This window comes from Verrucomicrobiia bacterium, from assembly GCA_035946615.1.
Classification (GTDB): Bacteria; Verrucomicrobiota; Verrucomicrobiia; order Limisphaerales; family UBA8199; genus DASYZB01.
This window is the reverse complement of sequence record DASYZB010000103.1, coordinates 1-57,671: the sequence shown is the minus strand read 5'-3', so window position 1 is coordinate 57,671 and position 57,671 is coordinate 1. Positions and strand designations below refer to the sequence as shown.

At 57.8% G+C, this 57,671-nt stretch carries 49 protein-coding genes (1 of these 49 running past the window's edge); 21 read left to right on the top strand and 28 right to left on the bottom strand.

Translation table 11 applies throughout. The features are described 5' to 3' along the window. Both VG146_14380 and nuoB read right to left on the bottom strand, forming a co-directional pair. Window positions 1-411, bottom strand: partial view of a hypothetical protein gene (locus tag VG146_14380; protein ID HEV2393535.1) — the 5' portion only. Its footprint begins 210 nt before the window's first position; 411 of the gene's 621 nt are visible here — the first part of the coding sequence; its start codon is at window positions 409-411; the stop codon falls past the left edge of the window. A gap of 338 nt (window positions 412-749) precedes the next feature. Beyond that, window positions 750-1,250: an NADH-quinone oxidoreductase subunit NuoB gene (gene nuoB / locus VG146_14375; GenBank protein HEV2393534.1), complete on the bottom strand. Its 501-nt coding sequence runs from the start codon at window positions 1,248-1,250 to the stop codon at window positions 750-752. Between the two features lie 89 nt (window positions 1,251-1,339). Between nuoB and VG146_14370 the strand changes: the two genes are divergently transcribed. The 3 genes from VG146_14370 to VG146_14360 are packed head-to-tail and all read left to right on the top strand — an operon-like array spanning window position 1,340 to window position 3,055. Continuing rightward, entirely contained in the window at window positions 1,340-1,945 is a 606-nt protein-coding gene (locus VG146_14370; protein ID HEV2393533.1) for an isochorismatase family protein, read from the top strand. 52 nt (window positions 1,946-1,997) lie between these two features. Further along, window positions 1,998-2,348 carry a DUF2007 domain-containing protein gene (locus tag VG146_14365; GenBank protein HEV2393532.1) on the top strand — a complete coding sequence of 117 codons (351 nt, stop codon included), beginning with the start codon at window positions 1,998-2,000 and terminating at the stop codon, window positions 2,346-2,348. Then, window positions 2,345-3,055 carry a DUF1614 domain-containing protein gene (locus VG146_14360; protein HEV2393531.1) on the top strand — a complete coding sequence of 237 codons (711 nt, stop codon included), beginning with the start codon at window positions 2,345-2,347 and terminating at the stop codon, window positions 3,053-3,055. Before VG146_14365 ends, VG146_14360 begins: the two co-directional genes overlap by 4 nt. 201 nt (window positions 3,056-3,256) lie before the next feature. Here the strand turns inward: VG146_14360 and VG146_14355 are convergent, their stop codons facing one another. The 7 genes from VG146_14355 to VG146_14325 form a co-directional block, all read right to left on the bottom strand. Continuing rightward, on the bottom strand, window positions 3,257-5,017 hold the full coding sequence (locus tag VG146_14355; protein HEV2393530.1) for a GspE/PulE family protein: 1,761 nt from the start codon (window positions 5,015-5,017) through the stop codon (window positions 3,257-3,259). Beyond that, on the bottom strand, window positions 5,014-5,532 hold the full coding sequence (locus VG146_14350) for a hypothetical protein (GenBank protein HEV2393529.1): 519 nt from the start codon (window positions 5,530-5,532) through the stop codon (window positions 5,014-5,016). Before VG146_14350 ends, VG146_14355 begins: the two co-directional genes overlap by 4 nt. Window position 5,533: 1 nt before the next feature. After that, the gene (locus tag VG146_14345) at window positions 5,534-6,352 is read right to left on the bottom strand and encodes a hypothetical protein (protein HEV2393528.1); all 819 of its coding nucleotides are present in this window, start codon (window positions 6,350-6,352) and stop codon (window positions 5,534-5,536) included. Between the two features lie 87 nt (window positions 6,353-6,439). Beyond that, window positions 6,440-8,308 (bottom strand): hypothetical protein, encoded by a 1,869-nt coding sequence (locus VG146_14340; GenBank protein HEV2393527.1) that lies wholly within the window; start codon window positions 8,306-8,308, stop codon window positions 6,440-6,442. Further along, entirely contained in the window at window positions 8,305-10,314 is a 2,010-nt protein-coding gene (locus VG146_14335) for a type II secretion system protein GspD (GenBank protein HEV2393526.1), read from the bottom strand. Before VG146_14335 ends, VG146_14340 begins: the two co-directional genes overlap by 4 nt. A 99-nt stretch (window positions 10,315-10,413) precedes the next feature. Continuing rightward, on the bottom strand, window positions 10,414-10,875 hold the full coding sequence (gene smpB, locus VG146_14330; protein ID HEV2393525.1) for an SsrA-binding protein SmpB: 462 nt from the start codon (window positions 10,873-10,875) through the stop codon (window positions 10,414-10,416). 271 nt (window positions 10,876-11,146) lie between these two features. Beyond that, window positions 11,147-11,524, bottom strand: coding sequence for a DNA-directed RNA polymerase subunit omega (locus VG146_14325; protein HEV2393524.1), 378 nt, complete (start codon window positions 11,522-11,524; stop codon window positions 11,147-11,149). Between VG146_14325 and VG146_14320 the strand changes: the two genes are divergently transcribed. The 4 genes from VG146_14320 to VG146_14305 all read left to right on the top strand — a co-directional run bounded on the left by VG146_14320 (window position 11,523) and on the right by VG146_14305 (window position 16,770). Further along, a complete protein-coding gene (locus VG146_14320; GenBank protein HEV2393523.1) occupies window positions 11,523-12,446 on the top strand; it encodes a farnesyl diphosphate synthase in 924 nt (307 codons plus the stop codon). The genes VG146_14325 and VG146_14320 overlap by 2 nt on opposite strands. A 64-nt stretch (window positions 12,447-12,510) precedes the next feature. Further along, window positions 12,511-14,028, top strand: a complete 1,518-nt coding sequence (locus tag VG146_14315) for a sialate O-acetylesterase (protein ID HEV2393522.1) — start codon at window positions 12,511-12,513, stop codon at window positions 14,026-14,028. Beyond that, window positions 14,025-15,662, top strand: coding sequence for a cellulase family glycosylhydrolase (locus VG146_14310; protein ID HEV2393521.1), 1,638 nt, complete (start codon window positions 14,025-14,027; stop codon window positions 15,660-15,662). The genes VG146_14315 and VG146_14310 overlap by 4 nt, the downstream gene beginning before the upstream one ends. Before the next feature lie 691 nt (window positions 15,663-16,353). Further along, entirely contained in the window at window positions 16,354-16,770 is a 417-nt protein-coding gene (locus tag VG146_14305) for a YlbF family regulator (GenBank protein ID HEV2393520.1), read from the top strand. A 273-nt stretch (window positions 16,771-17,043) separates the two neighbouring features. On the opposite strand, the gene VG146_14300 is transcribed toward VG146_14305, so the two are convergent. Next, entirely contained in the window at window positions 17,044-17,463 is a 420-nt protein-coding gene (locus tag VG146_14300; protein HEV2393519.1) for a response regulator, read from the bottom strand. Between the two features lie 416 nt (window positions 17,464-17,879). Continuing rightward, complete coding sequence (locus tag VG146_14295) at window positions 17,880-21,233, bottom strand: DUF5060 domain-containing protein (protein ID HEV2393518.1); 3,354 nt, start codon at window positions 21,231-21,233, stop codon at window positions 17,880-17,882. 201 nt (window positions 21,234-21,434) lie between these two features. Here VG146_14295 and VG146_14290 point away from each other — a divergent pair, with 201 nt between their 5' ends. The 3 genes from VG146_14290 to VG146_14280 all read left to right on the top strand — a co-directional run bounded on the left by VG146_14290 (window position 21,435) and on the right by VG146_14280 (window position 24,510). After that, a complete protein-coding gene (locus VG146_14290) occupies window positions 21,435-22,103 on the top strand; it encodes a TetR family transcriptional regulator (protein ID HEV2393517.1) in 669 nt (222 codons plus the stop codon). Then, window positions 22,091-23,407: an AarF/ABC1/UbiB kinase family protein gene (locus VG146_14285; protein ID HEV2393516.1), complete on the top strand. Its 1,317-nt coding sequence runs from the start codon at window positions 22,091-22,093 to the stop codon at window positions 23,405-23,407. The genes VG146_14290 and VG146_14285 overlap by 13 nt, the downstream gene beginning before the upstream one ends. An 86-nt stretch (window positions 23,408-23,493) precedes the next feature. Beyond that, a complete protein-coding gene (locus VG146_14280) occupies window positions 23,494-24,510 on the top strand; it encodes a hypothetical protein (protein HEV2393515.1) in 1,017 nt (338 codons plus the stop codon). 28 nt (window positions 24,511-24,538) lie between these two features. Here VG146_14280 and VG146_14275 read toward each other — a convergent pair whose 3' ends face one another. The 4 genes from VG146_14275 to VG146_14260 form a co-directional block, all read right to left on the bottom strand. Then, window positions 24,539-26,425, bottom strand: coding sequence for a potassium transporter Kup (locus VG146_14275; protein HEV2393514.1), 1,887 nt, complete (start codon window positions 26,423-26,425; stop codon window positions 24,539-24,541). Window positions 26,426-26,614: 189 nt separating this feature from the next. After that, window positions 26,615-27,544: a metalloregulator ArsR/SmtB family transcription factor gene (locus VG146_14270; GenBank protein ID HEV2393513.1), complete on the bottom strand. Its 930-nt coding sequence runs from the start codon at window positions 27,542-27,544 to the stop codon at window positions 26,615-26,617. Window positions 27,545-27,546: 2 nt separating this feature from the next. Further along, the gene (locus VG146_14265) at window positions 27,547-27,963 is read right to left on the bottom strand and encodes a PIN domain-containing protein (protein HEV2393512.1); all 417 of its coding nucleotides are present in this window, start codon (window positions 27,961-27,963) and stop codon (window positions 27,547-27,549) included. Then, entirely contained in the window at window positions 27,964-28,221 is a 258-nt protein-coding gene (locus tag VG146_14260; GenBank protein HEV2393511.1) for a type II toxin-antitoxin system PrlF family antitoxin, read from the bottom strand. It lies immediately after the preceding gene. 233 nt (window positions 28,222-28,454) lie between these two features. Here VG146_14260 and metK point away from each other — a divergent pair, with 233 nt between their 5' ends. Both metK and ahcY read left to right on the top strand, forming a co-directional pair. Beyond that, window positions 28,455-29,753, top strand: a complete 1,299-nt coding sequence (metK, locus tag VG146_14255; GenBank protein HEV2393510.1) for a methionine adenosyltransferase — start codon at window positions 28,455-28,457, stop codon at window positions 29,751-29,753. A 36-nt stretch (window positions 29,754-29,789) separates the two neighbouring features. Further along, the gene (gene ahcY / locus VG146_14250) at window positions 29,790-31,250 is read left to right on the top strand and encodes an adenosylhomocysteinase (GenBank protein HEV2393509.1); all 1,461 of its coding nucleotides are present in this window, start codon (window positions 29,790-29,792) and stop codon (window positions 31,248-31,250) included. A gap of 369 nt (window positions 31,251-31,619) precedes the next feature. Here the strand turns inward: ahcY and VG146_14245 are convergent, their stop codons facing one another. After that, window positions 31,620-32,954 carry a DUF1080 domain-containing protein gene (locus VG146_14245; GenBank protein HEV2393508.1) on the bottom strand — a complete coding sequence of 445 codons (1,335 nt, stop codon included), beginning with the start codon at window positions 32,952-32,954 and terminating at the stop codon, window positions 31,620-31,622. Between the two features lie 254 nt (window positions 32,955-33,208). Between VG146_14245 and VG146_14240 the strand changes: the two genes are divergently transcribed. Continuing rightward, entirely contained in the window at window positions 33,209-34,003 is a 795-nt protein-coding gene (locus VG146_14240; protein HEV2393507.1) for a hypothetical protein, read from the top strand. A gap of 78 nt (window positions 34,004-34,081) precedes the next feature. Beyond that, the gene (gene galE / locus VG146_14235; GenBank protein HEV2393506.1) at window positions 34,082-35,053 is read left to right on the top strand and encodes a UDP-glucose 4-epimerase GalE; all 972 of its coding nucleotides are present in this window, start codon (window positions 34,082-34,084) and stop codon (window positions 35,051-35,053) included. Between the two features lie 26 nt (window positions 35,054-35,079). Here galE and trpB read toward each other — a convergent pair whose 3' ends face one another. The 9 genes from trpB to kdsA all read right to left on the bottom strand — a co-directional run bounded on the left by trpB (window position 35,080) and on the right by kdsA (window position 43,332). Then, window positions 35,080-36,294, bottom strand: coding sequence for a tryptophan synthase subunit beta (gene trpB / locus VG146_14230; protein HEV2393505.1), 1,215 nt, complete (start codon window positions 36,292-36,294; stop codon window positions 35,080-35,082). Window positions 36,295-36,341: 47 nt separating this feature from the next. Continuing rightward, window positions 36,342-37,370, bottom strand: coding sequence for a class I SAM-dependent methyltransferase (locus VG146_14225; protein ID HEV2393504.1), 1,029 nt, complete (start codon window positions 37,368-37,370; stop codon window positions 36,342-36,344). A gap of 205 nt (window positions 37,371-37,575) precedes the next feature. Beyond that, window positions 37,576-37,872 (bottom strand): hypothetical protein, encoded by a 297-nt coding sequence (locus VG146_14220; GenBank protein ID HEV2393503.1) that lies wholly within the window; start codon window positions 37,870-37,872, stop codon window positions 37,576-37,578. A gap of 60 nt (window positions 37,873-37,932) precedes the next feature. After that, complete coding sequence (gene gatC / locus VG146_14215; GenBank protein ID HEV2393502.1) at window positions 37,933-38,220, bottom strand: Asp-tRNA(Asn)/Glu-tRNA(Gln) amidotransferase subunit GatC; 288 nt, start codon at window positions 38,218-38,220, stop codon at window positions 37,933-37,935. A 23-nt stretch (window positions 38,221-38,243) separates the two neighbouring features. Further along, window positions 38,244-38,543: an HPr family phosphocarrier protein gene (locus tag VG146_14210; GenBank protein ID HEV2393501.1), complete on the bottom strand. Its 300-nt coding sequence runs from the start codon at window positions 38,541-38,543 to the stop codon at window positions 38,244-38,246. A gap of 134 nt (window positions 38,544-38,677) precedes the next feature. Beyond that, window positions 38,678-39,625, bottom strand: coding sequence for an HPr(Ser) kinase/phosphatase (gene hprK / locus VG146_14205; GenBank protein ID HEV2393500.1), 948 nt, complete (start codon window positions 39,623-39,625; stop codon window positions 38,678-38,680). Window positions 39,626-39,631: 6 nt separating this feature from the next. Beyond that, the gene (lptB, locus tag VG146_14200) at window positions 39,632-40,429 is read right to left on the bottom strand and encodes an LPS export ABC transporter ATP-binding protein (GenBank protein HEV2393499.1); all 798 of its coding nucleotides are present in this window, start codon (window positions 40,427-40,429) and stop codon (window positions 39,632-39,634) included. A 142-nt stretch (window positions 40,430-40,571) separates the two neighbouring features. Next, window positions 40,572-42,431, bottom strand: coding sequence for an LptA/OstA family protein (locus VG146_14195; protein ID HEV2393498.1), 1,860 nt, complete (start codon window positions 42,429-42,431; stop codon window positions 40,572-40,574). A 46-nt stretch (window positions 42,432-42,477) separates the two neighbouring features. After that, a complete protein-coding gene (gene kdsA / locus VG146_14190; GenBank protein ID HEV2393497.1) occupies window positions 42,478-43,332 on the bottom strand; it encodes a 3-deoxy-8-phosphooctulonate synthase in 855 nt (284 codons plus the stop codon). A gap of 422 nt (window positions 43,333-43,754) precedes the next feature. On the opposite strand from kdsA, the gene VG146_14185 reads away from it, so the two are divergent. The 5 genes from VG146_14185 to VG146_14165 all read left to right on the top strand — a co-directional run bounded on the left by VG146_14185 (window position 43,755) and on the right by VG146_14165 (window position 49,633). Then, complete coding sequence (locus VG146_14185) at window positions 43,755-44,078, top strand: RNA-binding protein (protein ID HEV2393496.1); 324 nt, start codon at window positions 43,755-43,757, stop codon at window positions 44,076-44,078. A gap of 118 nt (window positions 44,079-44,196) precedes the next feature. Further along, window positions 44,197-44,412: a translation initiation factor IF-1 gene (gene infA, locus VG146_14180; GenBank protein ID HEV2393495.1), complete on the top strand. Its 216-nt coding sequence runs from the start codon at window positions 44,197-44,199 to the stop codon at window positions 44,410-44,412. A gap of 10 nt (window positions 44,413-44,422) precedes the next feature. Then, on the top strand, window positions 44,423-45,895 hold the full coding sequence (locus VG146_14175; GenBank protein HEV2393494.1) for a nitronate monooxygenase: 1,473 nt from the start codon (window positions 44,423-44,425) through the stop codon (window positions 45,893-45,895). A gap of 133 nt (window positions 45,896-46,028) precedes the next feature. Next, the gene (locus VG146_14170; GenBank protein ID HEV2393493.1) at window positions 46,029-47,414 is read left to right on the top strand and encodes a hypothetical protein; all 1,386 of its coding nucleotides are present in this window, start codon (window positions 46,029-46,031) and stop codon (window positions 47,412-47,414) included. An 878-nt stretch (window positions 47,415-48,292) separates the two neighbouring features. Then, the gene (locus VG146_14165; protein ID HEV2393492.1) at window positions 48,293-49,633 is read left to right on the top strand and encodes a hybrid sensor histidine kinase/response regulator; all 1,341 of its coding nucleotides are present in this window, start codon (window positions 48,293-48,295) and stop codon (window positions 49,631-49,633) included. On the opposite strand, the gene VG146_14160 is transcribed toward VG146_14165, so the two are convergent. From VG146_14160 to speY, 3 genes are all read right to left on the bottom strand, one after another. Next, entirely contained in the window at window positions 49,611-50,237 is a 627-nt protein-coding gene (locus tag VG146_14160) for a hypothetical protein (GenBank protein ID HEV2393491.1), read from the bottom strand. The genes VG146_14165 and VG146_14160 overlap by 23 nt on opposite strands. Before the next feature lie 74 nt (window positions 50,238-50,311). Next, window positions 50,312-52,405, bottom strand: a complete 2,094-nt coding sequence (gene recG, locus VG146_14155; GenBank protein ID HEV2393490.1) for an ATP-dependent DNA helicase RecG — start codon at window positions 52,403-52,405, stop codon at window positions 50,312-50,314. Between the two features lie 56 nt (window positions 52,406-52,461). After that, entirely contained in the window at window positions 52,462-53,670 is a 1,209-nt protein-coding gene (gene speY / locus VG146_14150; protein ID HEV2393489.1) for a deoxyhypusine synthase, read from the bottom strand. 266 nt (window positions 53,671-53,936) lie between these two features. Between speY and VG146_14145 the strand changes: the two genes are divergently transcribed. Beyond that, on the top strand, window positions 53,937-56,324 hold the full coding sequence (locus VG146_14145; protein HEV2393488.1) for a hypothetical protein: 2,388 nt from the start codon (window positions 53,937-53,939) through the stop codon (window positions 56,322-56,324). Window positions 56,325-56,340: 16 nt separating this feature from the next. Further along, window positions 56,341-57,282 carry a hypothetical protein gene (locus VG146_14140; GenBank protein ID HEV2393487.1) on the top strand — a complete coding sequence of 314 codons (942 nt, stop codon included), beginning with the start codon at window positions 56,341-56,343 and terminating at the stop codon, window positions 57,280-57,282. Window positions 57,283-57,671 lie beyond the last annotated feature (389 nt).

The window sequence follows — 57,671 nt, the reverse complement described above, 5'->3', positions numbered from 1 at the left end:
GGTTCCCAAGGCATTCGTGCTGCCTGCCAACCCGTTGGTGCCAAGCAACCCTGAGTTTGTGGCGCTAACGCCACCGGACAACACATTAGTCCCTAGTGCGCCTAAATTTGTGCCACTCAATAAGCCGTTGGTCCCTATGCCAGAGGGGATGCTGGTAGCGGGGTTCATAATCCGTGTATTTGGGTTCACTCCCGTGTTGGGATTGCCGATGGTCGTGCCGGGGCCAGTTCCAACCTGCCCCGCCGTCCCTGGTGCGGCCCCACCTGCCGCTGTTCCACCAGCAGCACCGCCCGCTCCTCCGGCGCCGCCTGCGCCCCCACCCCCACCTCCGCCTGCCTGACCTTCACAATTTTGTGCGGTCCAGGTCACAAGCAGCCCCGCCAATGCCAATGCGCCAATCAGATTCTTCATAGTTCTCCTTTGTTTCTAAACTCTTCTATTCCTCCTGTTTAAACCTGTTTGTCTTCGGCCTTACGACCAATGGGGAGACCAGCCCAATTCACGGGGGCAGTTGGCCCCCGAAAGACGTAGCGACGGTGGGAACCGGGCCAGGAATCGGCCACACCGTCGGCGGCTCTGGCACACGCGCGAAGCAACCCGATCGGCGCCAAGTTGAACGCTTTACAGTCAGTTTTGTTGAATCTCTTCGCGCGAAGATGCGGGTAATGAGAGCTGCCCCCGCCGGGCTGCGAAATATGCGGGTTAGGGCAGCGTTAGGGGCGATTTAGGGCGTTTTAAACTGCAGTCCATCAAGCCGCTTTTAAGGCTTCCAAAGCCGGTTCTTTTGAAACCTTCTCCTGAAGCCGGATGAGGGCATCCAGCAAGGCCTCGGGGCGCGGCGGACAACCCGCTACATACACATCTACCGGGATAATCTTGTCCACACCTTGCAATACGGCGTAGCTGCGGTACATACCGCCGGTGGCGGCGCAAGCGCCCATGGCGATGACCCACTTTGGCTCGGGCATTTGCTGGTAAATCCGCTTCACAGCCAGGGCCGTCTTGTAGCAAACCGTGCCGGCCACAATCATGACATCGGATTGTCGCGGAGAAAAGCGCATGACTTCAGCGCCAAACCGGGCGATGTCGAATCGGCTGGCGGCGGCGCCCATCAATTCGATGGCGCAACAGGCCAAACCCATCGGCATCGGCCAGAGCGAGTTCTTACGGCACCAGTTCAGCACCGCGTCTAAACGGGTCACAATAACGTCCCCCTCGATTTTTGGATTATAGCCCAGTTCAGTTTTCATTTTTATGACGCGCGGCCCAGCACCATAGAGTAACATACTTCTTGCTTGAGCGTGCATTGAATAGGGTGAACTGCCAATACAGGCCGAACATGGTCCAATTGGAACAAGGCAAAGAGGCGCTGGTCATTGTGGACGTTCAGAACGATTTCCTGCCCGGAGGCCGGCTGGCCGTGCCCGGGGGCGATGAGGTCATTCCCGTTCTCAACCGTTACATAGCCGGCGCCGAGCGGGACCACTTGCCTATTTTTGCGACGCGGGACTGGCACCCGCCAAACCACTGTTCTTTTAGGACCCAAGGCGGCCAATGGCCTGTCCACTGCGTGATGGAGACGGAGGGGGCAGGTTTTCCAGCTTCGCTGCGGCTGCCGTCGCGCGCGGTGCTGATATCAAAAGGAATGCTGCCGGATAAGGAGGCCTATTCGGGGTTTGAAGGGACAGCATTGGAAGAGCGGTTGCACGGGGCGGGAGTGGGCACGTTGTACGTGGGCGGGTTGGCGACCGATTATTGCGTGTTGAACACAGTGAAAGATGCTTTAAACAAGGGTTTCAGGGTGTTCTTATTGAAAGACGCTGTTCGCGCGGTGAACCTGCGGCCTGAAGATGGCCGCAACGCCGAGCAAGAGATGCGCCGGTTTGGCGCGCTCGCCTTCCAACTGGTGGAATGGCCTGAATGCGCCAAACACCAGGCCGTATGAAGTCCGGCCTTGTAATAGCTCGAGCAGTAGCGACACTGCGGCAACCTGAGTTATGAAGAAATGCAATTATTGCGGGCGAGAGAACGCCGATGCGGCGATTGCCTGCTCCGGGTGCGGCAAGCCCCTTGATGCGGCGCGGGCGCCGGACCCCGCCCCTGACTTGCGCGACCCCGCCCTTGCGCCGCTGGTGGTTGCCACCTTCAGCAGCCTCCAGGAGGCAAGCATCCTGGTGGACCGGTTGGCAGCAGCGGGCATTGAAGCGACGATACCCGAGGAATACGAGCAAGTCTTTTCTGGAATCATTCCCTTAACACGCCTGACCGTGCGGGTTGCCGCAAAAGATTACCAGGCGGCCTTGGAGGTTCTCAACGAGGGCGCCGATAGCTCCGAGCAACCCAAATGATCTATAGCCCAATCGGCCTGCTGTTTTTGGTGGGGATATGGTTTTTATTCGCCCTGATAGTCGGGCTAATCCAGATCGGCATCCTCCAATACGCCTTCGAGAGCATGGGAGTGGGCCGGCGCTATATGTTCGCCTTGCTGGTGCTCTGTTTGCTGGGCAGCTATGTCAATATCCCTATTGCTCAATTACCCGGCGAGCACGTGCATGCCGGCGAGGTCGTCGATTTCTTTGGCGTACAATACGTTGTCCCGGTCCTCCTGAATTCGCCCGGCACAGTGCTGGCTGTCAACCTGGGCGGGGCGGTGATTCCTTTCATACTTTCGGTTTATTTGATTTTCAAACACCGGTTGTTTGAAAAGAGCCTTGTGGCTGTGGGCGTCGTCACATTGGTGGTTCACCTGATGGCCAAACCCGTCCAAGGCGTAGGAATCGCGGTGCCCATTTTCATCCCGCCTATCATTACCGCTATTATAGCCTTGATCCTCTCGCCATATAACCCTGCGCCCCTGGCCTATATCGCCGGGAGCTTGGGCACACTCATCGGGGCGGACCTTTTAAACTTGAACAAGGTCCGCGGGCTGGGCGCGCCGGTCGCTTCCATCGGCGGGGCAGGCAAGTTCGACGGCATTTTCCTGACTGGCATTGTGGCCGTGCTCTTGGCGGGTATCCTGAGCGGGCGCCGTCGGCGGCGCGTAGCAGGGGCATAGATAAGGGTAGGAGTGGGGTTCCAACATTGCTGCGTCCGGGCAAGGCGCACCCCGAAGCTTCAGACTTCCTGATTCCGTGGAAAACGAGCGAGACGGAGTGACGGAGTATTGGAGTGATGGGAAACCCACTACTCCAACACTCCATCACTCCGTTTTGATCCCATGCTAGCTCCCTGCACGTCGCAGAACTCCGAATCGGGATCAGGTGTTCTGGAGTTTTTGGTCTTTCGTGGGGGCGAGGGCGGCGGGATCAATGACACGGGTCCATCGTTCCTGCTCAGAAATGGGAATCAGGCCTTGTTGCACCTTGAGCCACGCCATCTCCCGGAGCGAGCGCCAGCCGTATTTGCGCGCGGCTTCGCGCAGTTCGCCCGTGCGCAGCCCGGGTTGGATGAGGTCGCCTATCTCCTGGTTGAGCAGGAAAAACTCGTAAATGGCGACACGCCCGCGGTGGCCTTTTTGGTTGCACTCGACGCAACCGCGGCCTTTCCAGGCGCGGATTTGGTCCGGCGCAAGGCCGAGTTGGGCCGCCATTTCCTCGCGAGTCGCATCCGGAATGGTCCGGTCTTCTTCGGCGCAATGGCGGCAGATGCGCCGGGCCAGGCGTTGAGAAACGCTGCAGACCAGCGACGAGGCGATCAGGTACGACTCAATCCGCATTTCCAGCAGGCGCGTTACGGCGCTGATGCTGTCATTGGTATGCAACGTGGAAAAGACCAGGTGCCCGGTCTGTGCGGCGCGGACGGCTATTTCAGCCGTTTCAAAGTCACGAATCTCGCCGACGAGCACCACGTCGGGGTCGTGACGCAGCACCGAACGCAGGCCGGTGGCAAAAGTAAGGCCGATCTGTTCCCGAACCGGGATTTGCACGGCGCCCTCGAGGGTGTATTCAATGGGGTCTTCGAAGGTGATCAGCTTGCGGTTTTCGTCGTTCGCCTGGGCCAGGGCGGTGTAAAGAGTGGTGGTCTTGCCGCTGCCGGTGGGGCCGGTGAGCAGAACCATGCCTTGGGGAAGCTGAATCAATTGGGAGAACACCCGTTCCTGGTTGGATTCCATGCCAAGCTGGGCCAGGTCCAGAAAGAGGTTCTGCCGGCCCAGGATGCGAAGGCAGGCCGCCTCTCCGAATTTTGTGGGCAGAATCGAGACGCGCAGATCGTATTCTTCCTCGCCGGTCTTCATCGCAATCCGCCCGTCATGCGGCAGGCGTTTCTCGGCGATATTCAACCCGGCCATTATTTTGAGGCGCGACACCACGGCCGAGTGCAAGTGACGCATGTCCACCGGGACCGGCACCGATTCAAGAATACCATCCACCCGATAACGCAACCGGATGGCGTTGGCGTAAGGTTCGAGGTGAATATCCGTTGCGTTGAGGCGCAGCGCTTCCTGAATGATTTGGTCCACAAACATCGAGACGGTGGCTTCGAGCGCCGAATCGCTCTCCTTTCCCTGCACGTCAAAAACGATTTCGTGGTTGAGGTCGGCTCCGCCGCGTTCCTCGCGCAGCTTTTGGATTGTCTCGGCGCCCAGACCGAAATTCTTTTTGATTAGGGCATGAATCGAGCTCGGGGTGGCAAGCACGATTTTGAAGCGTTTGCCTAAAAGCAAGCGCAGGTTGCCTTGTTCCATCTGGCGCGGAGGTTCGCTGAAAGCCAGCGTGATGCAATCGTCCTCAAGACCCAGCGGCAGGAGGTGGTAATGAAAGATGAGCTTGATGGGGACCAATTCCAGCGTTTGGCGGCTGGGGTCCAGCGCCACCGGGTCCACAAACTCGAAATTGTGCGCCTTGGCCAGGGCGCGCCAGGTGTCTTCTTCGGAGGCGAAGTTGAGGTCGAGGATGGCGCGATGCTGTGGCAGGCTGAGCCGCTGTTGGCGGCGGCGGACCTGATCAAGCTGTTGGCTGCTGATTTTGCCTTCCGCCAGCAACAACTCGCCAGGCTCAATGGCTGACTGGACGCTCATCGGACCGGCACTTCAATCTCTTTCTTTGCGTTCAACAGAAGGAGATTGGTTTGAGCGGTCAGATTCGTCAACGTCAGGGTTTGCATGCTCGCGTCGGCGACAAACCAATTGGTCACCACGCGCATCCCCAGCGACGCGATGACAAAGGAATCGGCGACCTTGATCACAGCGGATTTCGCGCTGTCGCCGGTTTGATAAAACCCCTGGTAACTAACTTCGATTTTTTGAGTCGTCGGCGGTGGTCCCGGTTGGGGGAAAAAATACAGGGTGTAAAAGGGATTATCGAGGTTAGTCGAAGCGGGGATTTTTGGCCATTGGGCTGTTGAGAACAGAGAGCCGAGTTTGGCGACTGGCAAAGGACTATCCGCCGGCTGGGAGGAGGCCGCCGCGTCGCGATAATCGGGCGTTTTGCCTCCCAGATTGATCAGCGCCAGATAAAACAGCACCCAGAGGCCAAGATGGACCAGTAGAGAGAACCACCGACCGCGCAAGGCATGGACTAAAGAGGGGGACATATTAATCGCGCAAAACAAATCCGACCACTCGCAGCCAGACCCGCACCTCGTCGGGCTTTTCGGGGGACTGCTTCCGTATGATTAAGCGGTCGATGAATAAAGGCATCTTGTCATGAGGCGCCTCGGGCAGACCGGCGGCGCGAATTTCCTCAGCGCGCAAAGGCAAGCTCTCGATAACTTGCGCGGCGGCTCGGGCCGTAGCGGTAAACTCGACCTGGATGGGAATCTGGGCTAATCGCCCGGCGGTGTCCGTGGCGGGTGAATTGGTCAGGGCCAGGGCTACATCGAGGGAATGCAGGGCAGCGACCTTGCAGCGCAGCGCGCTTTGAAGGAGGTCGTCGGTAAATGCCAGCGCCGGCCAAAGCAACACCGGCTCCTTCAGGTCTGCTGTATGCTCGGGAAACCCGGCATAGACAGAGGGTTCGACGATGATTTTGTCGAGCCGGGCCTGGGTATCCAGGTCATCCATTTGTTTGCTGCGCTCATTCTGATAATCGAGGAGCTGAAATGGAGTATTGAGTTTGGCGCGCAATCCGGGGCTCAGCTCGATGCGCGAGGCCGCCTGCATTTTGGTATCTTCCAGTATGGCCCGGGCCTGGAGTGTCTCGTTAAGCTGATTTGTAATATGGAGGAAATCCAGCGTCGTGGCGTTGGTTTGGTCCAAGGAAACCGCCAGCTTCGTCCAGGCCTTTTGCAACGGGCCGTCCAGGGTGCGCAGATGGCGTGAGACAGGCAAAAAAACCAGCAGGTAATAGCCGGCCAGGATCAGCCCAACCACCGGAAGGAGCAACCGCCGTTTATATTCACCGAAAGACGCCATCGTGTGCGGGTTTGAACGCGCAGAACCGGGTTTATCCCTGATTCGGACAGGTTGAGCGTTGGGCCAATGGGCCTGGGAGTTGCTCCATCATGGCATGGCTTCCATTACATTGTCCTCGCCGTTGATGTCCCCTCCATTCGCGCGCGCCGGGCGGCGAAGTCCCGCGCGAGGCAGGCCGGCGGCCGGCCTTTTGATTCGGACCGGTTGTTGAAAATCGCTCGCGGCGAAATCGAGCGAGAGGACGTAATCGCGGTCGGTGACGACCACCTTGGGATCAGCCAGGTTGCGGCGCAAGTCGTCCGAGAGCAGGTCCGCCTTGGAAAAGAGGGTTTGGCGTTTGAGGCTGTTGACCAGGCCGCTGAGGACCTGCCGAGCGGCTTCGGCATCACCGGGCACGCACAACTCGGCTATTAATCCCGGTTTGGCGGCAACCAGGTTCGTGAGCACCGCCGATGCGGACTTGAGCCCGAGAGGAAAAGGGGCCGAGGCATCAAACGAGAGCAGATTGGTTTTAACGGGGTGGTTGGTGGTTAGGAAGGCAGGCTGGCTGAAGTAGCTTTGCTGGTCGGCAAGCAACACGTACCAGAGGTTGCGATTGCTGCGGGATTGTTCGAGTAACGCCAGAGATTTGAGCGTGTCCAGGGTATTCTGCTGGGCAGCAAAAACCGGCCTGAGGGTCTCATACTCCGCAGCCAAGTCGGTCGTCAGGGCATCGTTTTCATCGACGGCCACCTGGCTGGCCTGGACTTTTGCCAGCAGAGCGGTTTTGGTATCGATGAGCGAGAGCTTATGCCAGGTGCCCAACGCCAGCAACAGCACGCAAGCTGCCACCAGGGCCAGGCTGGCCACATCCAGATACTGCCGGCTTTGGCGCTTTTTCCAGGCGAGTCGATAATCCTCAGGCAGGAGCGAAACCGGCTGTGGGCTGTAGCCCAAGGCCTGAAGGGCTGTCCCGAAGGCCACCTCGAAACCCGGTTCATGAAGCGGTTCATTTTCATCCGGTCCTTTGGGCCAGGGCTTCAGTTCGAGGGCTGCCTGCTCTTTAAGGAATTGCAACAAACCCGGCTGGTCGAAAACTCCGCCACTGGCGATTAGCTCGAACGCGGACGATTCAGAGGAGGCGGATGGGTTTTCCCGGAACCATTCAGTCAATTGCCGCTTGAGTTCCGAAACCCAGCCATCCACGACCGCAGCAAACTCACTCGATGCCTTTGGCCCGCTGAAGAGATTCTGGGTCTTCTTAAGTGTCTCGGCCTCTTCTTCGCGGCAATCGTTGAGCCGCGCCAGTGCCCGTGTGAAAAAATCGCCCCCCATCTGGAAACTGGAAGCAAAGGCCCCCTGGCCCGCAACCAGGATGACCAGCACCGTTGTTTGGGCCCCGGCATGCACCAGCACGGCGCGGGAGCACGCGGGACAGGCCACCCGGAAGGCGGCTATCAACGCGTTGGCAGTGGTCGTCAGGTCGCATAGCTCTTCCGGCTCGAGGTCAAGAGCGCTGATGCGCTCCCGGATTTCCCCTTCCCGGGAGAGGGTGACCCAGAATTGCTGCCGGTTCTTGGCCGTTGTTTTGTTGGGGACAAAATCATAGACAATCCGGCTCTCACTGACACCGCTGAGCTTAATGGATTCATCAGCGATGAGCTTATCTACTTCGCTTTCCGGGGCCAGCGGCAGATCGACCACCTGGGAGATGCAGAGGTGCTGGGGCAACACCAGGGCCAGCGGCGGACACCCCCAGTCATCCAGCAATTCATGAAGATGGCTTTTGGTCTCCTCAGCCGAGACCAATCCCTCCGCGTGCAAATCCAGCAGCTCCTGCTTGCGAACTCGAAACCGGCCAAAATGGCTGTCGGCCAGGAGCAGTTTAATGCGGCGGCTGCCTGCGTCGATAGCCAGCACCCGCTGAGTGACCAGGCGCAGACGCGGCCATTGGGGGGGGCTGGACGAGCGGCTCATTTCGGACTGGCCACTGAATTGGTGGCGGCGGGAGCCTTGTCGTCATACACGAGGAATTCGCCGTTATCCTTCACGATGGTGGCAGTGACGAAGATAAGCAGGTATCGGGGAGTATCGATTTCGGTTCGGCGGCGGAACAGGGGGCCCAGCAGGGGAAGGTCTCCAAGGACCGGCACCGATTCGACATAGGTCGAGCGTTCACGTTCCAGGACACCCCCCATTACAACCGTTTCACCCGATTTAACCACGACACGCGTCGAAATCTCCTCCGTTCGGTACTGCGGCAGTTTGATATCGAAGGTGCTCTCGACATTGGTGCCGACCCCGTATTGGCTGAGAGTGGCGTATTTGACCAGTTGCACGTCGGTATTGACGACAGGATTCAACGCCAGGAGGATGCTTGAGCCGTCCCCGCTGATGCTTGCCAGGACGTTGAGGACCGGGCCGGCGGTAATCTTTGTCGGTTTGCCGCTGGGCACCCAACTTGAGGACTGATAGTATTGCTGGGAAGTGACTGCCACCGTGTATTCCTCATAATAATATTGGACCAGGCCGTCACTGATGGAGGCTGGACGATTATTCAGAACCGTCAGGCGCGGCGCGCTCAAGGTCTGGCTCTCCCCGCTCTGTTCCAGGGCGCTGAGTGTGGCGCTGAGGTTTTGGGCTCCAAAGACTTTAGTGAACGCATTTTGAATCCCAATGCCCACGGCGGGATTGACGCCGGTTAACGCCGGATTCTGGCTGATACTGCTGGGAAAATTCTGGCCGCTTATGAGCCCGGTAAAGTCCTGCGGAACGGTCGTGGCCTGGACGCCGGCGCTGGGGCTTTGGCGGTCCGATTCCCACAAGACCCCCAATTGCATGAAGGCGGGCTTGGAAATGGTGACGAACCGGGCTTCAATCAAGACCTGCTGTATGGGTTTATCGAACTCCTTGATGATCGATTCCATCACATCCAGTTGCTCGGGCGTGCCCCGGGCGACAACCAGGTTGCGCTCGTAATCGATCATGTATTTCGAGCCGGTAAACAGCTCTTTGATTGCACTCTCGAGCGAGGGAGAGACCGGCGCCTCGTCGTTCACAAATTTCCTGAATTGCTGCGTTTCGGTCGTGGTCTTTACGTTGTTAGCCATCACCTCCTGCTTTGTGACCTCTGGCGCGCCAAATTCCGCCGGCAACACGAATCCTTTGCGCAGCTTGTAAAAGCGCGTTTCCTCCATGAGCTTCTTGGGGTCTTTGCCATCCACCACCCAGACCAACTCGTCGCCTACCTGGAATTGCAGGTCATAATTACGGGCGACATAGCGGAAGAACTCGCTCAATTTGACCTTGTCCAGATTGACGCTCAAGACCTGCTTGAGGGCCGGAAGCGATTTGTCGGCAACGATGTTGACCCCGGAGCTTTGGCTAAGGTTGATTAAAATAGTTTCCAGCGGGACGTTATCCAGGTGAATCGAGACCTCCTTTTCAAGCACCTTGGCCATGCGGCCTTTGGTGCTTTCGAAATCGAACAGCGGCCCTTCTTCATGGACGGTCTTGCCGTAGGTATCGGGGACATAGGGTGTGTTCTCGATTGCATCCACCGCGTCGCGCACATCTTTGCGCGCCGGCAGCCCGCGGTCTTTTTGCTCCGTTAGCAGGCTTTTGGGCGTGGGGTTAAAAACGGAGTTCTTGGCGTCAATCGTGCGGATTTTGTCTTCCAGCGCCTGAGCTCGGCGCTGCTGGGCTTGTTGTTGGATCCAGGTCTGTACGCGTGCCACAATCGGATTCTGGGGGGCTACGGCCTTGAGCGCATCGGCTTTCCTCTCGGCCTCTTCCCACTGGTTCTGGTTTGCCAGAGCCATGATTTCCTTTACCTGCGGGTCGTAGTTCTCGCTATACTTCACCTGCTCATGCTGGGCCGGCGGAGGGGCTTGCGGCGGGGTATGTTGGCAGGCATTCAAAGCGAGCAGCAGCAGCGTCGCTGCGGCCCGTCTGGTGGTGGTCGGCCGTCGTCGTAAAAGCATGGAAAAAAAATGACGAAGAACTGTCATATTAAATTCAGGGGCAGCACCCTTTGGCAACTGTTTTTTCTGAAAATCGAAGAAAAGTGAAGAAAGACCGTTTCAACCGCTCCGGCTCCGTCCTGGCTTCATCATCGCCCGCTTCAATTCCAGGTCTGCCTGCCGCTTCTTCAGGTCTTCGCGCTTATCGAACTGGGCTTTGCCTTTGCCGACCGCCAGCGCCACTTTCACTTTTCCGTTCTTCCAATAGAACGAGAGGGGCACCAGGGCATTGCCCTTTACCGCCGCCAACTCAAAGAGCTTGCGGATTTCGGATTTGTGAAGAAGCAGCTTCCGAACGGCCTTGGGTTCGTGGTTTTGCAAGTTCCCGTGCGAGTACTCCTCGATATGGGCATTGTGAAGATAAACCTCGCCATTCTCCACGCGCGCGAACGCATCCCGAATTTGGCCTTTGCCCGCCCGCAATGCCTTCACTTCGGTTCCGTGCAAGACGATGCCTGCCTCGAATGTATCGAGGAGATGGTAGTCCCGGCGTGCTTTTGAATTGGTGAGGATGTCGGCCATATGGCGCCGCTGCTAAAATGGATAACTAATAAATTTCAGGAACTTCTTCAATCCTCCTCGAAGCACAGAGAGAGCCGAGCCCTTGCAGGCTGCTTAAAATACCTGAGGAGTCCCTAATAGGAACTACATCGTTAATCTGCCGATGCTTCTCCCTCTCCCCTTCCGACTCGCCGCGCTGTCGCGCCGTCGCAGCGGGAGGGGAGAGGGCCCGGGGAGAGGGGTCCCTCCCTGTAGTCTATGCACAGCCTATGAGCCGCTGCTGCCGGACCTCCTAATGCTTCTTGCGTTTTTTGCCCACTGGCCGTGTCAGAGCAGTTATCTCGGGCATCTCGAATCCCATTTTATCCTCGATGATTTCCAGCAAGGCGATATCAGCGGCTCCCAGGTTGCCGGTCTCGGCCACCAAAGGGCGGCTCAAGCCGCCGGAGCCGGAGTTGAGTTGCCGCACCCTGCGGGAGATGAGGTTGACCAGAACGTTGGGATTGCCAACTTTCTCCAATGCTTTTTTTGTTAGTTCAGCGTTCAAGGCGTTTCCAAGGTCGAATCGAATCGAGCGGGGTATATTAATAGTTTGGGCAGCAAAAGCAATACCAAAAATCGGCAAATCTTCCTTGCGCAGGGCAATCGGCTTCTTTACAAAACGGCCCATGCCTGCAGGCGCCAAAAAAAAGGAACAATCGGCTAACGGCTTTGATTTGCAAGGGTTTTTGGCTGGCCGGACTGCCGCCGTCAATGCCGCCCTCGACTGGTTTCTGCCCAAGGCATTCACCCGCCCGGCGACTATCCACAAGGCCATGCGCTATTCGCTCTTCGCGGGCGGCAAGCGCATCCGCCCCGCCCTCTGTCTGGCAGCCGCCGGCGCTTGCGGCGGCAAAGAGACCGAAGCAATGCCGCTGGCCTGCGCCGTCGAGTGCATCCACACCTATTCTCTTGTCCATGATGATTTGCCGGCGATGGATAACGATGATTATCGCCGCGGCAAACTCACCAATCACAAGGTCTTCGGTGAAGGGATAGCCGTTCTGGCTGGGGATGCGCTATTGACGCAGGCCTTCGAAATCGCGGCGCAATCCAAAGGCTGGCCACGTTATCCCCACCAGGCGCTTCTGCTTGAACTGGCCCGGGCAGCCGGCTCCCTTCAGTTGATCGCCGGCCAGGTGGCCGATCTGGAAGCCGAAGGCAGGGCCATCTCCGCCGCTCACCTGCGCTATATTCATGAGCGCAAAACCTCCGCTCTGCTTTGCTGCGCGGTCCGCCTGGGAGGCATGAGCGCCAATTGCACCGCTGCCCAACTCAAAACATTAACCGATTTCGGCTATCACGTCGGCTTGGCCTTTCAGGTCATTGACGACATCCTGGATGTTACCCAGACCAGCGAGCAGTTGGGCAAAACTGCAGGCAAGGATACCAAGGCGCAAAAGGCGACTTATCCATCTATCGTCGGCATCGAACGCTCCCGGCGAATCGCTCAAACACTTACAAATCGCGCCTTCTCTGCCCTGAAGCCTTTTCGCGGCAAGGCCGCCGCCCTGGAGGCCCTAGCCGATTTCCTTCTCAGGCGGGATCGGTGAATTGCAGCCGCAGTATTTCCTTTGCAATTCCTGCGGGTTCCAGGCATCAATCGCAACGATGAAAATGCGCGAGTTAGTTCAAAAGAGAGGTTTCTGTAGAATCAATACCCCTGGAGCTTTGCTGGCGCTGGTGTGCGTCCTGGCTCTGTTCCCAAACGCCCTCAACGCAGCGCCTGAAACAGAGCGGCCCTTTGTACATCCGCTGTTTTCGGACCACATGGTCCTACAGCGTGGGATGAAGGCGCCGGTGTGGGGCTGGGCCAGCCCGGGCACAAAGGTCACCGTGCAATTCGCCGGCCAGACAAAAACCGCAGTGGCGGACGCGGACGGCAAATGGATGGTCCATCTCGATAAGCTCAAAGCCTCCACCGAGCCGCGGGAGTTGACCATCGGCAGTTCGGGCGCTGAAGGGACGGTGAAGGTCGAAGACGTGCTTGTAGGAGATGTCTGGCTTTGCACAGGCCAATCCAACATGGAAATGGGCATTGGCAATTGCAATGTCCCGGATGACATCGCCACCGCAAATTTTCCCGAGATTCGGCTGCTAACCGTTCCGCGCCTGATTGCGGTCCAGCCTGTCCGCTCGGCGTCATGCCACTGGCTGCCGTGCAGCCCGTCCAACATCATGCAGGGCGTTTGGAACGGCTTTTCCGCAGCGGGCTTTTTCTTCGGACGCGAGTTGCACCGGGAGCTGGGCGTGCCGATTGGGTTAATTCATAGTTCGTGGGGCGGGACTGTGGCGGAGGCCTGGACAAGCGCCGAGGGCCTCAAACCGTTGGGCGATTTCGATAATCGCCTTGAAAAAGAGTCGCAGATGGACACAACAGCGGAAGGCTCGAAAAAGAATCCCAACATTGTGACCGTCCTGTATAACGGGATGATTGCGCCGCTGCAGCCCTTTGCGATTCGAGGGGCCATTTGGTATCAGGGCGAGTCGAATGCGGGCCGGGCGTATCAATATCGCGCGTTACTGCCGGCGTTGATACAGGATTGGCGCAGGGGCTTTGACGAAAAGGCTTTTCCATTTTACATCGTTCAATTAGCCGCCTTCCAGGCCACTAACTCCGAGCCGCGGGACAATGATTGGGCCGAATTGCGCGAAGCCCAGGCCCTGACGGCGCGCAACGCGCTCCATTGCGGCTTGGCCGTGGCGATCGATATCGGCAATGCCAAGGACATTCATCCCAAGAACAAGGCGGAGGTGGGCCGGCGTCTGGCCCTTTGCGCCCTGGCAACAACCTACGGAAGAAGAATCGAGTATGCAGGCCCATGGTACAAAGGTATGAAAAAGGACGGGAGCCGTGTCCGGCTCAAATTCGATCACGTCGATGGCGGTCTGGTCGCGCACGGTGATGACTTGAAGGGCTTCGCCGTTGCCGGTGAGGATCACCACTTTGTCTGGGCCAATGCCGTCATTGCGGGCAACACCGTGGTAGTCTCCTCTCCCGATGTCCCCAACCCAGTGGCGGTGCGCTATGCCTGGGACATCGATCCGGTGTGCAATCTTTACAACCGCGTCGGGCTGCCTGCTGTCCCGTTTCGCACTGATGATTGGCGTCTGACGACCCAAGGCAAAAAGTGAGACCTTCCTTTCAAGTCCTCCGCTTTATTGCAGCATTCGTCCTGTGCTCGGCCGCAAACCTCAGCGCGACGGGTTTTCTTCATACCCAGGGGCAGGACATTGTTGACGAACAAGGCCACAAAATCATGCTGCGCGGGGTCGGGCTGGGCAACTGGCTGCTGCCGGAGGGCTATATGTGGAAATTCGGAAAAGAAGCCGACCGCCCGCGCACGATCGAGAAACTGATTCGCGACCTGCTCGGCCCCGAGGGGGCCGCGCGGTTTTGGTCGGAGTATCGGCGCGAGTACATTACCCAGGCCGATATCCAGAAAATCGCGGCGGTCGGATTCAATTCGGTGCGGGCCGTTCTCAATGCACGGTTGCTTTTGACTGAAGGTGTAAATCCGACGTACCGCCCAGAGGGATTCGAGCTGCTCGAGAACCTGGTTGGCTGGTGTAAAGAAGCGGGGGTTTATGTGATCATTGATATGCACGCAGCGCCCGGCGGTCAGACGGGGGCCAATATTGACGACAGCGCCGATGACCAGCCGCGGCTCTTTATGGACAGCAAGAACCAGGACCTCCTGGTGAATCTCTGGGTCAAGATAGCGACCCAGTATAAAGACGAGCCGGCGGTGGCCGCCTACGACTTGCTGAACGAGCCGCTGCCGGAGCGCACGGGGGCGGCGGCCAAATTCAAACAGGACCTAGAACCGTTATATCGCCGGATAACGGCGGCCATCCGCAAGGTGGATAAGCGGCATACGATTACCATCGAGGGGGCGGACTGGGCGAACGAGTGGTCGGTATTCACCGGCCCGTTTGATGACAACTTGGTTTACCAGTTTCATTACTATTGCTGGGACCGGCCCGCCAGGCTGAAGGGCATCAACCAATACCTGGATTATCGCAAGCGCTTTGGAACCCCAATTTGGGCAGGCGAAACCGGTGAAAGGGACGACGCCATTTACTGGGCCACCACGGATTATTTCGAGGCCAACAACGTGGGCTGGTCGTTCTGGCCCTGGAAAAAGCTCGACGCCAGGAACGCCCCTTATTCGATCAAAGCGCCAGAAAATTGGGAAACGGTGACGGCGTCTTCGCGGCCAGGCGCGGCCACGCCTTCCAAAGAGACTTCCCAAAAGGCCTTCGACGGCTTGCTGAAGAATATCCGGCTCGAGAACTGTGTGTACTACCCTGATGTGGTGAACGCCCTGTTCCGGCGGGTCCCCGGAAAGATCGAGGCAGAGAATTACGGACACGAAGGGCCGGGCAAATCTTATTTCGTCAAGGACCCGTCGCAAAAGGCCAGAAATTACCGCGCATCGGAACCGGTGCCGGTTGAAGAAATTGATGGAGGCGGCAGGCGCCGCCAATCCGGCCAGGGCATCCGGCTGGGGCCGGACGAGTGGGCCGGATATATGGCGAACAGCCAGCAAGGAAGAGCCTTCCAGGTAACCGTTCGTGTCAGGGCAGAGAGACTGCCGGCAAGTTTCGATTTGTTGGTAAACGGCAAGGCCCAGAAGGTCAATGTGGAGGGCAACGACTGGGTGGAACTGAAATTGGAACCGGTTGATTTGTTGGATGGGGCGAACCGGCTGAAACTTCAGGTAACGCGCGGGGTCGTCTGTTTCGATTGGCTCGGTTTAGAGTAGCCCCTGGTGAGGCGGTTTTTCCTTTGCTTTTCCTGGCGTTCCGCCTGGCTGCCAAGGAAGAGAGGCTTCGCCATGTCCGAGCGGGCAAGCTCTCGGTGTGGGGAGATGCGGATTTTGTTAAGCTGTGTAGTTCTTCAATCGAGCGATTGCGAGTCCTGGACCCCGATTTGCACCGGGTTCTTACGCGAAAAAGCCGAGCAACGGTCGTCCATGACCCGGAAGGTCGTGTTTCAGGTTGCGACGCTCCCCCTATCTTATTCACGATGGAAAAGATGCCGCCGAACCGGGCGCTCACGCTGGGGCCGGTCCGGCGGAGCCGCCTGTAGGTTCCGGAGCCGGTGAAGGAGCGTCGTCCGTGAGCCAGGGCTAGAGAGCGGCTATGTCGCCATGAAGCGGAACGCGTGGTGCGGGTTGTCTCCGGTCTCTTTATTTTGTGGGGCTTTGGGTGGGAGACAATTGGACGTCGCCTCCAGACCGATGTTGAAGGGGTTCTTGTGGCCAGCCGAGACACCCCTTCCACAGGAGATCCTCGCTACGCGACGGGAATATAATGTCCTTAAATTTCTTAGTATCAATTCCGCTGAAGATTTGGAAATTTTGGCATGGTTTGCGTTTGGCGGCCCAGTGGTGTATGGAAAACAGGTGCGCGCCAATTGGCAGAGATGCCCGCGCCAGGCAAAGAAGAACATTTATGCAAACGACAATCGAAGAAACCCCTGTGGCGCAAAAGACGCGCGAACTCTGCCAGACGATACTGGACCAGCCCAACATGCAATCCATCCGGCAGCGGATTGACACCTTTATGGGCGACGACCAGGTGCGCTCGCAATATGATGGGCTGGTGAGCAAGGGCCAGGCGCTTCAGCAAAAGCAGCAGGCCTCCATGCCGCTGAGCGGTGAGGAGATTGCCGATTTCGAACAGCACCGGGACGAACTGATGCGCAACCCGGTGGCGCGCGGGTTTTTCGATGCGCAGGAGGAGCTGCAGCAGGTCCAGCAATCGGTCCACCAATACGTGAACAAGACCCTGGAATTAGGGCGCCTGCCCACGCCAGAGGAACTCAGCGGCGGCGGCTGCGGCCATGAAGGCTGCGGCTGCCATCACTAAGCCTGGACATTTCATACTCGATTTCGCGTCTCATTGGGCCGAGAAGCCGTTGAAACTGCTCGATCCTCGCCAGGGCCGCGCACCACCGGGCTAAAGCCCCGGTGTTAATGATAGGCACACGCTCGGGAAATATCCAGGTAAGCGCGTAAGCGCGCGTCTTAATCGTAGGAGCCGGCGGGATGCTTTTGGCTCCGAGCCACGCAGAAGCACTATGAAAACAGCGCCTCCTTACGGCAGTTCCACAAGGCGGGGCTTGGTGGAGGCGGCACGCCCTCAGGTATCGAGCCATTTCTCTTTGACTGAAAGGAGGGCTTCCTTCAGTTTGTGATAGGCTAGGGGCTTTTCCACGAACTCGCGGGCGCCAAGGTCGCAGGCCGCCTTTACCTCAGCGGCAACCAGAGATGAGCTTAAAACGACCGCCGGCAGGCTGGCTTTAAGGGCCGGGTGCTGGTTGAGCCAGGCGAGCACATCAAACCCGTCCTTCGCCGGCATTCGAAGGTCCAGCAACAAGAGCGCAGGGATTTCCGAGGAAAGCGGCCCCTTACCAAGATGCTCCAGGTAAGTGATGGCGTCGGCTCCGTTCCGCACCAGCCGGATGGGGTTCGGCACTTGAATCTCTTCAAGGGCCTTGGTGATGAGGAAGGCATCGTCTTCTCCATCTTCAGCAATCAGAATTGGCCGCAATGCGGACATTGCTGCAGGGTAACACTTCTTTGGCTGTGGCTTCAATCCGGGGCAAAACCGAAAGCATCACCAGGGTTTCACCGGGAGGTGCAGGACGGTGACTGCTAGAGTCCTTGGACAATGAAAGTCGTTGCTGTCAGGTCAAGTTTTTGCCGTGGAGTTTGGACATTTTCATAACGATCTCATCTCCCATTGTCGGAAACTTTGTCGGAAACTTTTCAACGCCCAACCCCCCGCTGAACCTCAGAACCTGCTGAGCATGGCAACCACTCGGCTCAAGATGCGTGAGTAATCAGTCTCGTGCGTGACCAAACCACTCGACAAAGTTTCCGAATAAGGAACGCAAAAGGCGCCTGCTAAATGTCCAAACTCCAGGGCTCGGGCAAGACGATCGAGCCACGGTCTGAGGCTCCGGCTCGCTCGCATTATTGCCTGCTGAACCGAAGCCGCAGGTAATGCGCGGGAGCGGTGGAGAGATCGGCCAAATCGGTAACCGTCACCGTTTCGGTGCCATCCCCATTGATGGACGACGTCTGGCTGAGGTACAACGGACCCGAATTCCAGGAGACAGAGGACAGATCACCCGCAGTTTCGGCGGTGCAGGCAACATCAATCGGGGCAGGGTGCGGGCGCTTGTATTGGACCTTCAAATGGCCCGCCGAGATCGAGAAGGTTACAGGATTGGGGTCCGGTGAATTTGGGTTCAGGCCGAGAGCGTACTCGATCAGGTTCACCAGGCCGTCGTGGTCAGGGTCGGCGGCGTCAGCGGCCAGCCCGGCGTTTGTCCAAGTGCCGAATTGGTTGAGGCGCCACGCATCGATCGGGTCCAGAACGGTGAGACTGACTGGCAGCACCGTCAACGGAAGTGCCGGGTCCGCCGTGACGAGCAAGAGTGTAGCGCTGTAAATTCCCTCCGGTTTGCCCTCGGGACTGAGCGCCAAAGTCAGATGCTCCGCCTTCCATCGGGGCACCAGGTCGGAGTTGGCGGAGACATCAAGCCATGACGCCGGTTTAAGGCTGATGGCAAAACCGCTGTTGAGATAGTTTTGATTGAAGGCAACCTGCAGCCCCTGGTCTGCCGCGGCATTTTGAATCCCTACGGTGCAGGCGTTGGAGATTCCAACCGTTTTGTATTGCATCAGGATTTCGCCTGAGGTTTTGAGAATGAGCTGGCAGGAAACGTTTGTGGATGTCCCTTTTATCGAGACATTCTGGAACTGGAGCGTGAAGGCGCCGGCAATTGAATCGGTGGCGCAATAGACATGGGCCGCCGCGTTCAGGACCATGTCCTTCCAGAAAAAGGCGATGCAGTTTGAGGGGGCCAAGACGTTGGGTAACGAGGCATTCGTCGAGGTATCCCCGGCAAACGGCGTGAACGTAACGAAACCATTGGGTGAGATAAAAAGTTTGTTGAAGAGCCCGGGGACCTGGCTGCCGCTGAAGAATGGGAAATTGAAACCGATATCAATCGGGCCGGCAATGCCCTCGTCGCGCGAGCTCTTGGTGGTGAGGGCGGTGAAATTGGTGGTGAGCTCGCGGCCAATGGCCGAAATATCGGTCCAGGCAAAAACCGGACCGCCGGTCTGGGTGGAATTAAGAGCGCTGTAAGCGACCGGAGAAACACCGGTCACGCAGATTGAGTAAGCCAGCGGCAACCCGCCTGCATTTGTAATAACCAGCGGCAGGGCAAGGGCCGGCGAGTTGGTGGTCAGGATTTGGTTGAGCGCCGGCGGAACAACGGTTGCCTGGGGCGGTGGTCCGGCATAGAACGCGACTGAGCGAAGGACAGGCGGTATCGAGAGGGTCACTCCATTTGTATCCGTTACGGTAAAAGTAAAGTTGCTCAGCGCCTCGCCGGCAAAGGTGTCCCACCAGGCGCCGGCGTACGTTCCTGATTGAAGACCAGCCAATACTAAAGAGCCGCTGACGGCGAGGGTTGCGTTTGGATTATAGATATTGGTGCGATGCCATATCCAAAGGGCGGCGAAATTCGTATTGCCCAACTGATAGGCCCCCAGAATCGACGTGTAGGGATTGAACGTCAGATTGCCAAGGTTTACCCAATCCTGGCCCGGGTTCCAAAGCTTGATCGAATGCTGTCCGGCTGTGATGTTCGCTGAGAGTGTAAAATTTGTGTTCAGGTCCGAGCCGGGCGCAGGCCAGGCCACAGAAGATGCCGTGAGACCGTCCACCAAGATGGTGAGACCCGCCCCCGAGGCAGCAATGGTTAGGACCTGGGCGGAAAAGGAGCCTCCGCCGGGTGGGTAATTGACCAGAAAAGTAAATCCATTCGGGGTCATTGACCGGTGGTAATTCCCCTGCAAATAACTCGGCAATGTGCCGATGCCGTTTGGCGCGTTGTCGCCCACGGTGAAAGTATCCTGAGTTGCCGTGCCCCAACCGCCGCCCGGCGCAAACACCAGGCTGCTGCTGACCGGGCAACTTACATGCGGGGCAGCCCTGGCGAGCGCATCCTGCTCCGAAAGACCAGCCATTCGGACAAAGTCGGCTGCGGAGCGAAAGAGGGGATAGGCGTTATCGGCATCGACCTGGTCCCAGTACCATTGCTGGGCGGCGCCGGATTGGCCGGCCATCAAGCCAGCCCAAAGCGGCGCGTGAAAGCCCAGGTACGGCGTGCTGTCCATGCCGCATTCGCCACCGAAGATCGGTTTCACAGGCTGGCCGGCGGGCACGCCGGCCGGGTCGCGCAACGCCGAAATGAGGTCGGCGGGATAATCATGATGCTGATAGTAATCGCATTGATTCCAAATCGGCTCATTAAGGTCGGAACTGGTGGTGATGAGATGATGATAAGCATCCTGCAAGCGGATGAACTGCGCCATCTCATTATGCCAGGCACCAATGTTGGCCCATTGTCCCGCCAGCGCGGCATCGGTGTATTGAACCTCGTTAAACAATTCCCAGCCCATGATAGCCGGGGAGTAGCCCCACCGCGCGACCGCGTAGCGCAGCTTGCGTTTGGTGAGCGCCTTGGCCGTCGCGTTCGTAAAAAACTGCGTCGCATCGGAAAGAAAACCGCCATTGGCAGCATTGTACGGATTCTGCCCCCAGTTCGAGTCCACACTGGATGAATACTGGCCGTGATGCTGAAGAGTCATTTGAAGAGCGACGCCGCTCTGTTCCGCCGCGAACACAATCGCATCCCATTTTTGCGCCACCGCAAGGCTGAGAGTGCCGAAGTTCCCCCCAACTTTTGGCCAATCGAGGTTTTTGCCGTCCCAATGGTCCATCCAGACCCGAGACCAGTTCTCGTGCGTCGCGCCGAGTTTGGTCATGATACTGACCACATTGGTTGTGGCGGTGGTGTCCCAAGCGACATCCTGGCCTAGAGGGTAGTAACGATGGCTATCGGTGGTGATAAAATGATTCGTGTTGGCCGGATCAACCGCCACAAACCCGCGGCTGTTCGGCCAGCCGGCGACTGTCCATGAGCTGGGCTGTAAATTACCCACCGATAGCGGTTGGCCGTTCAAGGTCACGCCCGTGACCTGGTACAACCCGGCCATCCCCGGCGTGTGGCGCACCCGCCAGGTCGTGCCCCCGTCATAGAACGCCGGGAGCGAAACCGTCGAGCCGTCTGGCTGCAGAATCTGCGCCCGCACATCGGTGACCGTGTAATCAAAGGGGTCTGATGTGAGATTCGTAACGGCGAATGACGCTTCACTGCGCGAATAGACACCCACGCCAATCGCCCCATGAAAGGCGCAGGCCAGCAGCCACAAAAGAAGCCCGCCCTGAATCCAGTTTTTGACCGGCATTGTGTTTTGATACCAAAAAGCACCCCTGCGGGCTATCGTCAATTCACATGACGCGGGAGGCCGAGATTCGCAATGCCTCAAACCAAAGGGAGGCGTGATACCCGCGCAAAAACCATGAGTAAGCTCATAATTCTTTTTGACAAAACCGAGCCGGAGGCGCAAGGTGTCTTTAGTAAACATGAGCTTACTCATCTTTATCCTATGAAGAAGCGCTCACTCCGGACGGCTCGCTCATCCGAGGCGCCCGCGCGCGGCAAACGGCTGGCCAACAAAGAGCGGACCAGGCTGGCCATTCTCCGCGCCGCGCTGGACCTGTTCGCGCAGCGGGGGTTTTATCGCACAACGACCCAGGCCATTTCCCGCCGGGCAAAAATAGCTGAGGGCACCCTGTTTAACTATTTTCAAACCAAGGAAGACCTGGCGCTCTATTTCTTTGAGCGGGAGCTGCTCGAGATAATCGAGTGGTATCATCGCGAGAAACGGCTGCAGCGGTCGCCTTTGGCTGAAAAACTCTTTGGGATTATCCATCATCTGCTGGAACGGCTTGCCCCATACGAGGAGTTTATTGGAGCGGTCTATTTGCGCGCGCTTCAACCCTCGTCCAAGCTCAGCCCGTTGAGTCTCCAATCGCAGGAACACAATTTGCGCTATTTGCGCTTTATTCGCGATGTGCTGGCCGAGTCGAGCGCGCAAGGGGAACTGCCCGAGGTGGGTGACCTGGGCGCTTACGCATTCGGCCTCTTTCACCTGGCGATCATTACTTACTGGCTGCAGGACCGTTCGGCGGGCAAGGAACAGACCCTGGCGTTGCTGGACCGCTGCCTCAAGCTGGCGGACCACCTGCTGAAAAAGGGAGGATGGGAATGGTAAGGAAAGGGGCTTCTGCCGGCATCGTGAGCCGTGGCTTGCGCCTGGGCCGGCTGGGATTGAGCCTGACCGGCAGCTACCTGGGTTACCAGGCGCAGAATCTTTTCTGGGGCGAAGCAACGCGGGACAAACGCCAGCGGGCCTTTGAGGAGCGGGCCTCGAAGCAGGTGCGCCGGGAGTTGGGCTCGCTCAAAGGCGCGGCGATGAAACTGGGCCAATTGTTGAGTCTGCAAACCCATGCCTTGCCCGCCGAAGCTATCGAGGAACTCAGCCAACTTCAAATGAGCGCTCCGGCCATGCATCCCACTCTGGCCCGGGCTCAATTCAAGGCTGCCCTGGGCAAATACCCTGAAGAAGTGCTGGCAGAGTTTGAACCCGAGCCCTTTGCCGCCGCCTCGCTGGGGCAGGTCCATCGCGCGCGGACCAAAGAGGGCGAAAAGGCAGCCGTGAAGATTCAGTATCCGGCCATTCGGTCTTCCATTGAAAGCGATTTCAAATTGCTGAGGTCAGCCATGCTTCCGGCCCGGGCCAGCGGGCATTTGCCAAAAGCCATCCTGGACGAGGTGCAGCGCGGTTTTCTGGAGGAAACCGACTATATTCACGAGGCCAGGAACATCGAATCCTTCGCCAGCGGATTGCGCCGGTTCGAGTATCTGAGCATTCCCAAAGTTCATCCGGGGCTGACAGCCGAGCGGGTCCTGACCATGTCGTTCGTCGAAGGAGAAAACGTGGGGGAATTCTTGAAGAAACGGCCCTCCCCATCGGTGCGGGACCTGCTCGGGGAACGGCTGATCGAGTTGTTTTATTTCCAACTGCATTGGCTTAAGGCACTGCATGCCGATCATCATCCGGGCAATTACCTGTTCGCGCCCGGCGGCCAAATTGGCCTGGTGGATTTTGGCTGTGTCAAGGGCATTGGTTTTGATGCAGGGGACCTGATCCGCTCGTGTGTCGAGCGGGCCTGGAGGCGGGGCGACAAGGACGCCCAACGGGTGCTGCGGCACGTGTTCGGAACCAAGGCGCCCTATGCCCGGGCGCGAAAGATGTTGTCCACACTCGAAGAGATGGCGGCTATCCTTTTCCCCGAAGGCCGCGCTACAGGATCGAAAGTCGATTTTGGCAAAGCGGAATCGCTCAACATGCTCAGCCGCGCCCTCAGAAGAGCTGTGAAGGACAAGATAACCAATCCCGAGTTCGCATTCGTCTCCAGGGCAGAGCTTGGGCTCTACAGCTTGTTGCACCGTCTGGGCTCCAAAGTGGACGTAGCGACAGTGTGGCGGAGGGTGGAAGGGATGGGCCCAAAGTAAAGGGAAGGCCATGGACGACTCAGCACGGAGCATGCAGGACTTGCTGCTCTTGAATGAACACGGGGATTTTGCAATCGTCCCTAACTATGAATTCCACCGGACTCTCAGAGCAATCACATCGGGCCGCGGGCCGGGCCCGGCCAATTGCCACCCTGCTGGTGCTTGCCACGGTCCTTCCCGAATTGTTTTCCGGCAGCACGCCCCTGGCCGGCTTCCCGAACCCCGGGCTTTTGCTCTTTCTTTTCGTCGGATACGGAATGGCCGTCTTGCTGGTGCGGGAATTGGCCGTCCGCTGCCGCATTGGTTTGGCGGGTCTGTTTTTGTTGGGACTGGCCTACTCGGTGTTTAACGAGGGACTGCTCGCAAAGACGCTTATTGTTGAAAGAAATCTTCCCATTGCGCTCTACGACCATTACGGCTACTGGCTGGGGATTAGCTTTCCCTGGGCGGCAGGTATAGGCGCCTGGCATGCCTGCGCCTCAGTGATGTTCCCAATTCTTCTGACGCACCATTTTTTTCCGCAAACAAAAGACCGGCCGTGGCTCAATGGCAAAATCGCGCTGGCTGTTGGTTGTCTGGTAATGCTCCTGGCTTGTGCCGTCTTTTTGGGCGCCTCAGCCAAGGGATTGAAAGGGACCCCCAGGCAGCTCGTGGTCCTGTTGGCGTTGATGAGTGCAGGGTTCCTTTTGGGAGGGGCGTTGAAAGGGACAGTGCTCAACCGCCCTTCCCATTTGGCAATCAAACCGCTCCTTCTTGGGTTCAGCATTTTAATTCCGTTCTGGGGATTAGGGGCGCTCGCCTCGGCCAAAGCACCGCCGGCGGGATTCTTCCTGGCCTGGGTGGCCGTCATCGTGCTGTATGCCTGGCTCCTGCGGCGACAGCATTGGCTTGCTCTGCCGAGCTTCTTGTTCTTTGGGGTTGGGTGGTATTTGCACAACGCGGCGCAGGCTACGGTCTTTGTAAGCATTCCTGGAAAGGACCCCGTGCGAGCGCTCATCACCGCAGCGGTGGACGGGCTGATTTTGTTCGTTTTGCTCCGGCAGATTGGGCGAGCCGATACGCGAGAGAAACTCGATTGCCAGCGCAATTTGGTGGGAGTCTAGCCTCTCCTCCCTCATCCTTTCCCAACTGCTAAATCTCCACTTGCATGCCTAATTCAACCACGCGGTTGGCCGGGATGCGGTAGAACGAACTGGCCGATTGCGCGTTGCGGCCCATCAGCGCAAAGAGCCATTGCCTCCAGCGCGCCATCGACTCGGACCGGTTCGGGACAATGGTTTCGCGGCTCAAAAAGAATGTGGTGTTATTCAGGCTGATTGGCTTTCCTTCCAGGCGCGCCCCGGCTAGAAGGTCCGGCACATTGGGCTCCTCCATAAACCCGTAATGGGCAATCATGCGATGAAAACCGGCGGCCAGTTCTTCTATTTCAACACGCTTTTCAGGATTCACCTGGGGCACTTCATCGGTGAGAATGGTGAGAATGAGATTGCGCTCATGGAGGACCTTATTGTGTTTGAGATTATGCAGCAGCGCGATGGGGGTGCCTTCGGGATTGGCGGTCATGAATAAAGCGGTGCCGGGAACGCGCGAGATGTTTTTGCTCGACTCGATATTATCCAGGAACATTTCCAGCGGCATCGAAGCCGGGCGCAGCTTGTTCCAGACCAGGCGCCGTCCCTTCTTCCAAGTGGCCATCAGGGTAAAAATGATAAGTCCCATCGCCAGAGGGAACCAACCTCCGTTAAGCACCTTCAACAGGTTGGCGGCAAAAAATGCGCTCTCGACAATGAGGAATAAGGCGCAGAGCGACCCGGCGCGCACGGCGCTCCATTCCCAAACTCTCCGGGCTGCGAAATAAAACAGCACCGTCGTGCAAAGCATCGTGAGGGTCACTGCGATGCCGTAGGCGGCGGCCATGTTGCTGGAAGATTGGAATCCCAACACCAGACCAATGCAGGCCACCATGAGGGCCCAGTTCACATGCGGCAGATATATCTGGCCCCGCTCCAGCGACGAGGTGTGCTTGACAGCCATCCGCGGCAGATACCCCAATTGAATCGCCTGGATGGTGAGAGAAAAAGCCCCCGAAATGAGTGCCTGCGACGCAATCACGGTAGCAGCCGTCGAGAGAACAACCAGCGGATACAGAGCCGAGTGCGGCGCAAGGATGTAAAAGGGGTTCTCGATGGCTTTGGGGTCGTGTAAAATAAGAGCGCCCTGGCCGAGGTAATTGAGGAACAACCCCGGCAGCACGATGGAAAACCAGGCAATCCGAATTGGCCTGGCCCCAAAATGGCCCACGTCGGCGTAGAGTGCCTCGGCGCCGGTGACGGCAAGAAACACCGCCCCCAATACGACAAAGCCGTCCCATCCGTTGGTGACCAGGAACCGCAGACCCAGGGCCGGGTTGAGCGAGAAGAGCACCTGCGGCTGGTGGCGGATTCCCGCAATCCCCAACACTGCAAGCGACCCAAACCACACCGTCATAATCGGGCCGAAAATGGCCCCCACTCGCCCGGTCCCATGGCTCTGGGCTGCGAACAAGAAAATGAGCGTCAGGATGGTCAATGGTATGATAAAGGGCTCGAAAGTGGGAGTGGCCACCTCGAGCCCCTCGATAGCGCTGAGCACCGAGATGGCCGGCGTTATCATTCCATCGCCATAAAGCAGGGCGGCGCCAAACACGCCCAAGCCCACCAGCAGCGCCCGCCGCCGCCCTGCTCCCGGAGAATGTCTCGAAAATGCCAGGGCCATAATGGCCAGGATGCCGCCTTCTCCTTTATTGGTCGCGCGCAAGATAATCGAGAGGTACTTGAACGAAACTATCAGCAGCAACGACCAGAAGATAAGCGACAGGACTCCCAGGACGTTCTCATGGGTCGGAGGCAGCGGGTGCGTGCCGCCGAAACATTCGCGCAGCGCATATAGTGGGCTGGTGCCGATGTCGCCATAGACGACGCCCAAAGCGCCTAAAGTCAGGATTCCAAGATAGCGGCCGGTGGCCTGCTTGCCTTCCATAAAAAACGAGCGCTCGAATCAGAGGCCCGCCCCGCGGCGCCGGCCCGCAACCCGCGATCTCGTAGCCCGAAAGCCTAGGGGAAAACCCGTAAACTTCAATCCAGCATCTTCAAATGGGGCAGGACGAGGTCCACGAGCCCCTGAGCGATTCGCCTGCTGATGAGATATGGAGCGGCGGTCCCGCCGAGGCTATTTGTGGCCGCCTGCCAGAATCGTCTCAAAATGAGGAGGTTGCTCCTCGCGCGCGACAATATTGATTTCAATCTTCTTGAACCCCGCCGCCTCCAGCCAGCGATTCAGGTCGCTCTCGGCAAACCCCAGCCAGCGGTCCCCATACAGTTGGTGCGCGCTTTCAAAATGGTGCCGGGCTAAGTCCAGAATCAATATCTGCCCGCCTGGTTTGAGAATCTTATAGACGCCCGCTACCGCTTTGGACGGCTCCTCCGCGTGATGCAATGCCTGGCTCAGAATAACCAGGTCCACGCTTTCCGCCTCAATGGGCGGGTTCTGCAGGTCCCCGAGACGGAATTCGAGATTCTTGAGATTATTCTTTTTGGCTTTGGCGGCGCCAAAGGCGACGATCTTCTCTGAATTATCGACGGCGATGACCTTTCTGCACCGCCGCGCCAGCAACTCGCTGAGCAGTCCTTCACCGGCCCCGAGGTCGGCTACTACCAGCGGCGGCAGAATTCGCAACAGCAGATGGCCAAAAGCCTGCCACGAACGCCCAGGCCCATACACCCGGTCAAAACGGCCCGCCACCTGATTGAAATAGACCTGCGCCTGTTCCCGCCGTCTATTGAGAACTCGCTTGAGGTTGATCTCGTCCCCGCCGTGTTCAGGCAGTTCCCGCGCCCCCCGAATGGCAAGCTGAATAAACTCGCGCACCGTCCCGTTGGCCTGCGCATTCAGTTTGTAAAAGGTCCGCTTGCCCTCCCGTCGGGACTGGACCAGCCCCGAATCCTGCAATAATCCTAAGTGGGTCGAAATCCGCGACTGGCCCATCCGCGTGATTTCCTGCAGCTCGTTGACCGACAATTCGTCCTTCTCGAGACATGCTACAATGCGCAGCCGCGTCGGGTCCGACAGCGCCCGAAGGGATTTAAGGGTCGAGGACACGGCTAATTCTCTGGCTCGACGCGCTGCACGCCTTTGAATTTGTCAAAATCCGTATCAAAGGACGCAATAGGATGTTTTAATTCCACCGCCGAGGCCGCCAGATAAGCATCTGCAAAATGAGCATTGCCGTCGCGGCATCTCTTCAGGGCATCCAACAGACGCGACAACTCCATGGCCTGGATGCCACGAGCTTGCAGAAAATCCAAGAACTTTTGAGCAATGGGCGCCCGTTTCATTTCGTAAAAAGATTCGAGGGTATAAAACGCTTCGGCAAGGATGAGAGGCAAGATTGTCACAAGGACCTCTCCTCTGTCGGCTCGCTCAACCAGACGGCGGGCCTTCTGCGCCATCTCGGGAGGGTCTCCAGTGAAAAACCGAATCAAAACATTCGTATCCACCAACTGGTGCTGGGAGGCCATTTATTCCAAACCTTCTCGAGCAGCCTGCAGGCTGGCCGCTCGTGCTGCGCTTTCCCGCTCAACCGCGCGGCCCGGAAATTTTTTGGCGGACCGGAGGCTGCCAAACAACTCGAGGGCACTGCGCTGTGGCCGCACAATGGCCGAGCCATCTTCTCGCAACGACCAGGTCAGGCGCTGGCGAGGTTTCACCTTGAGCGCATCCCGAATTTCTTGCGGAACGGTGGTCTGTCCCTTATCCGTTAATGTGGATGTCACCATGCCGAAAACCTAACATGCTTCTTTGCATTACCGCAAGGTCATTTAATTACTTCTATAGTCCTCATTACCTGTGCCGAAAAAGTAGGCCCTCGTGGAACTCGGCCTTCCGACAGGCAGTTCTCGGCAAATAAAAAGCTGTTAAAAAGCCGCTTTGCCTATTGACGGATACAGTGGGTCATGTATCATCTTATCCTGATACGTCAATATGAAACTTGCAGCCACAGCCTAATCTCATGAGCAAAAACTTTATCTTTTCTTCCGAGTCCGTCGGCGAGGGCCACCCGGACAAAGTCTGCGATACGATTTCCGATGCGGTGCTGGACGCCTGCCTGGCGCAGGACCCCTACAGCCGGGTGGCATGCGAGACGTACGCCAAGTGCAATTTAGTGGTGGTGGGCGGGGAAATCACCACCAAAGCCAAGCTGGACTACAATGAGATCGCCCGGCAGGCGATTCGTGACATCGGTTATACCCATGCCGATGATGTGTTTCATGCGGACAAGGTCCTCATCCTGAACGCGATTACTTCGCAAAGCTCCGACATTGCGCAGGGTGTCGATGCGCGCAAAGCCAAGGGCAAGGAAACGGCTGAACAGGGGGCCGGCGACCAAGGTTTGATGTTCGGTTACGCGACCAACGAGACGCCCGAGCTGATGCCCGCGCCCATCATGTATGCCCACCAATTGGGCCGGGCGTTAACCCGGATTCGCAAGAACGGGAAGGTCAAATGGCTCCGACCCGATGCCAAGAGCCAGGTCTCGGTGCGGTATGCGAAAGACCAGCCGGTCGAGATTACCAACGTGGTGATTTCCACCCAGCACAGCGCGGATGTCGAGCATAACACCATCAAGGAATTCTGCATCGAAGAGGTCATTAAAAAGACATTGCCAAAGGATTTATTGACCCGTGAGACGAAGTACCTGATCAATCCGACTGGCCGCTTTGTCACCGGCGGCCCTCAGGGTGATACGGGTTTGACCGGGCGCAAGATTATCGTGGACAGCTACGGCGGGATGGGGCGGCACGGGGGCGGGGCTTTTAGCGGCAAGGACCCTTCAAAGGTGGACCGCAGCGCGGCCTACATGGGCCGGTATGTGGCGAAGAACATTGTCGCATCTGGACTGGCTTCGAGCGCCGAGATTCAGTTCGCCTACGCGATTGGCTATCCCGACCCGGTCTCCGTCTGCGTGAATACCTTTGGGACGGGCGTTGTGAGCGACGAGGACATCGAGCGGGCCGTTTGCGAAGTCTTCAGTTTCAAACCGGCCCAGATTATCAAGCAGCTCAACCTGCTGCGTCCGATTTACTCCAAGACCACCAACTACGGGCACTTCGGCAAGAACGACCCGGACATCACATGGGAAAAAACCGATAAAGTGGATGCCCTGCGCCGGGCGGTGGCCCGCTACGCCCAACCGGTGGCGGCGGTCTCTTTGAAGCGCGCCGCCGCGCTAGCCAATGGCCGTCCGAGCGCTCCCGCGGGGTCGCGTCCCGGCCAATCGGCAGGCGCTCGTCCGCAAGTCAGCGCCTGAAACGATTTGATTTTAAAAGAACTTTAGCTTTTCATTATGCCAACGATCACAAAAAACAACGGTAAAAAGGCCGCGCCAACCAGCGGCAAGACCCGGACCGATTTCAACGTAAAGGACCTCAGCCTGGCGGAATGGGGTCGCAAGGAAATCTCCGTGGCAGAGCAGGAGATGCCGGGCTTGATGGCAGTGCGGGAGAAATATGGCGCGCAAAAACCATTCAGCGGCTTGCGCTTATCGGGCTCGCTGCACATGACCATCGAGACGGCAGTTCTCATTGAAACACTGGCCGAGCTCGGCGCATCCGTGCGCTGGGCAAGCTGCAATATCTTCAGCACGCAGGACCATGCCGCTGCAGCGATTGCCAAGGCGGGTTTTCCGGTGTTCGCATTTAAAGGTGAATCACTTGAACAGTATTGGGACTTTACGCTCTTGGCGCTGACGCATCCCGGGGGCAAAGGGCCGGAGCTGATAGTGGATGACGGCGGAGACGCCACCTTGCTGTTGCATAAGGGTTACGAGATGGAGCATGGCAGCGACTGGGTGAACACACCGAGCTCGAGCCACGAAGAGGAAGTCATCAAGAAACTCTTAAAGACCTGCGCCAAGGAACGCCCCGGCTGGTTCACCCAGGCGGTGAAGGAATGGAAGGGCGTCAGTGAAGAAACCACCACCGGGGTGCATCGTCTGTACCAAATGCTCGAAGCGGGCAAGCTGCTGGTGCCGGCCATCAACGTCAATGATTCGGTGACGAAATCCAAGTTCGACAACCTGTATGGGTGCCGGGAGTCGCTTGCGGACGGCCTCAAGCGGGCCCTGGGGGTCATGATCGCGGGCAAAACCGCCGTCGTTTGCGGCTATGGCGATGTGGGCAAGGGCAGCGCGCACAGCCTGCGCGGGTTTGGCTGCCGGGTCATTGTCACCGAGATCGACCCGATTAACGCCCTCCAAGCCGCCATGGAAGGATTCGAGGTGACCACCATCGAAGAGACGCTCGGCGAGGCGGACATTTACGTTACCTGCACCGGCAATTGTGATGTCATCACGCTCGAGTACATCCTCAAGATGAAGGATCAGGCCATTGTGTGTAACATCGGGCACTTCGATAACGAGATTCAGGTGGAGCGATTGAATACGGCCAAGGGCGTTTCGCGTGTGAACATCAAGCCGCAAGTGGATCGGTATGACTTGCCCGGTGATCGCAGCATTTACCTGCTGGCCGAAGGGCGCCTGGTGAACCTGGGTTGCGCCGAAGGCCACCCCAGCTTCGTCATGTCCAACTCCTTCACCAACCAGGTCCTGGCGCAACTTGACCTGTGGAGCAATCGGGACAAGTACAAGCCCGGCGTGTACCGCCTGGCCAAGAAGCTCGATGAAGAAGTCGCCCGGTTGCACCTCGATAAAATCGGGGTAAAGCTCACCAAGCTTTCCCGTAAACAGGCTGACTATATCGGCGTGCCGATCGAGGGGCCGTACAAGGCGGAGCACTACAGGTACTAGGCGGCTCGTCGCCTCAGTCACCTTTCTGCTGTCCTAAAATGGGAAACCCGGACGGCCGCGGAGCGCTATGCCTGCGGCTCCTGTTCGCCGGGACGGAGCATCTCCTCGATGGAGCGGTCCTTGAAAGGGGCAGGGTGAAACTTAGGGTCAATTTCCGCCATGTCGCAGATGAGTTTCCAGCCGTAATTCCAGTTTCCCTGGGGGATCGCAAATGGTCAGGATAGCCGTCTCGAGCATCTGCTTTTCTTCTGGCGTCACCGCGCGAACTTAGCCACCCGCTGCCGGGCGTCAACAAAGAAGGAGGAATTATGGAAATCCTGTTGAGCCAGGTCACTTTCTTAATTCATCGTTCCAGAATTCCTCCTTGGGTCAGTTCAGGCGTTTGATGGAAATATCGCGGAACATGACCGGGTCATTGTGGCCGGCGAACCCGAAGTAGCCGCTTGTTCGGTCTTTGCCCGGATGAGCGCTGCCATGCATATAATCGTGCACCTGGCTGAGGTCGCAGTCCAGAATGACCGTCCCGTTCAGTTCGACTTTGATGGTCGGCCCTTTGATGGTGACCTCTTCATAATTCCATTCGCCGATGGGATGCTGGTAGCCGCGCTGGGCAGCCACCATACCATAGGCCGACCCGTGCGCCTGCCGGGGATCGATCTTTTCGCCCGTCGCCTTTTCGTAATTGTCATCCAGAACCTGGATTTCGCACATGCCGACGTAGGCCGTGTCTCCGTGGCCCGGGTAACGGATTGCAAGGCCATTATTGCCACCCGGAGGCAGTTTAAACTCCAGGCGCGCGAGGAAATCGCCGTACTCGGCTTTTGTATAAATCGTGCCACCTTTGCCTGGCCTGCAAGTGATGGCGCCATCCTTTACCTGGTACTCCTCAACAGGCCCAGCCCAACCATTAAAATCCTTTCCGTCAAAAACAGACTCGAATCCAGCCGGGTCCTTGCCGCGGAGCCGTTTGTCCGCTTCATCTGACCCTATTTCGCGGATGAACAGGTTGCGCCAGCGGATTTCGCCGCCGTGGGTTTGAAGCTGCAACGGGCCCTTAGGGGGCACCGGCAGCTTGCGGTCGTAATAATCCTCCATGTTGGCGCCGTTGACGGTTTGGCGTCCATTGAGCCACACCCAAACGCGGGAACCAACCATGATAACCCGAAAATGGTTCCATTGACCAAATGGTTTGTCCGCCTTCACCAGAGGGTCTTTGCCCGGTGCGCCGGGGCTGTTATTCCAAAGGCCGCCGGAGCCTTTGTCGGCCCCAAGACTGAATTTAGCCCGTTCAGTCGAGTCCCAGATTTGCACCTGTGGGCAGCCCCGCAGATAGATCCCGCTATCAGCGAGGGGAACGGTTTTGTAATCAATGAGTAACTCGAAATCGCCGTAGAACTTGTCTGTTGTCAGGTAAAGTCCTTTGCCGTCGTTAACCAGTTCGCCGTTCTCGACGCGCCAATGCTGCCGGATGTCATCGAGGCTGGCGTCGTGTTTCTTCTGAAAGTCCTCTGGAGACAGCGCCATGTACTTTCGAGGGTCTTCTGTGTCGGCCCCCCACCACCCGGAAAGGTCAGTTCCATTGAAAAGGGGCGTAAAACCAGCCGGCGGAGATTTTGAAGAAGCAAGAGGCGCGCGACACCCGGCAAAGGCGATGCAGCAGAAAAAGGAAGTGACGAAAAAGGGGCGGGTGAATTGTTGATTCATGTGCTTATGCCTAAAGAAATACCGTCCCCTGCGCAATATTGAAATGGCTTACGGAACATTAAGAGCCTGTTTAAAAACAGGCTCTAAAGCGATTTGGACCGTCTGCTGGCAAGAAGAGTGGGGGCGGAGCCTTCAAAGCAGCGCCCCCACTGAGGCAGTCTATAAGAACCCAACGCAAAATTTGACGGGCCTGCTCTGAACACTATTCAACTTGATTAATCGGTTTTGGGCGGCAAGCTATTTGCCGGAAGCGTATGAGCGCGCCCGAATCGCCCGCCTCGAAGGAAGCCTCCCCGCAGCGGCAGGCGCCTGTTGCGGGAAATTCGTGGGCTTGGCCTATCACCTGGATGGCAAGCCTGTTGATCGTAGCCGGCGCCGGCCTGTACTGCTTTCATGCCTGCACGAGGGTCCCGAGCGAGACGCTCGAAGGGACCGGTGAATTGGTAAAGCAAATCGCGCAGGAGGTGCAGCAGGTTGCCTCTGCCTTCAAACAAGGGACCGTCACCACCACCTTTACCAGCTACGCCACGACCATCAGCGGCAGCCAGTACTTTCAGTTCGCAACTCTGTCGCAACGGGAGGTCTTTACGCGCACAGACGAATCCAGCGTCGCCTTCGGCTATATCCCCCTGCCGGACGTCATCGTCGAGGCCTCCGCGCCTGTTACCTATACCTATTACCTGGATTTGAGAGACCGCTGGGATTTCCTCCTTAAGGACGGCATCATTTACGTGACCGCCCCAAAGATCAAGTACAACAAGCCCTCAGTGGATGTTTCGAAGATAACTTATGAGGTCAAAAAAAACAGCCTTATCCGCAACACGAGCGAAGCTCTGGACAACCTGAAGAGCTCGATTACGTGGCTTTCGTTCAAGAAGGCTCAAAACAATATCGACCTGGTGCGCGAGACGGGCCGCAGGCAGACGGAGGCCTTTGTCCGGAACTGGCTGGCCAAATCCTTTACCGATGGAAAGAACTATCCCGTCAAGGTGCGGTTCCGCAACGAGGCGGGAGCGCAGGAACATCTGGCGCCCGAAGGGAAGGAGTAACCGCGAATGAACGCCAAGGGAGCGATGCGATAAAAATGAGGATTGAGCCAATCCCAAGCGGCCATTAGCTTCTGGCCCATGAACGTCTTGGTCACAGGTGGGGCGGGTTATATCGGGTCCATTTGCACCGAAGAGTTGCTCAACGCGGGGCATGCCGTCACGGTTTACGATGATTTAAGCGAAGGCCACCGCTCCGCAGTGGATGCGCGCGCCCGTTTTATCCTCGGTCATCCTGAGGAAAGCGGCGATATTCTGCGCGCGGTGCAAGAGGCGCGCCCCGAGGCCATCCTGCATTTCGCCGCCTTCGCCCTGGTGGGTGAGTCCATGGAGCGACCGGAGAAGTACTTTCATAACAATGTGGTCAACGGCCTTAAGCTGCTGGATGCGGCGGTCACATCGGGCGTTAAAAAGTTTGTTTTCAGCTCGACGTGCGCCACGTACGGCCCCCCCGACCGGGTGCCTATCACGGAGGATTTACCTCAGCGACCAATCAACCCGTATGGCGAGTCGAAACTAATGTTCGAACGCATCCTGCATTGGTACCATCAACTGCGCGGGCTGGAATTTGTCGCGTTTCGTTATTTCAACGCCGCAGGCGCGACCGGCAAGTTCGGCGAGCATCATCGGACCGAGACGCATCTGATCCCCAACGTATTAAAGGTCCCCTTGGGCCACGCCAGTCAGTGTGCTATCTACGGGACGGACTATCCCACCCCCGATGGGACCTGCATTCGGGATTACATCCACATTGTGGACCTGGCGCAGGCCCATATCCTGGCGCTCGAACCCGGCAAGCAGGGGTTCTTCAATCTCGGCAACGGCGACGGCTACTCAGTGCGCGAGGTGATTGCCACTTGCGAAAAGGTGACCGGCGCGAAAATCCCAGCGGTCCCTAAGCCCCGCAGACCCGGCGATCCCCCGCGATTAGTCGCAGCCGCCACCAAAGCCATCCGCGAACTGGGGTGGAAGTCGAAATACCCGAAATTGGAACAGATCATCGCGACGGCTTGGGCATGGCAAAAGCAACATCCGCACGGCTACCCGGATTGAGAAGAGAAATCAACACCCGGCGCGTTTTATCCGGGCATTTGCAAACCCAGCTTTGCAGCGACTTGCGCCACATCCTTATCTCCGCGGCCACTGAGGTTCACTATAATAACACGGCTCTTACCCATTTGCGGCGCGCGTTTGATGACCTCCGCGACGGCATGCGCGCTCTCCAAAGCGGGAATGATCCCCTCCAAATGCGCCAGTTTCATGAATGCCTGCAGCGCCTGGTCATCTTTTGCATAGGTGTATTGGACACGTTTCTGTTCGCGCAGCCAGGCATGCTCTGGACCAACCGCCGCGTAGTCCAACCCCGCTGAAACGCTGTGCGTAATCTGCACCTGGCCGAACTCGTCCTGCAACAGAAACGAGCGCGTCCCCTGCAGCACTCCCAGTGAACCGCCCTGGAATCGAGCTGCGTGTTTGCCGGCCTCGATTCCTTCCCCGCCCGCCTCGACGCCGATCATTTCGACCGATTCATCCTTGAGAAACGCATAGAACAGGCCCATCGCGTTGGAGCCTCCACCCACACACGCAACCAGGGCATCAGGCAGGCGCTGCTCCTTTTGCAGTATCTGCTCCCGGGCTTCATCCCCAATTACCCTCTGAAAATTCCGCACCATCAGCGGGTAAGGATGCGCGCCATAAACCGTGCCCAGGATGTAATGAGTGGTGCGCACATTGGTCACCCAATCGCGCATCGCTTCGTTGACCGCTTCCTTAAGCGTTTGCTGGCCCGCTTTGACCGGGACGACCTCCGCCCCGAGCATCTTCATCCGAAACACATTCAGCGCCTGCCTTTGGCAGTCCACCGCCCCCATGTACACGACGCACTTCAAGCCGAACATGGCCGCCACCGTGGCCGTTGCCACCCCATGCTGTCCCGCCCCCGTTTCGGCAATGATCCGCGTTTTGCCCATCCGGCGCGCCACCAGTATCTGGCCGACGCAATTATTGATTTTGTGGGCGCCTGTGTGCAGGAGGTCCTCCCGCTTGAGGTAAATCTTTGCCCCGCCCAGCTCGCGAGTCAGGCGCTCGGCGAAATAAAGAGGCGTCGGCCGGCCACAGAACTCTTTCAAATAGTATTGAAGCTCCCGGATGAACGAGGGATCGTTTTGGCAACGCAAATACTCTGCCTCGAGCTCCTGCAACGGGTGCATGAGCGTCTCCGGGACATAACGCCCGCCATACGGGCCGAAATGGCCCTGGGCATCGGGAACCACCCTGGTATCAATATCTGTCATTGGGACAGGATAACCGGCTAAGGCGCCCCAGTCGAGAAGGAGCCCGCCTAACTGCGGCGCAAAAAGAACGTATAGGCATTCGGATTATGCGTCTGCTCGCAGCCAATCTCCTGGTGTAAAAAGCTTCCGATATTTATCGCCTGGGCCGCGAAACCATGGGCTAGAAACAACTGCTTCATCCGTGCCATGCTCAAAAGGTTCCAATGATACTCCTCCACAGGGCGCGCCACATGTTCGGGAATCTCATCCATTTGGAAAAAACCCACGCACAGCCCACTACGAGTTACCCGGCAAACTTCCCCAACCGCCTCTTGCATTCCCTCAATCGATAGGTGCTCGAACAGGTCGTGAATGATGCAAAAATCGTAGGCCTTTTCGGGCGCATCGATTTCAAAGACGTTGCCCACGCGGACCTGCGCCGACGGAAACAACGCCCGGGCATTATCGATGTTCCTGGGGCAGAGGTCCAAGCCGGTGTAATCGATGAACCGGGCCATGCCATATGCCTCAATAAACCGGTAATCACTGGCCGACCCGCAGGCCGGCTCCAAAACCGACGGAACGGCTCCAAAACCGCCGGGTGACAGCGCGGTATTCCACAAATTCTGGAACAGATTCAGCGTTGCCTCGGGGTGGCGCGCTCGACGCTCGATAAATTCCGTGCCAGAAAGGAACCGTTCCACGTAATTTGTGACAGTGACGGTGAGTTCCCGAATCTCAGCCGGAAGGCGGGCGAATAGCTGCGCAATAAAAGCAGGAATCTCAATCCCCTCTGCGTTATCGGCACCACGGCGGAGGGCATAGAGCACGTTCTCGAACTCCTCGGGTTCGCTGGTTTGCCCAGCTAGTTTCCTAAGCCAGTTCATGACCGCCCCGAAACGCAGCTCCTGCTGCATCAAACCAGCAAAGCGTTCGCCGGAAAACCCGCGCACCAGGAATTGGCGGGTGAGAATGCTCTGGATGTTGATCCGCGGGTCCTCGACGCCGGCCACCATGTAATCACGCAGCCAGGCCGCCTCATGCCGCATCCATGACCTCGTCAGCCGTTCGGTCTCGCGCTGCAGCGACTCGTTCATTTCTCCTGGCACCGCGCGCCGGGATTTCCCGAGGCATTTCTTTGACCCTTTTGAAACAAGCTGGCTGAACCGTTTTACTTTGCCCTTAAATCCCGGGACCAAATTTCCCTCTGGGGTGAACTCCCTATTTCACCGGCAGGATGGATGAGTTAGAAAAGCTCTGCCAACAGATTCTCAACCGCCTTTCCAAGGAGGGGCGGTCTTTTTATTTCTTGGCTTTTTCCTTCTCGCCAGCCGTTTGGATTTCTTTCATGTACTTGGCCGGATTCTTGTTGAAATCCTTGAGACAATCCTTGCAGCAGAGCTTGATTTCCTGTCCCTTATAAACAAAGACATACGGCTTGTCCATCTTTCCCAGCTTCTCGCCAGAGACGATGCAGGTCTTAAGCGGATAGGGTTTGGCCTTCTTTTCGGCGTTCTGGTCAGCACCCAAAGTTGTCAACGGGCCAGCCAGTAGAGCCAGTGCAAGGGCGCCGGCGGTGATTTTTTTGATCGTGTTCATTTTTATGGTTTTAATTCAGTCACTCTTAATATACGCCACAGCGCGAGGAACCCCTCAGTGCTACTCGACAATTTTTGGCACGATGAACAGGCCATTGGCCTGGGCTGGGGCGTTCCTCAGCGCCTCTTCCTGAGACATCGAAGGGCGGACAACGTCTGGACGCATCACATTGACCAGCGGGAACGCATGGGCCGTCGGTTCGACACCGCTGACATCGACTTCCTCGAGTTTCTTAATGTATCCAAGAACATGCTCGAGCTGGGTGGCGAACTTTTGCTCTTCCTCTGCCGAGAGGGCCAGGCGCGCCAGGTGCGCGACGTATTTGACATTGATTTCAGGAGCCGGCATGGCGCTCAAGAGAAAGTCGGCGATCAGTCTTCGTCGAACTTGCGTTTAAGAAGCGTCTCGATTTCGTCCAGCGCCTGGGAGGCATCCTGACCATGGGCATGGACGGTTAATTTGCTGCCAGGCCCTGCGGCGAGCATCATCAGCCCCATGATGCTCTTGCCATTGACCTTCTCGCCGTCTTTTTCGACGAAGATTTCGCAAGCAAAGCGATTAGCAGTTTTGACAAACATGGCCGCCGGCCGGGCATGGATGCCCAGCTTATTGACGACCATGAAATCTTTGGTCATGATTGCACTGCTCACAGCTAGCTTCTTCGCGCTCATTTGGCGTTCCGATTATAGTTAGCCGAAACAGGATGCTTTTGCCAATAAAATCTGGAATACTTGGTCAACCGGACGCACGGCAGGATTCTTCAGGGCTGTGCGACTCTCACGCGTTCATTTGCGTCGATTTGAGGTTAAATCTTCGCAGCCGCCGCCATCCGCGAGATAAGCCGATCATTGAGTTCTTTGGCGGGATTGAACCCGGCGGATTTAAGCTTAGTCTGAAAAGCCGCCACCTCGATAAGGCGCGCCAAATCCCGGCCCGGTCGCACGGGGATGGTGATATGGGGGATATCGATACCGAGAATCTTGACGTATTCCTGCTCCATTCCGAGCCGATCCACATCCTGGACATCGTTCCAGGCCTTTAAGGTAATGACCAGGTCCACTCTTTTTTCATGGCGAATGCTGCGCACACCGAACATGGCGGCCACGTTGATAATGCCGATACCGCGCACTTCCATGTGATTACGGGTGACTTCGGCGCTTGTGCCCACGACCTCGCGGCCATCCACCAGCATCACCTTGGTGATATCGTCGGCCACCAGGCTGTAACCGCGCTCGATCAGGGCCAGGACGCTCTCGCTCTTGCCGATGCCGCTCTCTCCCTTAAGGATGACCCCTACCCCGAGGATATCGACCATGGTCCCCATCTCCGTTCCGCGCTCAGCGAACATCATTTCGAGAGCCAGGGTCGCCAGGTTAATGAACTTCATCGTGACCAGGGGCGTGCGAAAGATAGGGACTTGGGCGTCTTCGGCCGCTTTCAGAAAATGACGGTCGGCGTGCAGGTTGCGGGAGAAAACGACACACGGCAGTTTGTAGGAGAAAAGTGTCTGGTAGCGCAGAGAGGCTTCGTCTGCAGGAAGGGATTTGAGGAAGAATGCCTCGGCATTACCGATGACCTGCACCCGTTTAAAAGCGAAATAGCGGGTAAAACCCGAGAGCACAAGGCCGGGGCGATTGACGGTTGGCTCGCGGATGAGCCGCTTAAGGCCCGTGGCTCCCGCCAGCAGGTGGAGTTCAAGGGCGCTGGCATGTTCGGTGTAGAAGCGCTCGACAGTGACCACATCGCGTTGCATGGCATCTTAGAGGTTAAATTCCGGTCCGAGGTAAATCTCGCGGGCTTTAGGGTCGTTGACCAACTGCTCGGCGTTTCCTTCATAGACGACCTCGCCTTTGTGGATCAGATAAGCCCGATCAACCAATTTGAGTGTTTCCCGCACGTTATGGTCCGTTATCAAAATGCCCAAACCCCGCTCCTTGAGGCGGCGGATGATTTTTTGGACTTCATAAACAGCTATCGGATCAATGCCGCTAAAGGGTTCATCCAGCAAGAGGAGTTTCGGGCTGGTCACTAGGGCGCGAGTGATTTCGAGGCGGCGTTTCTCGCCGCCGCTTAATGTGTAGGCCATGCTCTTGGCAAGACGCGCCATGTCCAGTTCTTCAAGCAGGTACTTCAACCGCACGGCGCGTTCCTGGCGGCTCATGCGGCACGTCTCGAGAATCGCCAGGATGTTTTGTTCCACTGTGAGCTTGCGAAAAATGGAGGGTTCCTGGGTGAGATAACCAATCCCCAAACGGGCCCGCAGGTGCATCGGCAGCCGGGTGATGTTGCGTTCATGGAACAGGACCTGGCCTTCATTGGGCCGGACAACTCCCACAACAATGTTGAAGGTGGTTGTTTTACCTGCGCCGTTTGGCCCAAGAAGGCCGACGATCTCGCCGGGGGCAACTGAGATCGAGACGCCGTTGACCACCCGCCGGTGGCGGTATTCTTTGACGAGCTTTTGGGCCGTCAGCAGCGGTGTTTCCTTTAGATCGGCGGCCTGTGATGGACCGGGTTCGGCCTTCTGCATCTGAGGTTCGGTTAATGGCTCGCTCATTAAAAGTTTGGACCGGGCGGCCCGGCGAAGCCTCCCCGCATGGCGTGGGCCGGCCACTTTCCCGGGCTGGTCCAATTACCGTGCCCCGTGTGGCGTCGAGCCCAAACAGCAGCAGGCAGGCCAAGTAGATTGTTTCGTGGAATCATTTCTTTGGCAACACAAACGTATTAGTGGGGATCGCTTTGCCTGCCCCCATAATTTTGTAACCTGACCCGGGCATGCTGAGCGTGTTGTGAGTGCGGTCCAGGATGATGGTCCCGTTTTCGTTGGTAAGACTGGCCGTCTCGAGCCGAGCCGGTCTGCCGATGACCTCGATTGTATCGTTGGTTTGCCCTCCCACAACCGAATAGGAATAGACAGAATGGTCGCCCAGGCCATGGACCTTCTGACCGTGCTCATCGATCAGGTCGAAGACGACCTTTCCCTCGGCCACAATCGTCTTGGCCCCGTTTGTGGGGGCCTTCACCGTGAGGCTCTCGCAAATCCAGTTCATGCGCGGATGTGAGACATACACCCCGCCGCGGAACACCGCCGATTCCGGGCGAACAGTATATTGTTGGCTGAAGATTTGGGCGAATTGATTAGTAGCGGCTTTATTTGGCGGTGTGTTGGCGCCTGCGGGGCCTACCCCGGCGGTTTGAGGAAGTTCATCCGCCGGCAGCCGCATCGAGGCCTCTCCGCGCACGAACATCTCGTTGGATTGCGTGTTGATGCGCACCAAATCCCCCTTGCCCTGGCGGCGCCCGGCCTGCCAGGTCGGCCGAGCGGTCAATTCGAGCAGATTATTGGTGGCGGTATAAACGGCGTGCCCGCCGGTTAAGCGTTTGTCTTCCTCTTGGATCACCACATGCTGGTCGGCGACAATCCGCTGCAGTTGATTGCTCTGGCCGAAGGTCACCAGCATCCGGTCGCAGCTCATTCGCTCCTGAAGCAGCGCGTCGTTCCGTTCACTGACGCGGACGTGTCCGAGAAAGTTGCCCCAATTGGTGCGAAATTCGTAACTGTCCGATTGAATCTCGACGAATTGATTTGTCACGCTCAGGGTGCCGGCGCGCGGGGCATTGGAGCGCGAGAGCAACCCAGTGGTCTCGAAGCTTTGTCGCGGCAGCTTGAGCCAGGCCTTACCGTTTGCCTGGAAGATTTTGTTGGTTCGATCAATGACCAATTCGTCCCCACGCCCCTCGCGCTGTTCGGAGCGCCAGACTGGGCTGCCCGTAAAGCGGGCAAGGCCGGTGGCAGGGGTGTAAACCACGCGCTGGCCTGTGGCGTGGATAGGGAAAAAGTTGGTGATCAGGTAATCCATCGAGACGTTCTCCAAAGCCGTCAGGACCTGCAACCCCGTTGGGGTCCGCGCCCCGGTCATCGGCATCTTCACAACCAGCTTGCCCCCGCTCAGAAAAAGATTCGTGCCCGCCACTCGCACGTGACCGGTATAGACGCCCAAACCCGAATCGCGGTCATAAGCAAAACGATCTGAAAATATCTCGACAGGGGATGAGTCTGCGTTGGAGCTGCTGGGGCGCGCCCCACTACCCTGAAGCAACTCGGGCTCAATCACCGTATGCACGTGATTGGAAATAAACAGGCTGGAATTCGTCTGTTGCCACAGAAAACCTTCTCCTTCAATAGAAAACTTGCCATCAGCCGTTTGCACGTGCAGTCGTTCAGAGGAATTGGCCGATTGCGTTTTAGGGTCTTGAAAACATTGTGGCGTTTTGACGTCGAACTCAGGTTGGCCATTTTCCAGAAAGGTGTGCAGCTTGACGTTTCCGGTCAGCAGGAATCGCCCGTCCGGCAACTGCTGGCCTTGGCCGCCCTCGATCAGCGACTTCAATTGGCCTTCGTGAGCCCCGGAATAAGTGTCAGCCAGTTTGAAATTCTTTGCCGGACCCAGCTTTTGGCCGGCCGCCGTGAACGCCAACAGGAGCAAAAGGAGAATGCTTGCCACACGAGGGATGCAGAGCGGGCTTTCGGTAGGGCACGGGCCTGTGGTCGTTCTCATGCTCGCTCTAAGGCCGACAACCATCAAGAGGGCGCTCCGCCGCATTTTATCGGGTTGCGTGAAAAACCTTCAGCCAATTGACAAGCAGCCGGGGCATCTCCCTAAGCGGTATCATGTTCGGTCCGTCGCTGAGCGCCCGATCCGGTTTGGGGTGAGTTTCGACAAAGATGCCCGTTGCGCCGGCAGCCAGGGCGCTGCGGGCAAGCACCGGGGCAAACTCGCGCTGGCCACTGGACTGATGGCCGCCGGCACCCGGCAACTGAACTGAATGCGTCGCATCGAAGATAACCGGAAAACCGCAACGCCGAAGGATAGGGATAGAACGCATATCGGCCACCAGGTTGTTGTAGCCAAACGTGGTGCCCCGCTCGGTTATCAGCAATCGCGTTGCCCCCTCCCCTCGGGCCTTCTCCACGACCTGGCCCATTTCCAGCGGGGAAAGGAACTGGCCTTTTTTCAAGTTCACAATCCTGCCGGTGCGCGCTGCAGCAGCAATCAAATCGGTTTGGCGACAGAGAAAGGCCGGGATTTGCAGGATGTCCACCACCCCGGAGGTCTGTTGGGCCTGTGCTTCAGTGTGGACATCGGTTAGGACCGGCACCCCGATTGTGGCCCGCACCCGCGACAGGACGCTCAGCCCAGCCTCGATGCCCGGCCCACGAAAGGAGCTGCCAGAGGTGCGGTTGGCCTTGTCGTAGCTGGCTTTGAAGATGTAGCAGATGCCCAAGCTCTCGCAAACCCGCTTCAAGGTCGCTGCCACTCGAAGGCAGAGCTTCTCATTTTCGATGACGCACGGGCCGGCTATCAACGTCAGCCGGTTTCGCGTATTCAGGGATTTCCAAAGGCCGGAATCGCTCAGCACCCCCCGGTTGTAGCAGCCCCGAAGGCGAAAGTAAATCATCGGAACTGGCCAGCCGTGGCTCGTAGTGGCTCGCATTCTCCACGAACCCTGCCCGGGGCCAATGAGAGAGTCGGAGCAACGAGCCACCATTCCTGAGTGTAGGAGACGAGGTAAGGAGTCTCTGATCAGCAACTTCCGGGTGAACCAAAGGCGGCCAGTTGACAATTTTGATCAGAGACTCCTTACGTCGTCTCCTACAAAGGTTTGGAACTGACCTCGTATTGGGCTTGGAAACCTGCCTGTCCCTGTCTATTTGCCGCTTGCCATCCCCACGAAACACGCCACATTCTGCCTGTCTCTTGATACGTTTTTCACTTCCATGACATGGAAATCTTCAGGTGAACCTGGTTCAATGACGATTTGAGACCCGACCTTCGGGAACAGTATGGAGCGCAGAACTGTCCAGGGCAGTTTAACAGACCATGAGCACCAAATTATTCGTCGGGAATCTTGATTTCAAGGTTACCGAAAACGACCTCCGCGACGCCTTTGCCGCCCACGGCAATGTCGAGGAGGCTAATCTTGTTACCGACCGCACCACCGGGCGTCCGCGCGGTTTTGCCTTTGTCACGATGAGTTCACCCGAAGAGGCCCAAAAAGCCATCGACGCTTTGAATGGCAAAGAGCTGGGCGGACGTGCCTTGAACGTTAATCTGGCGCGGCCACGCGAGGAGCGTTCCGGTGGCGGTGATGGTGGGCGGCGCGGCTACGGCGGAGGGGGTGGAGGGCGTCGAGACCGCTACTGAGTGCAAAAAATCCTGCCGGGGCCGGGGCCCGTCAGGGTTGTGTTTACCCGGCGCCTTCCTTTCGGCTGGTCTGTGAGGTGTTGCTCGGGAGCGGGAACCGGTCAGACCCGATCGCACCATGAAAGAAATGCCTGTCGAAATTGAAGGAACAGTCCATACTGTTCTGCCAGGAACGATGTTCAGAGTCGAGCTGCAGAATAAACATCTCGTGCTGGCTACCATCTCCGGAAAAATGCGCAAACGCTGGGTACGGCTCACGATTGGAGACCGCGTTAAAATGGAGATGTCGCCCTACGATTTGGATAAAGCCCGGATTGTTTGGCGGCTGAAATAACACTAAAGTTATGACGCACCCCGTCATTATCCAAGGCGGCATGGGCGTTGCCGTTTCCGGGTGGCCCCTGGCCCGCGCCGTAGCGCGCCTGGGCCAGCTTGGCGTTGTCTCTGGCACCGCCCTGGCCGTGGTCCTGGCCCGTCGTCTCCAGCTTGGCGACCCCGACGGCGTCTTGCGCCATGCCCTTGACCGATTCCCATTCCCAGAGATGGCCGCTCGCGTGCGCAAGGACTATTTCACCCACGGCGGCAAGGCCCCCAGGGCCCCTTTCAAGCTCACACCGATGCCCGCCCTGCGCCCGCGCCGGAACCTCGTCGAGCTCACCGTCGTCGCCAATTTTGTTGAGGTCTTTCTAGCCAAAGAAGGCCACCCGGGCCTCGTGGGCATCAATTACCTCGAGAAAATCCAACTTCCCACCCTGCCCTCGCTCTACGGGGCCATGCTCGCAGGCGCGGACTATATCCTCATGGGGGCGGGCATCCCACGAACCGTTCCGGGAGCTTTAGACCTTCTCGCCGAGGGCCAGCCCGCTTCTCTGCCGGTTGATGTTGAAGGCGCTCTCCCGGGTGAAAAGACAACCTCCACCTTTGACCCGCAACTCTTCTGCTGCGGCCCGGCGCCGCGACTCAAGCGCCCGCTCTTTCTTGGCATCGTCGCCTCCGCCACCTTGGCCATTACCCTCGCCAAAAAAGCCAATGGCCGCGTCGATGGCTTTGTCGTGGAAGGCCCCACCGCTGGTGGCCACAACGCACCACCGCGCGGCCCGCTCCAGCTCAGCACCGATGGCGAACCCCTTTACGGCCCTCGCGACGTCCCGGAATTGGACAAAATCCGCGCGCTCGGTTTGCCCTTTTGGCTCGCCGGCGGTTATGGCCAGCCGGGCAAACTCGCCCAGGCCCTCCGGTTAGGCGCAACCGGAATCCAGGTCGGCACCCCCTTTGCCTTCTGTGAGGAATCCGGTATCCTGCCTGCGATTCGGCGACAAACCATTGCGTTGAGCCGTCTCGGCCAGGCTCGCGTCTTCACTGACCCAGTGGCCTCCCCCACAGGCTTTCCCTTCAAAGTCGCCCAACTGAAAAACACCATTTCCAACGCAGACAACTATCGCGCCCGCCATCGCATCTGTGACCTCGGCTATTTGCGCCATCTCTATCGCAAAGCCGATGGCTCCATCGGCTACCGCTGTCCCGCAGAACCGCTCGAACAATACCTCCGCAAAGGTGGCGCTGCCGAACAAGCCCTTGGCCGCATGTGCGTCTGCAACGGCCTGCCCGCCACCATCGGGTTCGCCCAGGTCCGCGACCAAAGCCCCGACGAACTGCCCTTGGTCACCGCCGGCGACGATCTCGTATCCCTCGCCCAGTTCCTTGCCCCCGGTTGCGATTCCTTCTCCGCCGCCGACGTGCTCGACAAGCTCTTGGTCTCCACAGAATGTTCAGCGGAGTGCGCTCCGTCCCCGGGCGCAGCAGCTTTGGAAGCGTGAGCGGTGCTCCGGTGCTTGCTGTGGCGCCTGGACCGCTGCCTTCGAAACCCTCTGTTCCCTCTGTTACCTGAATCGTTCCCCTAACTTACCCGAAGCGCTGGTCAAGCGCCATGGGCATGAATACACTTCCGCCATGACCACCGGAACGGCCCGTGACCTCCCACACGATTTGCTCCTGCCCACGCTCCTTTTTGCCGCGCTCGGCGGGATGACCTGGGCCGTTCGCGGTTGTTCCGGTTTCGGCGGCATGGATGGCTGCATCTTTGCGGGGGTCGCTTGGGGGACCGCCTGGTGGTTCATTGCCCGCGGACCAGAAGAGCCCCCATTTCGCAGATACCGCTCGGGATGGATTATTTTGGCTCTGACAATCGGCGTCGGGCTCTCGGGCAGCAGAGGCTGGATGCAATGGCCTAGCTTTTTCGACGGCCACCTCCAGACCAACACAGCACAAGGGAGGTTCGTTCCCATCTCCCGCTGGTATGGTTTTGTGTGGCTCTTCATTGCGGGAATGCCCTGGGCGGGTCTGGGCGCCTGTTTGCTTGCATGGTCGGCTCCACAACGCCCGCTGCTTACCCGCGATTGGGTTCTGCGCATTGCCTGTGGCCTGGGCGGGGCTTTGCTGGCCAGACTGTTCTTCGAGCATTCCCCCGAGGTTTGCCTGCCGTTATACAAAAGCCTTCACCTCCAGTACCACGACCTGCTCGCCAACCCCAACCTGGGCCGCTTAATGCGCGACAACCGCGCCGCTCTCGAACATCTAGGGTTGTATTTGGGTTTCCTTGCCTTTGAACTGGCCCGGCGCGATTGGAAGAATGTCACTTTAATTGCCACCGTCGGCACGCTGAATGGTATGGGCTGGGCGCTCTGCCAGAACTGGCGCTGGGCCCCGCGCTTGTGGCTGGACGCAACCTTCAACTGGTGGCGCTGCTGGGAATCCTGCGGAGGCATTAGCATCGGCATGGCTTATGGCGTTGCCTTCTACCTTGTCAACCGGCCCATAGTTCCCTCTCTTCTCCCTCTCGCCTCCCCAAGGGGAGAGGGTTGGGGAGGGGGGTCCCTCCCAGGGCTCTGTCCCACCGTCCTCTCACCCACCTCGGCCAACCTCGAGCGCTTCGCCTGCTATTCGGCGCTCATTTTCGGTTTGGGGTTGTCGGTCAAAAATGGGCTGAAAGGCTGGGCCAATCTTTACCTGGGAAACGAAGATTACTGGGACCACATCCTGTGGCTCGTTATCGGTCCGCTGATGCTGGCCGGCCTGCTGGCCATGGCCGCTTGGCTCCGCTTTCGGCCCTTGCCCACGCCGCTTCGTGGGGAGGTTTTCCCCCATGATTACCGCCTCATTTGGCTTGTCCTGGTCACCCAAAACATCCTCGCCCAATTGGTCACCGGCCCGCATTCATCCTGGATTGAGAGCGCGTTCAGCTTTTATTATCTTCTCCTTTTCGCCATCTCCGGCGTCATCGTCTTTCATTTCCAGGCGCGCCGCCATTCCTTTGCAGGAGACAAGCGCGGCCCATAGTGGGCAGGTAAGCCCCAACTATAAGTCCAACCGCAAGAGGAGAGTTCAGGTCGAGCAACAGTCGTCCGAGTCGGGTGGACGATTACGTAAGTGCCATTTTTGCCCGGATAGAATCGGATGGGCTCGGATGACTTCGGATAGGCGCGGAGCCTAACGATTCAAAACCGAGGGTACCCAAGGTGATCCGAGGCTAGTAAGAGCCGGACGCGAGGCTATCCGAGGCTATCGGAGGGCAGAACTCTGAAAGGGAACTGAAATAGGTCCCGGCTGCTCGCGCCTGCTCTCGCCTGCTCCCGTTTTTGAGAGAGAGCGGCGAGAGGAAAGGAGAGCAGACGAGACCTTAGGCCGGCGGGAACGGGAGTGATCCGGAGTGAGTATGGGAATTTTGATTTTTGATTTGCGATTGTTGGGTGGCCGGTGGGCGCTGGGCGGTCCGGCGAGGAAAAGGGGGAAAAAGCTTGTGCGCGTGGGAAAGGGAAAACAAATTGTAACATGTAACATTAACGATAAAGTTGCTGATATGCTGCGGATTTTCTGTTACACTTTTGAAGTGTAACATCGCCCTTCATAATTTAACAGCGGGCTTATTGGCCTGTACACGGGGTATCGACCAGCTCCTTCGTCGTCGAGCCTGTATGGCCATGGCAAGATGGCGGTATTCAGGTAATTCTTGACGAGTCCTGGTCAGCCACTTTCCGCAACAAGATTCAAGCACTGTTCGCCCTAATGGGTGAACCTCCCACCTCGCCCCGATGGGAGCCCAAGCGGCAGGCGCCTGTTTTCGCTTGTCGGCCCGGCAGCTTCCTGTAGGATGAGGGCGTGCTGAAACTGCCGAATCCCGTGAGCAGCCGCCAGGGCGGCCAGCTTACTGTTTGACAATGCCGGCCCCTTTGACAAGCAGCGCGCTGCTGGCGCCGAGCGAGCCAACGGTTCAGCCCCGGCGCAAGGGGACCCTCCTGATTGTCGATGACGAAGAAGGGCCGCGGCAGTCGCTGCGGGTGATTTTCAAAGATGATTACCATTTGTTGATAGCCAATGACGGCCCGACAGCGGTGCAGATAGTCCAGCAGAACCGGGTGGATGTGGCGGTGCTGGACATCCGGATGAATGGGATGTCAGGCATCGAGGTGCTGGAACGCTTGAAGTATGTCGAGCCGGGCATCGAGGTGGTGATGATGACCGCTTTCGAAACCACCGATACGATGCGCCAGGCCCTGCGGCTGAGGGCATGCGATTACATCAACAAACCCTTCGATGTGCCCACCATGCGCGCGGCCGTGGCCAACGCGATGCAGCGGCGCACCCTTGAAGGGGAGATTCATAACAATGCCGAGCAGCTCCAGGAATTGCTGGCGGAATTGCAGGACCACAAAATCGAGGAGCAGATGGCCCATACCCGGGGAGAGATTTACGCCAGCATCATCCATGACATTAACGGGCCGCTCACAGTGATTTCGGGGTTCGTTCAGCTTCTCAACCAGCGAATCGGCAACGCCACCCAGCTCGAACTGCAGGACCTGGAGTTCATCAAGGACCGCCTCAAGACTATCACACGGCAGGTGACCAACTGCATCGAGATTTCGCGGCGGTATTTGGGATTTCTACGGCGGCACCAGGACGACGCCCCGCGCGTTGGGGTTAATCAGCTCCTGGCGGACCTTGGCCACCTCGTGCGCGTGCATCCCAGCCGGCAGAATCATCCATTCGCCGTTCACCCGCTGGCCGAAGACATCGCCGTGCGCATGAATGGGACCGACGTCATCCAGGTGCTGCTGAATCTGGCCGTCAATGCCTTCCAGTGCGCCCCCCAGCAACACTCTGTAGAAATCGAAGGCAGGGTCCTGGCCCGCCCGCTGGACCTCGCCACCTTTAAGGATGGGCCGCAGGACCGGCTTCTGAATGTCGAGAATTTTAACAATACCGCGCCGCTGTTGGCGTTAATCGTGCGGGATGCGGGTCCGGGCATTCCCCCGGAGCTGTTGCCGAAGATTTTCCAACCCTATTTCTCGACTAAGGGGGCCCGGCAGGGGACCGGCCTGGGACTGAACATTGTCCAACGCCTGACAAAAGAAGCGCAAGGCGCGCTCCACCTGCACACCGAGCTTGGGGTCGGCACCACCTTTTCCATCTATTTGCCCGCCGTGTCACTCGCAATCGAGAGCCAGGGCAATTCTCACAGCCCGGCCTCGCCCTCAATTAACGGCTCAGCTCCCCCTTAAGGGCCTTGTGCAGTTGGCCGGCTGTTTTGCGCGACGCCGGGAGCAGCCAGGAAGAACGCTCGGCAAACCGGAACAATTTCACCTCTGGCAAACTCGACACACAAAACACGCTTTGCTGCCCGTACAGAAACAGACCACGCCACCCAATGCTGCAGGAGCGCAGCTCACGAATCTCTTCGAATGGGATGGTCAACTGGACGGAATCGCCTGAAAAGACCAATTCGTTCTCGGTAAAGCTAAGCCAGCCCACATCATCGGCGTCCTCGATCAACGCTCGCAGTCCGGAGTGAATCCGCGGACTCAAAGTCAACTGGGCTATAAAGCCGTCTTTGGCCCCAGGCGGGATGAGAGGCCGGACCAGCCTCGCAATATAAGGGTTTCCAAAGCCGAACGGGAGAAAGAAAAGGCTGGCGGCAATCACCGCCACCGGGCAGAGGAAAGTCAGCAAGCTCAACTTCATCACGCTCAAGAGCAGCATCGAGATGACCACCGGCACCATGAGCAGCAGGCCGTAAGCGCAGGTGGCCAGCACCGCCCAAAGGCCCAGCAACCGGGCAGGACCAACGCGGATTCGAGCCGCAGTGGAAGGCAGGGGCTCGCGCATATTATAGGACCAGGCGCTTCTGAGAATCCGCACGTTGTCGCATGGCCGCAGGGTACTGACTGCTGTTGGGGGCGTCAACGCCCCTCAGTTTCTATAGTTTCCGTCGCCAGTTGCCGGGCCTGCTCGATCAGCCTCAAATCCTCAGCCAGATTCCCAAAACGAAATCGGGGCGCGCCGCTCTGCTCCTGGCCCAGCAACTCGCCTGGCCCGCGCAGTTTCAAGTCCGCCTCCGCGATCTCGAATCCATCGGTAGTGGCCTCGAGCACGCGCAAGCGGCGCCGGGATTCTTTGCTCCCAGCCCGCGCCACAAGGACGCAAAACGAATCATGCGTCCCGCGGCCAATGCGTCCGCGGAGTTGGTGCAGTTGGGCCAGGCCGAACTGCTCGGCGTTTTCAATCACCATCAGCGTGGCGTTAGGCACATCGACCCCGACCTCGATCAGAGTCGTCGCGAGCAGGGCCTGGACCTGGTTGGCCCGGAACCGCCTCATCACGTCCTCTTTCTCGCCCGTGGCCAGCCGGCCATGGAGCAGGCCGAGGTGAAACGGGGCGAGCCGTTGGCGCAGGGCGTCGAATTCTTTCGTGACAGCCTTTACCTCGTTAACTCCGCCGTCTTCAACACGGGGGCAGATGACATAGGCCTGCCGGCCTTCGGCCAATTTGCCCCGGACAAAATCCCAAACCTTGGGCAGCGTATCGGCGCCGCGCACGAAGGTCTTGATGCGGCCTCGACCGGGCGGCAGTTCATCGATGCGCGAGCTGTCCAGGTCCCCGTAAAGGGTGAGGCCGAGCGTGCGCGGGATGGGTGTGGCGGTCATCACCAGCAAATGGGGGTAGCGCCCTTTGCGCACGAACTCTTCGCGCTGGACCACGCCGAACCGGTGCTGCTCATCGATGATGACAAGCCCGAGGTTCTCGGCCATGAACCCCGGCTGTATCAACGCATGCGTGCCGATGGTCAGAGACAGGGGAGTGGATGATTTTGCGTTGGGGTTTGCAGCCTCTCGCGCTGGGGCCAGCGCTTCGGTTTTGCGGCTTGCGGTGCGAAGTCCCACGCGCACCCCCAGTGGCCTGAGCCAGTCGCTGAAGGTAAGAAAATGCTGCTCGGCCAGAATCTCCGTCGGGGCCATGAGCGCAGCGCTGTAGCCGCTTTCCAAAGCCATCAATGCGCAGCAGGCCGCAACCACCGTCTTGCCCGAGCCGACGTCGCCCTGCAGGAGCCGCCGCATCGGATGCGCTCCGCTCATGTCTTTACGCAACTCGCGCAACACCTTCGTTTGGGAAGCCGTGAGCGTGAACCCGAGCCGGGCAAGAAACGGTTTGATGAGGTGGTTGTCGCCACTGCAAGGCAGTGACTGGGCATTGGCTTCAAAGTTTCGCCGCCGAAGCTGGATGCGCCGCTGCAGTTCGATGAATTCATCCAGTGCCAGCCGGCGCCGGGCTATCTCAGGCTCCCCGGGGGCTTCCGGGAAGTGCAACATCCGAATGGCGCGCGCGCGCGATGGGAAACTCATTATTGCTGCAGAATTAGCGGCGAGCATTCGCGCGCGGGGGTCTGGCGCACTCGAAGCTGCTTTGGCCGGGGCTGCAAGGTTCAGTTGGGGCCAGGGCTCATCGATGCGGGTTTCAAACGCCTGCAACGTGCGCCAGACCATTGCCCGCAACCAGCGTTGCGGCAGACCTTCGGTCAGCGGATAAACCGGCGTGATGCGGTTGAGATGAATGAAGCTCTCCTCGCCTCCTTCGAGAACTTCAGTTTCCGCATGGTCGATGGTGCGTGGCTTGAGCGAGACTGGTCTGCCGAACACGAGCACTTCATCACCGGGTTTGAAGTATTTTTCCATGTACAGCAAGTTCCACCACCGGCAATGCAGGCGCGCCGAACCGTCATCGAGGATTATCTCGAAAATGGATTTGGAGTGCTGCTTGTACCATTTAGTGCCCATGGCGACGATCTTGCCGTGGGTAATCGCCGGGCTGCCCTTTTCCAGTTCGGCGATTCGGCGCAGATGTTGCCGGTCTTCATACCGCAGGGGCCGGTGCAGGAGCAAATCCTCGATTGTCCGGACTTCCAGGCGCGCCAACTGGCCGGCTCGTTCGGGCCCAACCCCAAATAGACTCGTCACCGGGCGTTTCAAGGGCGAGACAGTAGAACTGGCAACAGTCATCCCCGGGCAAAATACCGGGCCTGATGCAAAATCCGAGTCTTTTTGTGGGCAGGTGACTAAAGAATGGGCGCGCTGCCGTCGAGCATCTTGACCTTGTTGTGGAGGAAGTACTCCTTGGTCAATGCCCGCATCATGGCGCCGCGCTGGTCAAAGAGCCGGCGCAATTTACGCGGCTTGTGCCGGGCAAGGGCGTAATGTGTGAACAGCGGCATGGCGATCGTCGTATCGGTATAGCACACGATAGCGTCGGGCAACTTGGTTGGATCGACCTTCCCCCAACTCACGGCCTCGCTGGGTGTGGCGCCGGAGAGGCCCCCGGTATCGGGCCGCGCGTCGGTGACCTGAATAAAAAAGTCCTGGCCGAATTCTTTGATCCGCAGCACCTCCTGGATTTGCGGCTCGGTCTGGAGCATGAAATTCTTCGGGCTGCCCCCTCCCCAAAGGACCACGCCGCTTTTGCCCCCGCTGCGCTTGGCCGCCAGGACGAAGGCAGTCGTCTCGTTCACGTCAATCGAGGGATTGACTCGAAGCCGGTTGCCGCGCAATTCGACTCCGGCCACGTTCATCCCGATGGTCGAATCGCCGGGCGATGACGTATAGCAAGGGACTCCCGCCCGATACGCGGCGGCGAGCACCGACACGTCCTTAAGCCGGTTCTTGCGCTCCCATTCCGCGCAATATCGCCCCAGCAGATAGTGCAACTCGGCGGTCCCCATCTCCTTCTGGAACTCGGCCTGGACGAGAATTTCGCGCAGGATGTCGTCGGTGGCCATTAAGCCGTCCGAATAAGGAATGACCACGTCATAGACGCGGACCAAATCATTATCGCGCAAATCGGTGTCATCGAATTTGAAGCTGCCGGCGTGCAACGGGTAATTGAGGGCGAAATGCATGTCGTGATAGAGGTTGGCCCCCGTGGACACGATCCAATCGACAAACCCGGCCTTGATCAGCGGGATGATGCTCGAACAACCCAGGCCCGCCGGAGTCAGCGCGCCTGAGATGCTCATGCCAATCGTCACATCCGCATCGAGCATCTTATTGGCGAAGAGCTGGCAGGCCTCCTTCAATCGCGCTGAGTTATAGGCCAGAAAAACCTCGTCGATTAAATCGTCGAGCTTTTGCCTGCCGGTAATGTTCTTTGGCAAAATCCGCTTGCCCGCCATGTACTGCTTCTTGTGCGGGCATTGCTTTTCTTTCATCCAGTCCGGCAGTTCCGAAATATCTTCGCGAGACCGGACGTGTTTCTTGTGCGCTTTAGCCATAAATAAAAATTCAATTCGGACAAAATTTGCGCAGAACGATACGCAACACACCGGCCTTGCCAATGTTTAAATTGCGCGCCAAACCCTTCGTTACGCTTCATCAGTTCCCAAGCGCACCCGCATTAGCAAAGGGGTTGGAGACGTATTGCAGCCGGCTCAGCGCTTGCTTGCGCATGGAAATGCTTCCAAGATTTCCTAAAAATTTATTGACTTGTGGCGGGGCAACGGAGTAGCATCGTGTTCAGCCGTGAACTAAAGGAACGTCTATGTCCCTGATGGATGCTCTTCTGCTGGACCCCTTCGCGCTCGACGTGTGGATAGCGCCCCGGACCGACGGCGTCGCCGGCACCGGTACCGAGAGTGATCCTCTGGACGGTAGCACCCAGGCAAAGTTCGATGGGGCCATGCTGGCGCTGCCGATTTCTGTGACGGGAGTTTCCTACAGCGGGACCACGGTCACTGTCACCGCTTTTGACAACGGGTATTCGAATGGCGATTTGGTCCTGATAGCGGGTGCGACAGGGCCTAACGGGGGCCCGTTCAACGGTATCTTCTCGATTTTCGGGATCAATGTTGCCACCGGTCAGTTTTCCTACACCACAACTCAGCCCCAGGGCCTGCCCAACGGCGCTATCACGTGCCGGTTGGCGGTCTCAGCCGGGGCGATGATTCCTCTCCCGTTTAATCCTCCGGCCGCTGTCCATCTGGGACCAGGCACTCTTCAAACACAGGGCTTTGCACCGGGTTCCACTTCCTCACAAACCCAGTGGCAGCCGGGCGCTGCCTTAAAGGTTTTCGGCTCGGGGATGGAAGTGACGGTTCTCCAGCTCGTTGGGGCCAGTGCGCCTTATGAATACGCCGCCATCGGGTGCAACTACAACGATTACCTTGACTCCTTCGAGGCATCCGACTTTACGGTGGACTGCAACCTGGCCGGCCAAGCGTCTTCCAACGTCGCCTGCGGCGCCATCCAAGTGGTGGGCAAGCACACGCGCACCAGGAGGATTCGGGTGATCAATTTTGGCACACAGACACCAGGTTTTGAATGCTTCCCGCTGACCGCCGGCGGAGCGCACCCGGACAATCCTGAATGCTTCGACGATATCATCGAGGATTGCATTTTAGAGCAGCCTTCGATCAATAACGTTCGCGAGACCACCTGCATCAATATTGGGGGTGGGGAGCGGCCTACGGATGGGCTGACGGCCTATCACCGGGCTTGCGTGATCCGACGCTGCTTTTTGAATTGCGAGTACCGGGTGAACCCTGTCCCCGTCTCGTCGATCAGCATCGCCGGGGTGGCGGCTACGCTAAAAACGAGCTTGCCGCATGGCCATGTGGCCGGCGACGTGGTTAGGATAAGCGGAGCATTGGTCAATGGAACTGCGAATAACTCCTTTAACGGATCGTATTCAATAGCCTCGGTAATTGACGGCTTCACGTTCACCTATAACGTTGCGACCCCCGCGCCCACAACCAATGCATCGGGCGACATGTGGGTGGACCGCTTCTCGAGTCAGTACCTCACGATAATAGGCATGACTGTAGCATCGGCGGGAGGGAACAATTATACTGTGACACTAACCACGGCCACACCGCATTTCCGCATTCCAGGAAACAACGTGGTCGTTTCAAATGTTTACGACGCTAACAGTTCGACAAGTCCAAGCCCTTTGTACAATGGAGCCTTTACGGTCACGAGTGTCACCACCCCAACTGTTTTGCAATTTATCATCACGAGCTCAACGACACCTCCTAGCGTCACCTCGGTGAGTTCGGCGTTTGTTGGAGTACCATTTCAAACTCTATCCGCTGACGCGGGCGCAGCGGCCATCGTGGAGCTAAACCGGGTCCTTAACGCAAGGTTCGGCGGGCCTTACCATGACACCTACAATTCGAGGGACGTGACGGTTCGCATGAATCTCTATAGGGCAGTTGTTACTGGGCCATACCAGAATCTGGGAGGGCTGAGTTCTTCAAGAGCACTGGTCTCGCTGACGTATGACTTGGAAACCGGTGTTTATGTTGCCACGGCTTCGACCTCCTATGCCCACGGCTTCGTAGCCGGGGATGCTGTCAAGGTCACCAATGCCACTGGGCAAATCTATGACTATTTGAACGGAGTGTTCACGATCCTGTCGGCGGATCAGCAAACGTTCAAATACAATCTCGCGGGCAACCCGAACCCACCCAACAACTCCGGCTCCAGTCCGACTGGGGACTACGCCAGATTGTGGCAGTGTGATCGGCTGGTAATTGAATCTAACGAAATCGAACTGGTACCAACACCTTCGAATTGGGGTTCTCCGTATGGAATTCTGGTAGGCTACGCCATCTCCAGTTCTCCGCCCCTGGTTCAAGAATCTGTAATCCGTCACAACTGGATCCGGCACCTTGATGGGCTTTCGGATCCATCAGGTATGACTCAGGCCACGGCCATGCTCATTGATGGATGTGAAGAACTCATTAGCGAAGAGAATGCCATCGACCTGAATTCACCCACACCCCTCAATTTTGAGTACTGCACTAACACCGAGTTCTTCGCAAACCAGTCTCCGGAAGGAGCATTGATTCCTTGCTACAACCTTGCGACGAACATGAGTGCTAGCGAACTCCAAACGAATATCGATGATGCGGTGATCCTCGCGTTCTAGAGCCGAGAGCAAATTTATGGGAAAGCAACCGAGAACCAAGCGGGCAGAGCAGTTGCTCCTCATCGCCATCATAATCGCAGTTCCCCTGGGTCAGACCTTGGCAGATGCGTTCGTTGGTGCGCCGAGTGCTCCCAGCCCCGGGCCAATGGAAACACCGAGCGTCTTGCCTTTTGCGATCAACTGGGCCGGTTTTTCCTCGATGCGCTACCAGCAAATTTATAACGCTTCGCTTTTCACCAACGTAGGCTCCGACTTCATTTACATCACCACTTTGACGTTCCACTTCCAACTCACCCCCGTGTATGGGCGGGGGGCAGCTCCCTGGACCGTCACAAACATACAGATTAACCTTTCAACCTGCACCAACGGCGCAGATGGCTTGAATCCCGTCTTCGCCAATAACGTTGGGTCCGACAATACCGTTGTTTTTGGCCCCAAGAGCTACACGTTTTCTGGCGGCCTCAGTGGCGACACTCAAGTGATTCCGTTCGACCGACCATTTCATTACAAACCGCCGCTGGGCGATCTCCTGGTGGACATTCGCGTGTTTAACGCCAGCGGACCCGTCAATTACAACTTTGCGGTGCCTTCATTTGACGCCTATGCCTCGCCAACCGATGAAGTCTCCCGCGTTTGGGCAACCAACGTGACGGCCCTATCGGCTAACGGATCGGATACAACCGGACTGCTGACTGCAATACAGTTTAGCCCGATCCCTGCATTGCGCATCTATACTTCTTTCTTTGGAACCTCGACCAACTGGGTTGCAATAGAGTGGCCCACCCAGCCCACGGTATTCGTCCTGGAGTCGTCTTCTCTATCGGGAGGCAGCGTGTCTTGGCAGCTATTGACAAACGCTGGAAGTGGTCCCAGCGCTTTCTTTCAGCGTTATTACTTCCCGGTCGATTCGACCACCAATAGCCGGTTTTACCGACTGGTCTGGCCATCGGGCCAGTGAATTGTTTCGATTGATAGGAAAGCAAAAAAGCTATGGCGTTAATTGATGCATTACTGTTGGACGCCTACCGGATGAATATCCGGGTGGGATACCGGACGGACGGTTTTGCCGGACGCAGAGCCGCCATGCATTCTCCCTCCCCTCCTTTGGAGGAGAGGGTTGGGGAGAGGATGCCTTGGTTCCTGACGGCACTGGGTTCACCGGTTTGGTTGCGGCTCCGTTGCGCCGAACTGGTTTGCTGTCCTGCGCCCTGTCCTTTTCTGCTTATTCCGCAATCGTCAAAGGTTTTTAAACTTTTTCATTTTTGGTGAAAGATTTAGGCACCTGGTCACGTATTAGGGGCATGAGAATGTTTTTGATGAAATTTATTGACGCGGGGGGGGGGGCAG

Excerpts from the sequence above, each read along its gene's own strand:
- nuoB (HEV2393534.1), bottom strand. The coding sequence starts at position 1,250 with ATGAAAACTGAACTGGGCTATAATCCAAAAATCGAGGGGGACGTTATT.
- VG146_14370 (HEV2393533.1), top strand. The coding sequence starts at position 1,340 with ATGGTCCAATTGGAACAAGGCAAAGAGGCGCTGGTCATTGTGGACGTT.
- VG146_14365 (HEV2393532.1), top strand. The coding sequence starts at position 1,998 with ATGAAGAAATGCAATTATTGCGGGCGAGAGAACGCCGATGCGGCGATT.
- VG146_14360 (HEV2393531.1), top strand. The coding sequence starts at position 2,345 with ATGATCTATAGCCCAATCGGCCTGCTGTTTTTGGTGGGGATATGGTTT.
- VG146_14355 (HEV2393530.1), bottom strand. The coding sequence starts at position 5,017 with ATGAGCGTCCAGTCAGCCATTGAGCCTGGCGAGTTGTTGCTGGCGGAA.
- VG146_14350 (HEV2393529.1), bottom strand. The coding sequence starts at position 5,532 with ATGTCCCCCTCTTTAGTCCATGCCTTGCGCGGTCGGTGGTTCTCTCTA.
- VG146_14345 (HEV2393528.1), bottom strand. The coding sequence starts at position 6,352 with ATGGCGTCTTTCGGTGAATATAAACGGCGGTTGCTCCTTCCGGTGGTT.
- VG146_14340 (HEV2393527.1), bottom strand. The coding sequence starts at position 8,308 with ATGAGCCGCTCGTCCAGCCCCCCCCAATGGCCGCGTCTGCGCCTGGTC.
- VG146_14335 (HEV2393526.1), bottom strand. The coding sequence starts at position 10,314 with ATGCTTTTACGACGACGGCCGACCACCACCAGACGGGCCGCAGCGACG.
- smpB (HEV2393525.1), bottom strand. The coding sequence starts at position 10,875 with ATGGCCGACATCCTCACCAATTCAAAAGCACGCCGGGACTACCATCTC.
- VG146_14320 (HEV2393523.1), top strand. The coding sequence starts at position 11,523 with ATGCCTGCAGGCGCCAAAAAAAAGGAACAATCGGCTAACGGCTTTGAT.
- VG146_14325 (HEV2393524.1), bottom strand. The coding sequence starts at position 11,524 with ATGGGCCGTTTTGTAAAGAAGCCGATTGCCCTGCGCAAGGAAGATTTG.
- VG146_14315 (HEV2393522.1), top strand. The coding sequence starts at position 12,511 with ATGCGCGAGTTAGTTCAAAAGAGAGGTTTCTGTAGAATCAATACCCCT.
- VG146_14305 (HEV2393520.1), top strand. The coding sequence starts at position 16,354 with ATGCAAACGACAATCGAAGAAACCCCTGTGGCGCAAAAGACGCGCGAA.
- VG146_14300 (HEV2393519.1), bottom strand. The coding sequence starts at position 17,463 with ATGTCCGCATTGCGGCCAATTCTGATTGCTGAAGATGGAGAAGACGAT.
- VG146_14295 (HEV2393518.1), bottom strand. The coding sequence starts at position 21,233 with ATGCCGGTCAAAAACTGGATTCAGGGCGGGCTTCTTTTGTGGCTGCTG.
- VG146_14290 (HEV2393517.1), top strand. The coding sequence starts at position 21,435 with ATGAAGAAGCGCTCACTCCGGACGGCTCGCTCATCCGAGGCGCCCGCG.
- VG146_14285 (HEV2393516.1), top strand. The coding sequence starts at position 22,091 with ATGGGAATGGTAAGGAAAGGGGCTTCTGCCGGCATCGTGAGCCGTGGC.
- VG146_14280 (HEV2393515.1), top strand. The coding sequence starts at position 23,494 with ATGAATTCCACCGGACTCTCAGAGCAATCACATCGGGCCGCGGGCCGG.
- VG146_14275 (HEV2393514.1), bottom strand. The coding sequence starts at position 26,425 with ATGGAAGGCAAGCAGGCCACCGGCCGCTATCTTGGAATCCTGACTTTA.
- VG146_14265 (HEV2393512.1), bottom strand. The coding sequence starts at position 27,963 with ATGGCCTCCCAGCACCAGTTGGTGGATACGAATGTTTTGATTCGGTTT.
- VG146_14260 (HEV2393511.1), bottom strand. The coding sequence starts at position 28,221 with ATGGTGACATCCACATTAACGGATAAGGGACAGACCACCGTTCCGCAA.
- metK (HEV2393510.1), top strand. The coding sequence starts at position 28,455 with ATGAGCAAAAACTTTATCTTTTCTTCCGAGTCCGTCGGCGAGGGCCAC.
- ahcY (HEV2393509.1), top strand. The coding sequence starts at position 29,790 with ATGCCAACGATCACAAAAAACAACGGTAAAAAGGCCGCGCCAACCAGC.
- VG146_14245 (HEV2393508.1), bottom strand. The coding sequence starts at position 32,954 with ATGAATCAACAATTCACCCGCCCCTTTTTCGTCACTTCCTTTTTCTGC.
- VG146_14240 (HEV2393507.1), top strand. The coding sequence starts at position 33,209 with ATGAGCGCGCCCGAATCGCCCGCCTCGAAGGAAGCCTCCCCGCAGCGG.
- galE (HEV2393506.1), top strand. The coding sequence starts at position 34,082 with ATGAACGTCTTGGTCACAGGTGGGGCGGGTTATATCGGGTCCATTTGC.
- trpB (HEV2393505.1), bottom strand. The coding sequence starts at position 36,294 with ATGACAGATATTGATACCAGGGTGGTTCCCGATGCCCAGGGCCATTTC.
- VG146_14225 (HEV2393504.1), bottom strand. The coding sequence starts at position 37,370 with ATGAACGAGTCGCTGCAGCGCGAGACCGAACGGCTGACGAGGTCATGG.
- VG146_14220 (HEV2393503.1), bottom strand. The coding sequence starts at position 37,872 with ATGAACACGATCAAAAAAATCACCGCCGGCGCCCTTGCACTGGCTCTA.
- gatC (HEV2393502.1), bottom strand. The coding sequence starts at position 38,220 with ATGCCGGCTCCTGAAATCAATGTCAAATACGTCGCGCACCTGGCGCGC.
- VG146_14210 (HEV2393501.1), bottom strand. The coding sequence starts at position 38,543 with ATGAGCGCGAAGAAGCTAGCTGTGAGCAGTGCAATCATGACCAAAGAT.
- hprK (HEV2393500.1), bottom strand. The coding sequence starts at position 39,625 with ATGCAACGCGATGTGGTCACTGTCGAGCGCTTCTACACCGAACATGCC.
- lptB (HEV2393499.1), bottom strand. The coding sequence starts at position 40,429 with ATGAGCGAGCCATTAACCGAACCTCAGATGCAGAAGGCCGAACCCGGT.
- VG146_14195 (HEV2393498.1), bottom strand. The coding sequence starts at position 42,431 with ATGAGAACGACCACAGGCCCGTGCCCTACCGAAAGCCCGCTCTGCATC.
- kdsA (HEV2393497.1), bottom strand. The coding sequence starts at position 43,332 with ATGATTTACTTTCGCCTTCGGGGCTGCTACAACCGGGGGGTGCTGAGC.
- VG146_14185 (HEV2393496.1), top strand. The coding sequence starts at position 43,755 with ATGAGCACCAAATTATTCGTCGGGAATCTTGATTTCAAGGTTACCGAA.
- infA (HEV2393495.1), top strand. The coding sequence starts at position 44,197 with ATGAAAGAAATGCCTGTCGAAATTGAAGGAACAGTCCATACTGTTCTG.
- VG146_14175 (HEV2393494.1), top strand. The coding sequence starts at position 44,423 with ATGACGCACCCCGTCATTATCCAAGGCGGCATGGGCGTTGCCGTTTCC.
- VG146_14170 (HEV2393493.1), top strand. The coding sequence starts at position 46,029 with ATGACCACCGGAACGGCCCGTGACCTCCCACACGATTTGCTCCTGCCC.
- VG146_14165 (HEV2393492.1), top strand. The coding sequence starts at position 48,293 with ATGCCGGCCCCTTTGACAAGCAGCGCGCTGCTGGCGCCGAGCGAGCCA.
- VG146_14160 (HEV2393491.1), bottom strand. The coding sequence starts at position 50,237 with ATGCGCGAGCCCCTGCCTTCCACTGCGGCTCGAATCCGCGTTGGTCCT.
- recG (HEV2393490.1), bottom strand. The coding sequence starts at position 52,405 with ATGACTGTTGCCAGTTCTACTGTCTCGCCCTTGAAACGCCCGGTGACG.
- speY (HEV2393489.1), bottom strand. The coding sequence starts at position 53,670 with ATGGCTAAAGCGCACAAGAAACACGTCCGGTCTCGCGAAGATATTTCG.
- VG146_14145 (HEV2393488.1), top strand. The coding sequence starts at position 53,937 with ATGTCCCTGATGGATGCTCTTCTGCTGGACCCCTTCGCGCTCGACGTG.
- VG146_14140 (HEV2393487.1), top strand. The coding sequence starts at position 56,341 with ATGGGAAAGCAACCGAGAACCAAGCGGGCAGAGCAGTTGCTCCTCATC.